Annotated in this window: 53 protein-coding genes and 1 tRNA gene (1 of these 54 only partly in view); 33 read left to right on the plus strand and 21 right to left on the minus strand. The window is 72.7% G+C overall.

What is annotated here, in order from left to right:
- From ACZ6EG_RS10560 to ACZ6EG_RS10595, 8 genes are all read left to right on the plus strand, one after another.
- On the plus strand, positions 1-388 hold the 3' portion of the coding sequence (locus ACZ6EG_RS10560; protein WP_391970712.1) for a nucleoside/nucleotide kinase family protein. The gene continues 224 nt to the left of window position 1, outside the view; only the last 388 of its 612 coding nucleotides appear in the window; its start codon lies off the left edge, out of view; it ends in the stop codon at positions 386-388.
- A gap of 49 nt (positions 389-437) precedes the next feature.
- Positions 438-1,955, plus strand: coding sequence for a DUF7059 domain-containing protein (locus tag ACZ6EG_RS10565; RefSeq protein ID WP_469603383.1), 1,518 nt, complete (start codon positions 438-440; stop codon positions 1,953-1,955).
- A 344-nt stretch (positions 1,956-2,299) separates the two neighbouring features.
- The gene (locus ACZ6EG_RS10570) at positions 2,300-2,497 is read left to right on the plus strand and encodes a hypothetical protein (protein WP_391970710.1); all 198 of its coding nucleotides are present in this window, start codon (positions 2,300-2,302) and stop codon (positions 2,495-2,497) included.
- Between the two features lie 270 nt (positions 2,498-2,767).
- The gene (topA, locus tag ACZ6EG_RS10575; protein ID WP_469603386.1) at positions 2,768-5,617 is read left to right on the plus strand and encodes a type I DNA topoisomerase; all 2,850 of its coding nucleotides are present in this window, start codon (positions 2,768-2,770) and stop codon (positions 5,615-5,617) included.
- A 112-nt stretch (positions 5,618-5,729) separates the two neighbouring features.
- On the plus strand, positions 5,730-8,999 hold the full coding sequence (gene tmk, locus ACZ6EG_RS10580; protein WP_469603389.1) for a dTMP kinase: 3,270 nt from the start codon (positions 5,730-5,732) through the stop codon (positions 8,997-8,999).
- A 158-nt stretch (positions 9,000-9,157) separates the two neighbouring features.
- Complete coding sequence (locus ACZ6EG_RS10585) at positions 9,158-10,363, plus strand: DNA polymerase III subunit delta' (protein WP_469603392.1); 1,206 nt, start codon at positions 9,158-9,160, stop codon at positions 10,361-10,363.
- 106 nt (positions 10,364-10,469) lie between these two features.
- Complete coding sequence (locus tag ACZ6EG_RS10590) at positions 10,470-12,089, plus strand: alpha/beta hydrolase (protein ID WP_391972689.1); 1,620 nt, start codon at positions 10,470-10,472, stop codon at positions 12,087-12,089.
- A 105-nt stretch (positions 12,090-12,194) separates the two neighbouring features.
- Positions 12,195-12,268 (plus strand) — tRNA-Thr (locus ACZ6EG_RS10595).
- A 16-nt stretch (positions 12,269-12,284) separates the two neighbouring features.
- On the opposite strand, the gene ACZ6EG_RS10600 is transcribed toward ACZ6EG_RS10595, so the two are convergent.
- A complete protein-coding gene (locus ACZ6EG_RS10600) occupies positions 12,285-12,866 on the minus strand; it encodes a hypothetical protein (RefSeq protein WP_469603395.1) in 582 nt (193 codons plus the stop codon).
- A gap of 252 nt (positions 12,867-13,118) precedes the next feature.
- On the opposite strand from ACZ6EG_RS10600, the gene ACZ6EG_RS10605 reads away from it, so the two are divergent.
- Positions 13,119-14,024 (plus strand): glycosyltransferase family 2 protein, encoded by a 906-nt coding sequence (locus ACZ6EG_RS10605; protein WP_391972691.1) that lies wholly within the window; start codon positions 13,119-13,121, stop codon positions 14,022-14,024.
- A gap of 57 nt (positions 14,025-14,081) precedes the next feature.
- On the opposite strand, the gene ACZ6EG_RS10610 is transcribed toward ACZ6EG_RS10605, so the two are convergent.
- Both ACZ6EG_RS10610 and ACZ6EG_RS10615 read right to left on the minus strand, forming a co-directional pair.
- Positions 14,082-15,773: a bifunctional 3'-5' exonuclease/DNA polymerase gene (locus ACZ6EG_RS10610; RefSeq protein WP_469603399.1), complete on the minus strand. Its 1,692-nt coding sequence runs from the start codon at positions 15,771-15,773 to the stop codon at positions 14,082-14,084.
- A gap of 168 nt (positions 15,774-15,941) precedes the next feature.
- On the minus strand, positions 15,942-16,694 hold the full coding sequence (locus tag ACZ6EG_RS10615; RefSeq protein WP_366766442.1) for a Clp protease N-terminal domain-containing protein: 753 nt from the start codon (positions 16,692-16,694) through the stop codon (positions 15,942-15,944).
- 96 nt (positions 16,695-16,790) lie between these two features.
- On the opposite strand from ACZ6EG_RS10615, the gene ACZ6EG_RS10620 reads away from it, so the two are divergent.
- Positions 16,791-17,930, plus strand: coding sequence for a DUF2786 domain-containing protein (locus tag ACZ6EG_RS10620; RefSeq protein WP_469603403.1), 1,140 nt, complete (start codon positions 16,791-16,793; stop codon positions 17,928-17,930).
- A 67-nt stretch (positions 17,931-17,997) separates the two neighbouring features.
- Here the strand turns inward: ACZ6EG_RS10620 and ACZ6EG_RS10625 are convergent, their stop codons facing one another.
- The 4 genes from ACZ6EG_RS10625 to rpmB form a co-directional block, all read right to left on the minus strand.
- A complete protein-coding gene (locus ACZ6EG_RS10625; RefSeq protein ID WP_391972695.1) occupies positions 17,998-18,582 on the minus strand; it encodes a DUF4232 domain-containing protein in 585 nt (194 codons plus the stop codon).
- Positions 18,583-18,613: 31 nt separating this feature from the next.
- Positions 18,614-19,126 carry a hypothetical protein gene (locus ACZ6EG_RS10630; protein ID WP_391972756.1) on the minus strand — a complete coding sequence of 171 codons (513 nt, stop codon included), beginning with the start codon at positions 19,124-19,126 and terminating at the stop codon, positions 18,614-18,616.
- A 206-nt stretch (positions 19,127-19,332) separates the two neighbouring features.
- A complete protein-coding gene (gene rpsN, locus ACZ6EG_RS10635) occupies positions 19,333-19,638 on the minus strand; it encodes a 30S ribosomal protein S14 (protein WP_391972696.1) in 306 nt (101 codons plus the stop codon).
- Positions 19,638-19,874 (minus strand): 50S ribosomal protein L28, encoded by a 237-nt coding sequence (rpmB, locus tag ACZ6EG_RS10640; protein WP_391972697.1) that lies wholly within the window; start codon positions 19,872-19,874, stop codon positions 19,638-19,640. The genes rpsN and rpmB overlap by 1 nt, the downstream gene beginning before the upstream one ends.
- Before the next feature lie 72 nt (positions 19,875-19,946).
- Between rpmB and rpmG the strand changes: the two genes are divergently transcribed.
- The 5 genes from rpmG (at position 19,947) to ACZ6EG_RS10665 (ending at position 22,386) form a co-directional block, all read left to right on the plus strand.
- The gene (gene rpmG / locus ACZ6EG_RS10645; RefSeq protein ID WP_044382365.1) at positions 19,947-20,111 is read left to right on the plus strand and encodes a 50S ribosomal protein L33; all 165 of its coding nucleotides are present in this window, start codon (positions 19,947-19,949) and stop codon (positions 20,109-20,111) included.
- Between the two features lie 6 nt (positions 20,112-20,117).
- Positions 20,118-20,372, plus strand: coding sequence for a type B 50S ribosomal protein L31 (locus ACZ6EG_RS10650; RefSeq protein ID WP_356602157.1), 255 nt, complete (start codon positions 20,118-20,120; stop codon positions 20,370-20,372).
- Entirely contained in the window at positions 20,369-21,574 is a 1,206-nt protein-coding gene (locus tag ACZ6EG_RS10655; protein WP_469603410.1) for a CobW family GTP-binding protein, read from the plus strand. The genes ACZ6EG_RS10650 and ACZ6EG_RS10655 overlap by 4 nt, the downstream gene beginning before the upstream one ends.
- A 4-nt stretch (positions 21,575-21,578) precedes the next feature.
- Positions 21,579-21,812, plus strand: coding sequence for a 30S ribosomal protein S18 (rpsR, locus tag ACZ6EG_RS10660; protein WP_391972699.1), 234 nt, complete (start codon positions 21,579-21,581; stop codon positions 21,810-21,812).
- 304 nt (positions 21,813-22,116) lie between these two features.
- Entirely contained in the window at positions 22,117-22,386 is a 270-nt protein-coding gene (locus ACZ6EG_RS10665; protein WP_356602151.1) for a DUF397 domain-containing protein, read from the plus strand.
- A gap of 116 nt (positions 22,387-22,502) precedes the next feature.
- On the opposite strand, the gene ACZ6EG_RS10670 is transcribed toward ACZ6EG_RS10665, so the two are convergent.
- Positions 22,503-23,024: an ATP-binding protein gene (locus ACZ6EG_RS10670; RefSeq protein ID WP_391972700.1), complete on the minus strand. Its 522-nt coding sequence runs from the start codon at positions 23,022-23,024 to the stop codon at positions 22,503-22,505.
- Between the two features lie 356 nt (positions 23,025-23,380).
- Here ACZ6EG_RS10670 and ACZ6EG_RS10675 point away from each other — a divergent pair, with 356 nt between their 5' ends.
- The 6 genes from ACZ6EG_RS10675 to ACZ6EG_RS10700 all read left to right on the plus strand — a co-directional run bounded on the left by ACZ6EG_RS10675 (position 23,381) and on the right by ACZ6EG_RS10700 (position 28,887).
- Positions 23,381-24,205, plus strand: a complete 825-nt coding sequence (locus tag ACZ6EG_RS10675; protein WP_391972757.1) for a helix-turn-helix domain-containing protein — start codon at positions 23,381-23,383, stop codon at positions 24,203-24,205.
- 106 nt (positions 24,206-24,311) lie between these two features.
- The gene (locus ACZ6EG_RS10680) at positions 24,312-25,772 is read left to right on the plus strand and encodes an aldehyde dehydrogenase family protein (RefSeq protein ID WP_469603415.1); all 1,461 of its coding nucleotides are present in this window, start codon (positions 24,312-24,314) and stop codon (positions 25,770-25,772) included.
- Between the two features lie 105 nt (positions 25,773-25,877).
- Entirely contained in the window at positions 25,878-26,423 is a 546-nt protein-coding gene (locus ACZ6EG_RS10685; RefSeq protein ID WP_391972702.1) for a DinB family protein, read from the plus strand.
- A gap of 10 nt (positions 26,424-26,433) precedes the next feature.
- Complete coding sequence (locus ACZ6EG_RS10690) at positions 26,434-27,075, plus strand: PadR family transcriptional regulator (RefSeq protein ID WP_469603419.1); 642 nt, start codon at positions 26,434-26,436, stop codon at positions 27,073-27,075.
- 76 nt (positions 27,076-27,151) lie between these two features.
- Positions 27,152-28,093, plus strand: coding sequence for an ATP-binding cassette domain-containing protein (locus ACZ6EG_RS10695; RefSeq protein WP_391972704.1), 942 nt, complete (start codon positions 27,152-27,154; stop codon positions 28,091-28,093).
- A gap of 65 nt (positions 28,094-28,158) precedes the next feature.
- A complete protein-coding gene (locus tag ACZ6EG_RS10700; RefSeq protein ID WP_391972758.1) occupies positions 28,159-28,887 on the plus strand; it encodes an ABC transporter permease in 729 nt (242 codons plus the stop codon).
- 7 nt (positions 28,888-28,894) lie between these two features.
- Here ACZ6EG_RS10700 and ACZ6EG_RS10705 read toward each other — a convergent pair whose 3' ends face one another.
- Positions 28,895-30,322 (minus strand): glutamate decarboxylase, encoded by a 1,428-nt coding sequence (locus ACZ6EG_RS10705; RefSeq protein ID WP_469603423.1) that lies wholly within the window; start codon positions 30,320-30,322, stop codon positions 28,895-28,897.
- Between the two features lie 99 nt (positions 30,323-30,421).
- Between ACZ6EG_RS10705 and ACZ6EG_RS10710 the strand changes: the two genes are divergently transcribed.
- Positions 30,422-31,183 carry a MerR family transcriptional regulator gene (locus tag ACZ6EG_RS10710; protein ID WP_391972706.1) on the plus strand — a complete coding sequence of 254 codons (762 nt, stop codon included), beginning with the start codon at positions 30,422-30,424 and terminating at the stop codon, positions 31,181-31,183.
- A 21-nt stretch (positions 31,184-31,204) separates the two neighbouring features.
- Here the strand turns inward: ACZ6EG_RS10710 and ACZ6EG_RS10715 are convergent, their stop codons facing one another.
- Positions 31,205-31,570, minus strand: coding sequence for a YbjQ family protein (locus ACZ6EG_RS10715; protein ID WP_356602137.1), 366 nt, complete (start codon positions 31,568-31,570; stop codon positions 31,205-31,207).
- 136 nt (positions 31,571-31,706) lie between these two features.
- Here ACZ6EG_RS10715 and ACZ6EG_RS10720 point away from each other — a divergent pair, with 136 nt between their 5' ends.
- Entirely contained in the window at positions 31,707-32,618 is a 912-nt protein-coding gene (locus ACZ6EG_RS10720; RefSeq protein ID WP_391972707.1) for a DedA family protein, read from the plus strand.
- A gap of 25 nt (positions 32,619-32,643) precedes the next feature.
- On the opposite strand, the gene ACZ6EG_RS10725 is transcribed toward ACZ6EG_RS10720, so the two are convergent.
- Both ACZ6EG_RS10725 and ACZ6EG_RS10730 read right to left on the minus strand, forming a co-directional pair.
- Positions 32,644-34,356: a threonine/serine exporter family protein gene (locus tag ACZ6EG_RS10725; protein ID WP_391972708.1), complete on the minus strand. Its 1,713-nt coding sequence runs from the start codon at positions 34,354-34,356 to the stop codon at positions 32,644-32,646.
- A 114-nt stretch (positions 34,357-34,470) separates the two neighbouring features.
- Positions 34,471-34,962, minus strand: coding sequence for an inorganic diphosphatase (locus ACZ6EG_RS10730; RefSeq protein WP_007452023.1), 492 nt, complete (start codon positions 34,960-34,962; stop codon positions 34,471-34,473).
- 79 nt (positions 34,963-35,041) lie between these two features.
- On the opposite strand from ACZ6EG_RS10730, the gene dacB reads away from it, so the two are divergent.
- The 6 genes from dacB to folE all read left to right on the plus strand — a co-directional run bounded on the left by dacB (position 35,042) and on the right by folE (position 42,704).
- Positions 35,042-36,649, plus strand: coding sequence for a D-alanyl-D-alanine carboxypeptidase/D-alanyl-D-alanine endopeptidase (gene dacB, locus ACZ6EG_RS10735; RefSeq protein WP_391972709.1), 1,608 nt, complete (start codon positions 35,042-35,044; stop codon positions 36,647-36,649).
- A gap of 90 nt (positions 36,650-36,739) precedes the next feature.
- Positions 36,740-37,867, plus strand: a complete 1,128-nt coding sequence (locus tag ACZ6EG_RS10740) for a zinc-dependent metalloprotease (protein ID WP_356602129.1) — start codon at positions 36,740-36,742, stop codon at positions 37,865-37,867.
- Between the two features lie 191 nt (positions 37,868-38,058).
- A complete protein-coding gene (tilS, locus tag ACZ6EG_RS10745; RefSeq protein ID WP_391972711.1) occupies positions 38,059-39,105 on the plus strand; it encodes a tRNA lysidine(34) synthetase TilS in 1,047 nt (348 codons plus the stop codon).
- Positions 39,106-39,179: 74 nt separating this feature from the next.
- Positions 39,180-39,740 carry a hypoxanthine phosphoribosyltransferase gene (hpt, locus tag ACZ6EG_RS10750; RefSeq protein ID WP_019329873.1) on the plus strand — a complete coding sequence of 187 codons (561 nt, stop codon included), beginning with the start codon at positions 39,180-39,182 and terminating at the stop codon, positions 39,738-39,740.
- 195 nt (positions 39,741-39,935) lie between these two features.
- Entirely contained in the window at positions 39,936-41,975 is a 2,040-nt protein-coding gene (gene ftsH / locus ACZ6EG_RS10755; protein WP_356602973.1) for an ATP-dependent zinc metalloprotease FtsH, read from the plus strand.
- 123 nt (positions 41,976-42,098) lie between these two features.
- On the plus strand, positions 42,099-42,704 hold the full coding sequence (gene folE, locus ACZ6EG_RS10760) for a GTP cyclohydrolase I FolE (protein WP_356602125.1): 606 nt from the start codon (positions 42,099-42,101) through the stop codon (positions 42,702-42,704).
- A 15-nt stretch (positions 42,705-42,719) separates the two neighbouring features.
- Here folE and ACZ6EG_RS10765 read toward each other — a convergent pair whose 3' ends face one another.
- The 6 genes from ACZ6EG_RS10765 to ACZ6EG_RS10790 form a co-directional block, all read right to left on the minus strand.
- Complete coding sequence (locus tag ACZ6EG_RS10765) at positions 42,720-43,208, minus strand: DUF3180 domain-containing protein (RefSeq protein WP_391972712.1); 489 nt, start codon at positions 43,206-43,208, stop codon at positions 42,720-42,722.
- An 86-nt stretch (positions 43,209-43,294) separates the two neighbouring features.
- On the minus strand, positions 43,295-43,906 hold the full coding sequence (folK, locus tag ACZ6EG_RS10770) for a 2-amino-4-hydroxy-6-hydroxymethyldihydropteridine diphosphokinase (RefSeq protein ID WP_391972713.1): 612 nt from the start codon (positions 43,904-43,906) through the stop codon (positions 43,295-43,297).
- The gene (gene folB / locus ACZ6EG_RS10775) at positions 43,903-44,262 is read right to left on the minus strand and encodes a dihydroneopterin aldolase (protein WP_011028954.1); all 360 of its coding nucleotides are present in this window, start codon (positions 44,260-44,262) and stop codon (positions 43,903-43,905) included. The genes folK and folB overlap by 4 nt, the downstream gene beginning before the upstream one ends.
- Before the next feature lie 237 nt (positions 44,263-44,499).
- On the minus strand, positions 44,500-45,003 hold the full coding sequence (locus ACZ6EG_RS10780; protein WP_391972714.1) for a nuclear transport factor 2 family protein: 504 nt from the start codon (positions 45,001-45,003) through the stop codon (positions 44,500-44,502).
- Positions 45,000-45,893: a dihydropteroate synthase gene (gene folP / locus ACZ6EG_RS10785; protein WP_469603435.1), complete on the minus strand. Its 894-nt coding sequence runs from the start codon at positions 45,891-45,893 to the stop codon at positions 45,000-45,002. Before folP ends, ACZ6EG_RS10780 begins: the two co-directional genes overlap by 4 nt.
- Before the next feature lie 90 nt (positions 45,894-45,983).
- Positions 45,984-47,804 carry a phosphatidylglycerol lysyltransferase domain-containing protein gene (locus ACZ6EG_RS10790; RefSeq protein WP_391972716.1) on the minus strand — a complete coding sequence of 607 codons (1,821 nt, stop codon included), beginning with the start codon at positions 47,802-47,804 and terminating at the stop codon, positions 45,984-45,986.
- Positions 47,805-48,021: 217 nt separating this feature from the next.
- On the opposite strand from ACZ6EG_RS10790, the gene ACZ6EG_RS10795 reads away from it, so the two are divergent.
- Both ACZ6EG_RS10795 and ACZ6EG_RS10800 read left to right on the plus strand, forming a co-directional pair.
- Positions 48,022-49,185, plus strand: coding sequence for an alpha/beta hydrolase (locus tag ACZ6EG_RS10795; RefSeq protein WP_391972717.1), 1,164 nt, complete (start codon positions 48,022-48,024; stop codon positions 49,183-49,185).
- A gap of 153 nt (positions 49,186-49,338) precedes the next feature.
- The gene (locus ACZ6EG_RS10800) at positions 49,339-50,760 is read left to right on the plus strand and encodes a hypothetical protein (RefSeq protein WP_469603439.1); all 1,422 of its coding nucleotides are present in this window, start codon (positions 49,339-49,341) and stop codon (positions 50,758-50,760) included.
- A 48-nt stretch (positions 50,761-50,808) separates the two neighbouring features.
- Here ACZ6EG_RS10800 and ACZ6EG_RS10805 read toward each other — a convergent pair whose 3' ends face one another.
- Positions 50,809-52,221 (minus strand): PH domain-containing protein, encoded by a 1,413-nt coding sequence (locus tag ACZ6EG_RS10805; RefSeq protein ID WP_391972719.1) that lies wholly within the window; start codon positions 52,219-52,221, stop codon positions 50,809-50,811.
- Positions 52,218-52,739: a PH domain-containing protein gene (locus ACZ6EG_RS10810; RefSeq protein WP_391972720.1), complete on the minus strand. Its 522-nt coding sequence runs from the start codon at positions 52,737-52,739 to the stop codon at positions 52,218-52,220. The genes ACZ6EG_RS10805 and ACZ6EG_RS10810 overlap by 4 nt, the downstream gene beginning before the upstream one ends.
- 31 nt (positions 52,740-52,770) lie before the next feature.
- On the opposite strand from ACZ6EG_RS10810, the gene ACZ6EG_RS10815 reads away from it, so the two are divergent.
- The gene (locus ACZ6EG_RS10815) at positions 52,771-53,922 is read left to right on the plus strand and encodes an NADH-quinone oxidoreductase subunit D (RefSeq protein ID WP_391972721.1); all 1,152 of its coding nucleotides are present in this window, start codon (positions 52,771-52,773) and stop codon (positions 53,920-53,922) included.
- Here ACZ6EG_RS10815 and ACZ6EG_RS10820 read toward each other — a convergent pair.
- Positions 53,887-55,062 carry an SAM-dependent methyltransferase gene (locus ACZ6EG_RS10820; protein ID WP_469603444.1) on the minus strand — a complete coding sequence of 392 codons (1,176 nt, stop codon included), beginning with the start codon at positions 55,060-55,062 and terminating at the stop codon, positions 53,887-53,889. The two genes, ACZ6EG_RS10815 and ACZ6EG_RS10820, sit on opposite strands and share 36 nt — an antisense overlap.
- A 118-nt stretch (positions 55,063-55,180) precedes the next feature.
- Between ACZ6EG_RS10820 and ACZ6EG_RS10825 the strand changes: the two genes are divergently transcribed.
- Complete coding sequence (locus tag ACZ6EG_RS10825; RefSeq protein WP_391972723.1) at positions 55,181-56,383, plus strand: sensor histidine kinase; 1,203 nt, start codon at positions 55,181-55,183, stop codon at positions 56,381-56,383.
- The last annotated feature ends 101 nt before the right edge of the window (positions 56,384-56,484 follow it).

Here is a 56,484-nt window from a genome sequence, read left to right on the forward strand (position 1 = left end):
CAACAGCACGCCGGCGGAGGTCCAGAAGACCGACGCCAAGGCGTTCCAGGACATGTCCGACGCCTACAAGGCGATGGGCGGCGCCGTCCAGAAGGCCGGGGCGCCCGACGTCGAGGACGGCGAGAAGAAGCAGAAGGACGCCGTCACCGAGCTGAACGGCCTCTCCTCCTCGTACGCCTCCCTGCGCAAGCAGGTGGAGCAACTCGACACCAAGGACCAGGCGAACTTCGCCGACGGCCTCAAGGACATCGCCACCGAGCTGAACAAGCTCAGCAAGAGCGGCAGCAACGCGCTCAAGACCCTGGAGGAGGGTGAGGTCGGCCAGGCCATGGCCAAGCAGGAGAGCTGCAAGTCGGCCTCGGTGACGCCGTCGGCCGCCGCCGGCTGACCTCCGCCGCACGGGCGCGGGGCGGGGGTCGCAGGGCCACAATGGGGGTGTGAGTAACGCCAGCCTGTCCCCCCTGCCCTCCGCCGACCGCCCCGACGTCACCGCCCGGCTGCGGGACGCCCTGCTCGGCGCCTCCTTCACCGCCGACGGACTGCTGGAGCTGCTCGGTGCCCCGGCCTACGCGGCGCTGTCGCGCAGCGAGACCGTGCCCGCGCTCCGGGCCACCCGCGGCGACACGCCGTTGGAACGCCTCGTACGGCTGTTCCTGCTCCAGCAACCCGTGCCCTACGCGCGCGTGGCGGACGTGCTGCCCGTGGGCGACTGCCTGGAGAGCGGGTGGCTCGTCCGCGCGGGCGACGACGAGGTGGCGGCCACCGTGGACGTACGCCCGTACGGAGGGCCCGGCGGCGAGGACTGGTTCATCGTCTCCGACCTCGGCTGCGCGGTCGGCGGTGCCGGCGGCATCGGCAACCGCGCGGAGGGCGTCGTCCTCGGCGTCGGCGGCGCGTCGATGACGCTGGCCGGCCTGACCGTCCGCACGCCCGTCTCCGCCGCCCTGGACCTCGGTACCGGCTCCGGCATCCAGGCGCTGCACGCCTCCCGGCACGCCACGCGCGTGACGGCGACCGACGTCAACCCGCGTGCCCTGCACATCACCGCGCTCACGCTCGCCCTGTCCGGTGCCCCGGCCGCCGACCTGCGGGAGGGCTCGCTCTACGAGCCGGTCGACGACGGCGACACGTACGACCTGATCGTCTCCAACCCGCCCTTCGTGATCTCACCGGGCGCCCGGCTCACCTACCGCGACGGCGGGATGGGCGGGGACGATCTGTGCCGGTCGCTCGTTCAGCAGACGGGGGAGCGTCTGAACGAGGGCGGGTTCGCGCACTTCCTCGCCAACTGGCAGCACGAGGAGGGGGAGGACTGGACGGACCGGCTGCGCTCCTGGGTGCCGCGCGGCTGCGACGCGTGGATCGTGCAGCGCGAGGTGCAGGACGTCACGCAGTACGCCGAACTGTGGCTCAGGGACGCGGGGGACCACCGCGCCGACGTGGCCGAGTACCAGGCGCGCTACGACGCGTGGCTGGACGAGTTCGAGGCGCGCAAGGTCAAGGCGGTCGGCTTCGGGTGGATCTCGCTGCGCCGGTCAGGATCCGCGGAGCCCTCGATCACCGTCGAGGAATGGCCGCACCCGATCGAGCAGCCGCTCGGCGAGACGGTGCGCGCGCACTTCGACCGCGTCGACTACCTGCGCGCCCACGACGACGCCGCCCTGCTGGAGGCGCACTTCACGCTGGCCGGCGAGGTGGTGCAGGAGCAGGTCGGGCTGCCCGGCGCCGAGGACCCGGAGCACGTCGTGCTGCGCCAGAACCGCGGCATGCGCCGCGCCACCCGCGTCGACACCGTCGGCGCCGGTTTCGCGGGCGTCTGCGACGGCTCCATGAGCGCCGGCCGCATCCTGGACGCCATCGCCCAGCTGGTCGGCGAGGACCCGGTGGCGCTGCGCGACCGCACGCCCGCCCAGATCCGCCTGCTGGTGGAGCAGGGCTTCCTCGAGCCGGCGTAGGCGGGACGGGCGCCCGGCGCGCCTCGTCGACGGCGGGCGGTGGGCGGCGGCGGTCGCCGCAACCGGCGTCCAGTGGGCCTCTCGGCCGCCGGAACCCAGGTCCTGTGGGCCTCCTTAGCCGCCGGAACCGCGTCGAGCGGGCTCCGCGTCCAGCGGAACCGGTCCGGGCGGCGGCGGTGGGCGCCGGCCGTCTTCGGCGTCGTAGGGGAGAAACGAGCCACGGGCGGTCGCACCGCCGATCCGTCGGCTCCTCGTTCACCTCGGGTTCGCCTCTGCGCCGCCCGCGCGTGACAGCCTCCACGAGGCTGGACACGCGCGGGCTGGAGAAAAGAGGCACGGGGACCATGGAGAGCGGGCCGGCGATCTTCGCGGGAATGGTGTTCGCCCTGTTCGGAGCAGGTCTGCTGACGTGGACGGCGACCCGGGTACGGCACGGTCAGCCCGTCGCGCACGGTGTGAGCCCCGTCGCATCGGCGGCCCTCGCGAGCGTCGCCGGAGTCATCGCGCTGGCCCTCGGGGCATGGTGCCTGACACGCGCCTGAGAGGCCGGTTCCGGACCCCGGCCGCACCCCCGCCCAGGTAATCGGCGGGTCGCGCTCCGGATACCCGCGCCGGGGCCGGTACTCACTCCGGGCGGCAGGAACAGGGTTCGTCGGGTTACCGTTCGAGTGGCCGTTGCGGGCTTTTCCCGTTTGACACGGGGGCGGGAGGTACCGTCACACTCCGCAGCGTCACGACCGAAACGCAGCACGACCCGACCCCGGGAGCACTGCCTGGGGAGGCCCCAGCGTCGACCGGAGAGAAGAGCGAAGTTGTCCCCGACCAGCGAGACCGCGAACGGCGGCCGCCGACTCGTCATCGTCGAGTCGCCTGCCAAGGCGAAGACGATCAAGGGCTATCTCGGCCCTGGTTACGTCGTCGAGGCGAGCGTCGGGCACATCCGCGACCTTCCCAGCGGCGCCGCGGAGGTGCCGGAGAAGTACACCGGCGAGGTCCGCCGCCTCGGTGTGGACGTGGAACACGACTTCCAGCCCGTCTATGTGGTCAACGCCGATAAGAAGGCGCAGGTCAAGAAGCTCAAGGACCTGCTGAAGGACTCCGACGAACTCTTCCTCGCCACCGATGAGGACCGCGAGGGCGAGGCCATCGCGTGGCACCTCCAGGAAGTCCTCAAGCCGAAGATCCCGGTCAAGCGCATGGTGTTCCACGAGATCACCAAGGACGCGATCCGGGCGGCCGTCGCCAACCCGCGCGAGCTCAACCAGAAGCTCGTCGACGCCCAGGAGACCCGCCGCATCCTCGACCGCCTCTACGGCTACGAGGTCTCGCCGGTCCTGTGGAAGAAGGTCATGCCGAAGCTGTCGGCGGGCCGCGTCCAGTCCGTCGCCACGCGGCTGGTCGTCGAGCGGGAGCGCGAGCGCATCGCCTTCCGCTCCGCCGAGTACTGGGACCTCACCGGCACCTTCGCCACCGGCCGCGCGGGAGACGCCTCCGACCCGTCGTCGCTGGTCGCCCGCCTCCAGACGGTCGACGGCAGGCGGGTCGCCCAGGGCCGCGACTTCGACTCCCTGGGGCAGATCAAGAGCGCGAACACCCTCCACCTCGACGAGGCGAACGCCCGCGCGCTCGCCGCCGCCCTGGAGAACACGCGCTTCGCCGTCCGCTCGGTCGAGTCCAAGCCGTACCGCCGCTCGCCGTACGCCCCGTTCCGTACGACGACGCTCCAGCAGGAGGCGAGCCGCAAGCTCGGCTTCGGCGCCAAGCCGACGATGCAGATCGCCCAGAAGCTGTACGAGAACGGCTACATCACCTACATGCGTACGGACTCGACGACCCTGAGCGACACGGCGGTCAAGGCCGCCCGCGCCCAGGTCACGCAGCTGTACGGCGCCGACTACCTGCCCGCGCAGCCGCGGACGTACGCCGGCAAGGTGAAGAACGCGCAGGAGGCGCACGAGGCGATCCGCCCCTCGGGCGACCGTTTCCGCACGCCCGCCGAGACCGGTCTCACCGGCGACCAGTTCAAGCTCTACGAGCTGATCTGGAAGCGGACCGTCGCCTCCCAGATGAAGGACGCGACCGGCAACAGCGTCACCGTGAAGATCGGTGGCGCCGCCTCCGACGGCCGGGACGTCGAGTTCAGCGCGTCCGGGAAGACGATCACCTTCCACGGCTTCCTCAAGGCCTACGTCGAGGGCGCCGACGACCCGAACGCCGAGCTGGACGACCGCGAGCGCCGGCTGCCGCAGGTCTCCCAGGGCGACGCGCTGACGGCCGAGGAGATCACGGTCGACGGCCACGCCACCAAGCCCCCGGCCCGCTACACCGAGGCGTCGCTGGTCAAGGAGCTGGAGGAGCGCGAGATCGGCCGCCCGTCGACCTACGCGTCGATCATCGGCACCATCCTGGACCGCGGCTACGTCTTCAAGAAGGGCACGGCCCTCGTCCCGTCCTTCCTCTCCTTCGCCGTGGTCAACCTCCTGGAGAAGCACTTCGGGCGGCTCGTCGACTACGACTTCACCGCCAAGATGGAGGACGACCTCGACGCCATCGCGCGCGGCGAGGCCCAGGCGGTGCCGTGGCTGCGCCGCTTCTACTTCGGCGAGGGCGCGGGCGGCGGCGCCGCCGACGCCGGCAACGGCGACGGGGACCACCTCGGCGGCCTCAAGGAACTCGTCACCGACCTCGGCGCGATCGACGCGCGCGAGGTGTCCTCCTTCCCCGTCGGCAACGACATCGTGCTGCGCGTCGGGCGCTACGGCCCGTACATCGAGCGCGGCGAGAAGGACTCCGAGAACCACCAGCGCGCCGACGTCCCCGAGGACCTCGCGCCGGACGAGCTCTCCGTCGAGCTGGCGGAGGAGCTGCTCGCCAAGCCGAGCGGCGACTTCGAACTGGGCACCGACCCGGCCACCGGCCACACCATCGTTGCCAAGGACGGCCGCTACGGCCCCTACGTCACCGAGGTGCTCCCCGAGGGCACCCCGAAGACCGGCAAGAACGCCGTGAAGCCGCGCACGGCCTCGCTGTTCAAGACGATGGCGCTGGACACGGTCACCCTGGACGACGCCCTCAAGCTCATGTCGCTGCCGCGCGTCGTCGGCACCGACGCCGAGGGCGTCGAGATCACCGCGCAGAACGGCCGCTACGGCCCGTACCTGAAGAAGGGCACGGACTCGCGGTCCCTGACGTCCGAGGACCAGCTCTTCACCATCACGCTGGACGAGGCGCTCGCGATCTACGCTCAGCCGAAGCAGCGCGGCCGGGCCGCGGCCAAGCCGCCGCTGAAGGAGCTGGGCACCGACCCGGTCAGCGAGAAGCCGGTCGTGGTCAAGGACGGCCGCTTCGGCCCGTACGTCACCGACGGCGAGACCAACGCGACCCTGCGCTCCGGCGACAGCGTCGAGGAGATCACGCCGGAGCGCGGCTACGAGCTGCTCGCCGAGAAGCGTGCCAAGGGGCCCGCCAAGAAGACGGCGAAGAAGGCCACCAAGAAGGCGCCCGCCAAGAAGGCCCCGGCCAAGAAGGCGGCGGCCACCAAGAAGACGGCGGCGGCCAAGACGACGGCCGCGAAGAAGACCACGGCCAAGACCGCGGCGAAGACAACGGCGAAGAAGACGGCCACCAAGACGGCCACCGCCTCCACTTCGACCGAGGACTGAGCCTCCCCGCGCCCTGCGCGGATCGCACGCCCCGGCATCATTTCGGTGTCGGGGCGTGCGTACGTTCGGCCGGGTACGCCGGAGTGTCGGCGGCGACCGATAGGCTGAACGCATGACGCGAGCCGAGCAGCCAACGGCCCCTCACCCCGCCCCGGACGACGCCCTGGTCGCGGACTCCCGCGAGCGCGCCGTCCGCGCCCTGCTGCGGCGACCGCAGCTGAGGCGGTTGTGGAGCGCACAGCTCGTGGGGGGTGTCGGCGATCTCCTCGCCCTGCTGGTGCTGGTCCTCCTCGCCGTCCAGGCCGCGATCGGCGCGGGCTCCTTCGGCGGGGGCTACCGGGGCGTGGCGTTCGCAGTGGCGACCGTCTTCGGCGTACGCATCCTGGCGACGCTGCTCTTCGGCGCGGTCCTGCTCGGCCCGCTCACCTCGCTCACCTCACCGGACGGTCCGCTGGACCGGCGCTGGACCATGGTCGGCGCGGACGGGCTGCGGGCCGCCCTGCTGATCGTCGCGCCGCTGTGGATCGACTGGACGCCGGACGACGCGCTGGCCGTCCTCCTGGTGACCGTCTTCGTCACCGGCGTCGCCGAGCGCTTCTGGACGGTCTGCCGGGAGAGCGCGGCCCCCGCGCTGCTGCCCGCGCCGCCCCCGGAGGGCGCGACGGTACGGCCGCTGCCCGACCACATGGACGCGCTGCGCCGCCTCTCGCTGCGCACGGGCTTCGTGGCGATCCCGCTGGCCGCTGCCGCGCTCGTCGTCGCGGGGCTGCTGAACAACCTGTTGGGCGCCGGCATCGACTGGTTCGCCGAGCACCAGGCGGCGCTCGGTTCCTACGTCGCGGCGGGGCTGTTCGCCGCGTCCCTGTCCGTGGTGACCTTCCTGGAGCTGCCCGGAGCGCGCACCCCGCGCGCGCGGTCGCCGCTGGAGGGCCTGCGCCGCCCCAAGAGCGGCACCGGCGTCGACAAGGGCCGCACCGGGGTCCTTCCCCTGCTGGTGTTCGCCTGCGCGGCGGTCGCCGCCGTGGTGGCCGCGACCGTCGCCGTCGCGGTGCTGCACGCCAAGGACCTCGGCGGCGGGCCCGTGCTGTACGGGCTCACGGTGGGCGCGCTGACCGGCGGCGTCGTCGTCGGCATCCGTACGGCGCCCGCCCTGCTCCCCTCACTGTCGCGCCGACGCCTGCTGGCCCTGGCGATCGCCTTCGTCGGCGTCGCCCTGCTGGCCGCGGGACTCGTCCCGGACGCCACCACCGTGCTCCTGCTCCTCGCCCTGGCCGGCATCGGCGCGGGCGTGGCCGCCAACACCGGGCACGCGCTGCTCGACCAGGAGACCGAGGACCACCGCCGGGCGCGCACGACCGAGCACCTGCACGCGGTCGTCCGGGTCTACGTGGCGCTCGGCGCGGTCGTCGCGCCCGTGGTGGCCGCGGCGATCGGACCGCACCGCCTGGAGAACGGCAAGTTCGTCTTCGCGCACGGCGGCGCCGCGTTCACGCTGATGCTGGCCGGCGCGCTGCTGCTGCCGGTGGCCGCGCTGGTGCTGGCCAAGGTCGACGACCGCTCCGGGGTGCCGCTGCGGCAGGACCTGCGGGACGCACTGCTCGGCGGCGACGACCCGGTGCCCACGCCCGCGACGGGCGGCTTCTTCATCGCCCTGGAGGGCGGCGACGGCGCCGGGAAGTCCACCCAGGCCGAGGCGCTCGCCGAGTGGATCAGGAACAAGGGACACGAGGTCGTGCTGACGCGCGAGCCGGGGGCGACCCCGGTGGGCAAGCGCCTGCGGTCCATCCTGCTCGACGTGTCGAGCGCCGGCCTGTCGCACCGCGCGGAGGCGCTGCTGTACGCCGCCGACCGCGCGGAGCACGTGGACACCGTGGTGCGGCCCGCCCTGGAGCGGGGCGCCGTGGTCATCTCCGACCGGTACATCGACTCCTCGGTGGCCTATCAGGGCGCCGGCCGCGACCTGTCGCCGACCGAGATCGCCCGCATCAACCGCTGGGCGACCAACGGGCTCGTACCGCACCTGACCGTCCTGCTGGACGTCTCGCCGGAGGCCGCGCGCGAGCGGTTCACCGAGGCGCCGGACCGGCTGGAGTCGGAGCCCGCCGAGTTCCACGCGCGCGTACGCTCCGGCTTCCTGGCCCTGGCCGCGGCCGACCCCGGCCGCTACCTCGTCGTCGACGCCGCCCAGGAGCCCGAGGCCGTCACCACCGTCGTACGCCACCGGCTCGACCAGGTGCTGCCGCTGTCCGAGGCCGAGATCCAGGCCCGGGAGGAGGCTCGTCGCAAGGCCGAGGAGGAAGCGCGCCGCAAGGCCGAGGAGGAGGCCGCGCGCAAGGCCGAGGAGGAGCGCCTGGAGCGCGAACGCCTCGAGCAGCTGGAGCGGCTGCGCGCCGAGGAGGAGGAGCGCAAGCGGCGCGAGCTGGAGGAGGCGCAGCGCCGCGAGGCCGAGCGGCAGGCGGAGGAGGCCAGGCAGCGTGCCGAGGAGGCGCGTCGCAAGGCCGAGGAGGAGCGGGCACGACTCCTCGCCGAGGAGAAGGCACGGGCCGAGGAGGAGGCGCGCCGCCGGGCCGAGGAGGAGCGGCGGCGCAAGCAGGCCGAGGAGGAGGAGCGGCTGCGGGCCGAGGCCGAGGCCCGGCGCCTGGAGAAGCAGCGCAAGGCCGAGGAGGCCCTGATGCGGGCCGAGGAGGCACGCAGGGCGGCGGAGCGGGCGGCGGCCGCGGCCGCGGCGGGCCCGAAGCCGACGGCGCCTCCCGCGGCGGACGAGCCCCGTCGGGCGCCGGCCGGTCCGGCTGCCCCGGACGCGGCGACCGTGGCGACGCCGGTCGTCACCCCGACGAACGCCTCCGGCGGGCCGGTGGAGGACACGGCGGTGCTGCGGCCGGTGCGGGACCCGCGGGACGACGCCCGCGGGGACGGCGAGGGGGACGCCGAGGCGTCCGCTGTCTCGGAGTCCGAGGTGACGACCGAGCTGCCCATGCCGCCGGTACCGCCCGTGACGCCGGGTGCGGCGGACGAGACGGCGGTGCTGCCGCCCGTGACGCCGGGTGCGGCCGACGAGACGGCGGTGCTGCCACCGGTGGGCGGGGAGGACCCGGCCGACCGCTTTCCGCGGGGCTACTTCCGGGAGGAGGACCCGGCCGCCCGTGCCGACCGGCCCGAGGAGGCGCCGGACCGCACCCGCGAGCTGCCCCGGATCGACCCCGACCAGGCGCCGCCCCGCAGGCGACGCTCCGACTGGGCGGAGGAGACCCCGCTGGACGACCTGCCGACCCTGGCGGACGAGCTGCTCGGACCGCACGACGGCGACCGCGACGGAGACGGCCGCGCCGACGGCCGTGACGGCGACGAGGGCAGCCGGGGCAAGGGGCGGGGCCGGCGCTGACCCCGCCGGGGACGACGACGTCCGTGACGGGTGGGGGTACGCCCCGGCGCCGGGCGTCTCGCCGCGTTGTCAGTGCCGCCCCGCACAATGGGAGGCGCGACGCGGGGTGCGGAGCGCGTCGCGGTGCGGCGGAGTGTGACGGAAGGACGGCGTGACCCATGACCGTGTGGGACGACCTCGTCGGGCAGGAGAAGGTGAGCGAGCAGCTCGCCGCGGCTGCCCGGGACGCCGACGCCTTCGTCACCGCCGCCGCGGTCGACGGCCCCCTCCCCGAGGCGTCGAGCATGACGCACGCTTGGCTGTTCACCGGCCCGCCCGGCGCGGGAGTGACGCAGACGGCGCGGGCCTTCGCCGCCGCCCTGCAGTGCGTGAGCCCGGACCGGGCCCTGGGCGGCATCCCCGGGTGCGGGTTCTGTGACGGATGCCACACGGCGCTCATCGGCACCCACGCGGACGTCAGCACGGTGACCGCCGTCGGCGCGGAGATCCGTGTCGGCGACATGCGGGACACGGTCCGCAAGTCCTTCACCTCGCCGGCCAACGGCCGCTGGCAGATCATCCTCGTCGAGGACGCCGAGCGGTTGAACGAGAAGTCCGCCAACGCCGTCCTCAAGGCGGTCGAGGAGCCCGCTCCCCGGACGGTCTGGATGCTGTGCGCCCCGTCCGTCGAGGACGTCCTGCCCACCATCCGCTCCCGCTGCCGCCACCTGAACCTGCGCACGCCCTCGGTGGAGGCGGTCGCCGACATGCTCGTGCGCCGCGAGGGCGTCGAACCGGCCGTCGCGGCCGCGGCGGCCCGCGCCACGCAGGGCCACGTCGACCGGGCCCGTCGCCTGGCCACCGAGCCGGCGGCTCGCGAGCGCCGCGCCGCCGTACTGAAGCTGCCGCTGCGGATCGGGGACGTCGGCGGCGCGCTCAGGGCGGCCCAGGAGCTGGTCGACGCGGCGGCGGCGGACGCCAAGCAGCTCGCCGAGGAGACGGACGCCAAGGAGACCGAGGAACTGAAGACGGCCCTGGGCGCGGCCCAGGGCGGCCGGATGCCGCGCGGCACGGCCGGCGTGATGAAGGACCTGGAGGACAACCAGAAGCGCCGCCGCACCCGCACCCAGCGCAACACCCTCGACCTCGCCCTGTCCGACCTCACCGCCTTCTACCGCGATGTGCTCGCCCTCCAGCTGGGCTCCCGTGTGGCGATCGCCTGCACCGACGCCGAGGACGCCCTGGAGCGCGTCGCCGGCGACAGCTCCCCCGAGTCCACGCTCCGCCGGATCGAGGCGATCGCCGCCTGCGGTGACGCCCTGGACCGCAATGTGCCGCCGCTGCTCGCGGTGGAGGCGATGACGATGGCGCTGAGAGCGGGCTGACCCACCGGCAGGCCGACCGCCGCGCCGACGGTTGACGGGGTAACTCGTACGAGGCATGCCGGGCACGCGCAGCATCGCGGTCGTCGCGGAGAGTTACGCTCGCTGAATGCACACAAGGCGCACTCACCGCAGGACCCGCAACGGCAGGACCCGCACCGGAGCCACGTTCCTGGCCGCGGCGCTGCTCGCCACCGCCTGCTCGGCCGGGGGCGCGTCGACCTCCGCCGGCTCGTCGGCGGCGGAGGCCGCCGGGTCGACGGAGGCGGCGAAGGCGGTGCTGGCCGCACTGCCCCGGGCCACGCCCTCCGCGCTGGCGCCGTACTACGAGCAGAAGCTGAGCTGGCGCGACTGCGGTGTCCCGGGTTTCCAGTGCACCACCATGAAGGCCCCGCTCGACTACGCGAAACCGTCCCAGGGGGACATCCGGCTCGCGGTGTCCCGCAAGAAGGCCACCGGTCCGGGCGGACGCCTCGGTTCCCTGCTGGTGAACCCGGGCGGGCCGGGCGGTTCGGCGATCGGCTACCTCCAGCAGTACGCGGGCATCGGCTACCCGGCCGAGGTCCGCGCCCGGTACGACATGGTGGCGGTGGACCCGAGGGGCGTGGCCCGCAGTGAGCCCGTCGAGTGCCTCGACGGCCGCGAGATGGACGCGTACACGCAGACGGACGTCACGCCCGACGACCAGGCGGAGACGGACGGGCTGGTCGACGCCTACAAGAAGTTCGCCGAGGGCTGCGGAGCGGACGCGCCGAAGCTGCTGCGCCACGTCTCGACGGTCGAGGCGGCCCGGGACATGGACGTGCTGCGGGCGGTGCTGGGCGACGAGAAGCTGACCTACGTCGGCGCCTCGTACGGCACGTTCCTCGGGGCGACCTACGCCGGCCTGTTCCCCGACCGGGCGGGCCGCCTCGTCCTGGACGGCGCGATGGACCCGTCGCTGCCCGCGCGCCGCCTGAACCTGGAGCAGACCGCGGGCTTCGAGACGGCCTTCCAGTCCTTCGCGAAGGACTGTGTGACGCAGCCGGACTGCCCTCTGGGCGGCAAGGGGACCCCTCCCGCCCGGGTCGGCAAGAACCTCAAGGCCTTCTTCGACGACCTGGACGCCGAGCCGGTCCCCGCAGGTGACGCCGACGGCCGCAAGCTCACCGAATCCCTGGCCACCACCGGTGTGATCGCGGCGATGTACGACGAGGGCGCCTGGCAGCAGCTGCGCGAGTCGCTGACCTCGGCGATGAAGGAGAAGGACGGCGCCGGCCTGCTGGTCCTCGCCGACAGCTACTACGAACGCGAGGCCGACGGCAGCTACAGCAATCTGATGTTCGCCAACGCCAGCGTGAACTGCCTGGACCTCCCCGCGGCCTTCTCCTCCCCGGACGAGGTGCGCGCGGCGCTGCCCGACTTCGAGAAGGCGTCCCCGGTCTTCGGCGAGGGCCTCGCCTGGGCCTCCCTGAACTGCGCGTACTGGCCGGTGCAGCCCACCGGCGAACCGCACCGCATCGAGGCCGCCGGCGCCACCCCGATCGTCGTGGTCGGCACCACCCGCGACCCGGCCACCCCCTACCGCTGGGCCGAGGCACTGGCCGACCAGCTCTCCTCGGGCCGCCTCCTCACCTACGAGGGCGACGGCCACACCGCCTATGGCCGAGGCAGCACCTGCATCGACTCCGCGATCAACACCTACCTCCTGCGCGGCACCCCGCCCAAGGACGGCCAACGCTGCTCCTGACCCCACCCGCCCCGGATCCCCGGCGCCTCCGGGGCGGGTACGAAGCACCCCGGGAAACTGTGTAGACTTACCGACGTTGCTGATCGCACCATGGGTGCCCAGCGCGCCGCCTTAGCTCAGATGGCCAGAGCAACGCACTCGTAATGCGTAGGTCTCGGGTTCGAATCCCGAAGGCGGCTCTTCTTGGACCCCGGGTCAGTTCTTCGCTGACTCGGGGTTTTCTGACGTTCGAGGGCTCCGGAGCTTCGGTCGGTGTGTCGGTGCGTCCGGGGTGAGGCCGAGTGACCGTTCCGCGGCGTCGAGTCGGCGCTCCTGCCTGCGGAGCATGAGCGGGCCCAGGAGGACGAGCAGGAGCCAGAGCAGCGTCACGGCTCCGGAGCCGTACGAGCCGGACGTGAGCTGGACGACGGCCAGCAGCGAGAACACGACGAGCAGGCATCCCCGCAAGCGGCGGTAGCCCTTCCGTCGCTGGAAGGTCAGGGCCCGGCGCTGCCGTCCGAGGATCTCCAGGACCGCCGGCCGTACGGCGGGGTCGGTGGGGGGTGTCCCACGTCGTACCTGTCGGGCGAGGTGGAGGAGCTGACCGGCGCTCAGGCCGAAGCGGCGAGTCCGGTTGCTCTCACCTCGCCACATCACGGCGATCGCGACCGCCACGACGACGGATGCGATCGCGGCGACGGCGGTCCCGGTCCACCACCGGCGCTCACCGCCGACGGTGAGGACGCCGATGGCGAAGCCCACGCCCGCCGTCAGGAGGAGCAGTCCGGACGTGCGCATGATCATCCCGTGCCCGTGACTGCCGTGAGGTCCGTGCTCTGGCGCTTTTGCCACCCGAACTACCCCCTGTGGTCCGCCTCTTGGGCTACTTCTTCTACCCCTGGGCCCGGCCGGCATCCAGGGCGGCCACCGCGTCGTCGGACACGGCCAGTGCGGCGAAACCGCCGGAGCGCCGACGGTCGTACGCCGTGGATCGGCGTGGTGTGCGGCTAGCATCACGGACACGTTTGCCGGCCGGGACGAGGTGAGGGCATGGGCGAGGACGCGGGAGCACCGAGGGTCGCCGTTGCCGTGGTGACCATGGGGAATCGGCCCGCCGAGGTCGACGCGCTGTTGGAGTCCGTCGCCAAGCAGGACGCCCCGCCCGCGCGGATCGTGATCGTCGGCAACGGCTGCCCCCTGCCCGAGTTCGCCGCGCGGCTGTCGCTGCCCGGTGAGGTCACGTCGATCGAGGTGGACGAGAACCTCGGCTGTCCCGGCGGGCGGAACGTGGCGCTGGCACGGCTGCGGGAGTTCGGTGACATCGACGTGGTCGTGGAGCTGGACGACGACGGTCTGCTCGTCGACGCCGATGTGCTGCGCCGGGTGGGGGAGTTGTTCGCCGCCGACGGCCGGCTCGGCATCGTCGGCTTCCGGATCGCCGACGAGAACGGGGAGACCCAGCAGCGGCACGTCCCCCGGGTCGGCGCCGCCGACCCGATGCGGGGCGGGTACGTCACCGGTTTCCTCGGCGGCGGGCACGCGCTGCGGACGTCGATGCTCGACGAGGTCGGGGACTGGCCCGCCGAGTTCTTCTTCGCACACGAGGAGACCGACCTGGCCTGGCGGGCTGCCGACGCCGGCTGGCGGATCCTGTACGCCCCCGAACTGCTGCTCCAGCACCCGAAGACCTCGCCCGCGCGGCACGCCATCTACTTCCGGGTCAACGCCCGCAACCGGGTGTGGCTGGCCCGACGTCGGCTGCCACTGCCGCTCATCCCGGTCCATCTCGGCGTGTGGATGCTGCTGACGTTGGCGCGGAACCGGTCGCTCGGCGGGCTGCGGGCCTGGTTCGGCGGGTTCGTGGAGGGGCTGCGCAGACCGGCGGGGGAGCGGCGGCCGATGAGCTGGCGCACCGTGGTGCGGCTCACCCGGCTGGGGCGGCCGCCGGTCCTCTGAGCGGCTCGGAAGGACGCGCGCCGGTGGTCCTGCTCACCCCTTCTGCGGCGGCCCCGCTCACTTCGCGTCCGCGTAGCACTCCACCACCGCCGTGGTGAACGGAAACCGTACCGGCGTCGGACCGAACGTCAGGCGGCCCGCCAGCTCCGCCGCGTCCCGGATCGCCGCGACGATGTCGTCGGCCTCCTCCCGCGGACAGTGCACGATCACCTCGTCGTGCTGGAAGAAGACCAGCTCCGCCGCTTTGTCGGCACAGGCCTGCCGCAGCGCGGCGAGCAGGAGGAGGGCCCAGTCGGCGGCACTGCCCTGGACGACGAAGTTGCGGGCGAAGCGGCCCCGCGCGCGGGCGTCCGTCGAGGCGTAGCCGGGCGCCCACTCCCGCGCGGGGACCGGGGTGCCGGAGGGGTCGTCCTGCGGCATGCCCCCCTCCTCGGTGCCGTCGGCCGCTCCGGCGGCCGGCGGGCAGGTGCGGCCCAGCCAGGTCCGTACGAGGCGCCCCTCCTCGCCCGCGCGGGCCGCGTCGTCGACGTACGCCACGGCTCGGGGGAAGCGGCGTCTGAGCGCGGCGAGGTTCTTCAGGCCGTCGCCGGAGGTCTGGCCGTAGACCGCGCCGAGTACGGCGAGTTTGGCCTGGGCGCGGTCGCCGGAGAAGGCGCGGTCGGACACCGACTGGTAGAGGTCGGTCTCGCGGCCGGCCACCTCCATCAGGCCGGGGTCCCGGGAGATCGCCGCCAGTACGCGCGGTTCCATCTGGTCGGCGTCGGCGACGACCAGCCGCCAGCCCGGGTCGGCGACGACGGCCCGCCGGATGACCTTGGGGATCTGCAGACCGCCGCCGCCGTTGGTCACCCAGCGTCCGGTGACGGTGCCGCCGGCCAGGAACTCGGGGCGGAACCGTCCGTCGCGCACCCAGTCCTGCAGCCAGGACCAGCCGTGGGCGACCCAGACGCGGTACAGCTTCTTGTACTCGACCAGTGGCTTCACGGCCGGATGGTCGACCGACTCGATCTCCCACCGGCGGGTGGAACCGACCTTGATCCCGGCCTGCGCGAAGGCCTTGACGACGTCCGCGGGCAGGTCCGGCCGAACCCGGCGGCCGAACGCCGCGGACACCTCGTCGGCCAGCTCGGCCAGGCGGCGCGGCTCGCCCCCGCCCGCGTACCGCTCGCCGAGGAGGTCGTGCAGGACCTCGCGGTGCACGTCGGTCCGCCAGGGCAGCCCCGCGCGGTTCATCTCGGCGGCCACCAGCATTCCCGCGGACTCGGCCGCGGTCAGCAGCCGGAGGCGGTCGGGGTGGGCGGACCGGTCGTGGCGGTGCTGCTGCTCGGCGTAGACCGTCAGCAGGTCGTCGAGGGGGAGGTGGGTGCCCTGCGGTTCGAAGAGCGGGGACTGGGCGCCCGGCTCGGCGGACCGCTGCGGCGGATCGGGCGGTACCGGGCCGCCGCGCAACCGGGCCAGGGCCGCCGCGGCCGAACGCGGCTCCCCGTACCGCCCCTCGTGGCCGAGGAGGAGGTTCTCGGTGGCTTCCACGTCGTAGCACCGCTCGGCCCGCACTCCCGCGGCGAGCAGGTGCGGGTAGACCTCGGCGGTGGCACGCCACACCCAGCGAGTGACGTCCGGCCGGGCTCGGACGGCCTGCGCCGGGCCGGGCTCGCGCCGCACCGGTCCGGCGGGCAGCCCGTCGGGGCCGAGGGGGGCGACGTCCACGCCACCGTCCTCGGCCACGGCGAGTGCCCACCGGTCGGCCATGTCGCGAGTGTCGCAGCAGGGACTGACATCGGCCCCGGGTGCGGCGGCCGGCGCGGTCGTCCCGTCTTGGGTGCCGGTGCCGGTGCCGGTGCCCGTGCCGGTGTCGTGGCCTGCGTGAGGGAACCGGCACGGGTGCCAGGGTCGCGGTGGGTCGGGCCCCGAGGTGGGTCAGGCCCGGTCCCCGTCGGGCTCCTGCTCCTCGTTCGCGGCCAGGAACTGCGCCAGCACCTCGGTGATGTACCGCTCCGCGGCCTCCTTGTCGAGGCCGAGCCCGCTGAGCACCCCCTCGCCGTGCTCGTGCTCCAGCAGGGCCAGCAGGATGTGCTCGGTGCCGACGTAGTTGTGGCCGAGGCGCAGGGCCTCGCGGAAGGTGAGTTCGAGGACCTTCTTCGCCGCGGGGCCGTAGGGCACCAGCTCCGGGACCTCGGCAGAGGCGGGCGGGAGCGCCGCGGACGCCGCCTCGCGGACCGCGTCGAGGGTCACGCCCTGCGCAGCGATCGCCTTGGCGGAGAGGCTCTCCCGCTCGGTGATCAGGCCGAGGACGAGGTGCTCGGGCAGGCCCTCGGTGGCGCCGGCCGCCTTGGCCGCGGTGTGGGCGGCCATGACCGCGTTGCGGGCGCGGGGGGTGTAGCGCTCGAAGCCCTGGCTCGGGTCCAGGTCGGCCGACTCCTTCGGCACGAAGCGCTTCTGCGCCGCCTGCCGGGTCACGCCCATGCTCTTGCCGATCTCCGTCCAGGACGCGCCCGAACGCCGGGCCTGGTCCACGAAGTGGCCGATGAGGTGATCGGCCACCTCGCCGAGGTGGTCTCCGGCGATGACGGCGTCCTGGAGCTGTTCCAAGGGCTCCGCGTGCGCCTTCTTGATCGCGGTGATGAGTTCGTCGAGACGTACGGATGACGTGATGCTCGGGTTCGTCGCCATGTGTCAACCGTAGGTTGCGCACCTAGGGGTGTCAACCGGCGGTTGACAGTGCTCGGGGGTGTCCTCCCGGGTGTCCTCCCGTGGCACCATCGCCGGGTGAGTACGCCCAGCACCGTCGACCGTGCCTTCGAGACCGCCCTGTACGACGACGCCGCCGACACCCTCGACGCCGCCGCCTCGCTGCTCGCGGCCGACCCGGGAGCCGACGCGGAACTGGGTCGGCGCGGCGCGGAGTTCGTGGCCACGGCCTGGCGGCGCGGCTGGCAGCCCGCCGACCTCGTACGCATCGTGCGGCGCGAACGGGAGGACGTCCACGTACGCCTGGTCGCCGCCTTGATCCGCGCCCAGGCGCCGCACGACCGCGCACGCGGCCCCCGCTGGGCGGCGCAGCTCGCCGCCCTGCCTGAGCAGGTGCCTGCCCGCACCGACCGCTTCGCGCACGCCACCGCCGTACTGGAGCTGTACCGCCTGCTGCTGCGCCTGCCCGCGCTGGAGCCGCTGGAGGCCGGGCTGCCGGGGGAGGCGCCCCATCGGGAGCACCGGCCGGAGTCCCGTGCCCTCGCCCGCATCCGGGCACTGCTCGCCAAGGCGGAGGCGACCGGGTACCCGGAGGAGGCGGAGGCGCTCAGTGCCAAGGCGCAGGAGCTGATGGCCCGGCACAGCGTCGACGAGGCCCTGCTGGCGGCCCACGCGCCGGCACCCGACGCGCCGGGCGCCTGCCGGATCGGGGTGGAGCCTCCGTACGAGCAGGCCAAGGCGGTGCTGCTGGACGCGGTGGCCGACGCCAACCACTGCCGGGCGGTGTGGAACGAACCCCTCGGCTTCTCCACCGTCGTCGGCTTCGAGGCCGACCTGGAGGTGGTCGAACTCCTCTACACCTCGCTGCTCGTGCAGGCCGAGGGCGCGATGGCGAAGGCGGAGGCCGCCCAGCGTGCGGGCGGGCGCAAGCGGACCAAGACCTTCCGGCAGTCGTTCCTCGCCGCCTACGCCCACCGCGCGGGCACCCGGCTGCGGGCCGCGGCGGAGGCGGCCACCGCAGGGGCCGGTACGGCGAGGGACGTGGACCTCCTGCCGGTCCTCGCCTCCCGCGAGGTCGCGGTCACCGACCGTCTGGAGCGCATGTTCCCGGAGACGACCACCACCCGTCTGCGCGGCGCCGCCGACGCGGCGGGCTGGACGGAGGGCACCCGCGCGGCCGACCACGCCCGGGTCGACCGCCGACGTCCGCTGTCCTAGGCGTCGCCGGGCCCGGGCGGGTTCGGGCCGTGGTGCCGACGCCGGGCGGGTGGGGGCGCGGCCCTGTTCAGTCGCCGGCGCGCTGGAACGCCCCCACCGTGGCGTCCGGCTGACCCTCGCCCCTCGTCGCGACGGTGCCGTACGACCAGGGGAAGCGGTGGGTGGAGGCGTCGTCCGGCAGGGCGAACTCCGCCGCGCGCACGGTGAGGCCCTCGGTGCCGTCGGTCCCTCCCCGTACGTAGGAGACCGTGAAGGACGCCGTGCCCTGCTCGTCGAGGGTCAGCCGCTGGGGGGTGGCCGCCTCGTCCCGCGGGACCGGCACCGGGGTCTCGCCCGCGTCCAGGCGCACGGTGGGGAAGCCGTGCAGGACGCAGGCCGGGCCGCGGTTGGTGAGGGTCACCGCGACGGTGCCCGTGTCCCCCGCGGCCGGCGCGGGGCTTGGTTCGATCCCCACACCCACCTCGGCGATGCGGCAGGCGGTGCCGGCGCGGTCGTCGGTACCGCTGCCGCTGCCGCCGGCGTCACCACCGCTCCCACCGTCGTCGCAGGCGGTCAGGAGGAGCGCCGCGGCGAGGACGGCGACGGCGGCAGTGGTGGTGGGCCTGGTGGGCTCGGCGGGGCCGGTGGACTCGACGGGCTGGGTGGTGCGCACGGGTGACGTTCCTTCGCTGGGGGGGGGCGGTTCAGGAGCCGAGACCGGCCGTCGGCAGGCCCGGAGGCAGTGTTCCGCCCTCGGATCTGGTGTACGTCTCCGCGCCGACCCCGCCCTGCCAGACCACCTTGAGCGAGGTCCTGTCGACCGACTCGACCGTGCCGGTCGCCCGGTCGTCGCCGCCGGAGGTGCATTTGAGGCGGATCGTCCGGGTCCCGGTGTCCTCACCGGTGGTGCCACTGCACACGGTCCCGCCGGTGGCGAAGAGGGCGGCCCGGTCACCGGTGACCATCAGCGCGACCGCCCGACCGTCGGTGGTGGCGAGCCAGCTGCCCTCCAGTGCACCGGCGGCGGACGGCGACCCGCCGCCGGCGCCGCCGCCCGGGTCCGCGCCCACGGAACCGCTGGGCGCGGAAGAGGACTTGTCGCCGGCCCCTGAGCCGCCGGTGGCCGAGCCGCCGCCGTCGCCGTCCTCGCCACCGCCGGTGCATGCCGTCAGCGCCAGCGTGCCCACCAGACCGAGGACCACGACCGCGGCCCGCACGGGCCCCCGGCGCCGCGCCCGCGGCCCCCACCCGTGCCCCTCCGATGGACTCACGGCTCGACTCACGGCTGGACTCACGGCCGCGCCGGCCGTGTTCGCCGTGCTCGCCGCGTCCCTCACGTTCGCCGTGCTCTCCGCAGTAGCCAGTGTCACCGGAAGCTCCAAGCTGTAGCCGGAGGGCCGGTTCGGCCCAAGACAGCCGCAAGCTACCAGGACGACTTGCGCACTCCCGGGAGATGTCCGGCGTGTGCCTGCTCGCGCAGGTTCACCCGGGACAGCCCGAAGACGCGGAAGTACCCGCGCGGGCGCCCGTCGACCTGGTCGCGGTTGCGCACGCGCGTGCGGCTGGCGTCGCGGGGCTGGCCGCGCAGTTCCCGCTGGGCGGCCAGCCGTTCGGCCTCCGTGGTGGACGGCCGGCGGACGATCTCCTTCAGCTCGGCCCGGCGCGCGGCGTACCGCTCGACGGTCTCCTGCCGCTGCCGGTTCTTCGCGATCTTGCTCTTCTTCGCCATCAGACCCTGACCCCCCGCGCGCGGATGCGCGCCACGGCCGCCTCGACGCCGATCGCGTCGACGGTCCTGATCGCCTTCGTGCTCAGCCGCAGCCGCACGTGCCGGCTCTCGCTCTCCAGCCAGTAGCGCTTGGTCTGGATGTTGGGGTCGAAACGGCGGGAGGTCCGCCGGTGGGAGTGGGAGATGCGGTTGCCGAAACCCGGCCGGGCGCCGGTCAGCATGCAGTGGGCGGACACGGTGACGTACCTCTCCTTCGGACCGGGACGGTCCTAGATGCTAATGGAAGTCATTTTCAGTAAGGTACCAGCATGGCACGCAACGAACTCCGCCCGGTCATCAAACTCCGGTCCACCGCCGGGACCGGTTTCACCTACGTCACCCGCAAGAACCGCCGCAACGACCCGGACCGGCTGACCCTGCGCAAGTACGACCCGGTCGCCGGTCGCCACGTCGACTTCCGAGAGGAGCGCTGATCCGCCGTGCGCAAGGGAATCCACCCCGAGTACCGCCCGGTCGTCTTCCGCGACCGCGCCGCCGGCCACGCCTTCCTCACCCGGTCCACCATGACCAGTGAGCGCACCGTCGAGTGGGAGGACGGCCACACCTACCCCGTGGTCGACGTCGAGATCTCCGACGTCAGCCACCCCTTCTACACCGGCACCGCACGCGTCCTGGACACCGCCGGCCGCGTGGAGCGCTTCGAGCGGCGGTACGGGAAGCGGGGCGGGGCATGAGCCCGTCGGTGCGGCTGCCGGTGGTCGTCGTCGGCGGCCTGCACGCCGACGCCCGGAGGGCGGCCGTGGCGCGGCTGCTGGCCGACGTGCCCGGCAGCGTCGCCCTCCACCACGACCTGGCGACGGCCACCGAGGGAACGGTCGTACGGACCGTGCGGGACGCCACCGGCGTCCTCTCCGCCGGTGAGGCGCCCCTCGTCAACGACTGCGCCTGCTGCGCCCTGCGCGAGGACCTCGTCCCCGAGCTGGAGCGACTCGCGGACGCCGGAGGTACCCCGCTGGCGGTCGTCGAGCTGTGGGACTCCGTCGAGCCCAAGGCGATGGCGGAGGTGGTGACGGCCGGCGGCTTCACCGTCACCGGCGTGATCACCGCTGTCGACCCGGCCCTGGTGCTGCCGTACCTGGGCAACGGCGACGACCTGGCCGAGGGCGGCCTCGCCGCCGCGGCCACCGACCGGCGCACCGTCGCGGACACCTTCGCGCGGCAGCTGGAGTACGCGCCCGTCCTGGCCCTCGCCGACTCCCCGGAGGCCGACGACGAGGACCGTGAGCTGCTGGCCCAGCTGCACCCGACGGCCCACCGCGTGCCCATCGGCCCCGGCGACCAAGCGCGTACACCCCCTGCCTCCCCGGCGCGGTCCCCGCACCCGGTGCCCCCCGCCTCCTCCGCGCTGGCCCGCGCGGCGCTCGCCGGCTTCGACGTGGAGGCCGCGGCGGCCGCCCAGCACCCGGCCTGTGCCCTGCTGCCCGCCGAGGCCGACGCGCACGGCGTCACCACCCTCGTATGGCACCGGCGCCGTCCCTTCCACCCGGAACGGCTGTACGCGGCGCTGGAGGACCTGACCTGCGCCGCCGCCCGCAGCCGGGGCCGGTTCTGGCTCGCCGACAAGGCGGACACGCTGCTGCACTGGGACGCCGCCGGCGGTGCCCTGTGCGTGGAGGGCGCGGGACCCTGGCTCGCGTCGCTCCCGGACGCCGCCTGGGACCTGGTCCCGCCCGTGCGTCGCGCGGCCGCCGCGATCGACTGGCACCCCGAGCACGGGGACCGCTGCCAGCACCTCGTCTTCACGTCCCCCGGCCTCGACCGCGACGGCCTGGAACGGCTTCTGGAGAGCTGTCTGCTGACCGACGCCGAGTACGCGGCCGGCCAGGCCGCCTGGCGGCGCCTGCCGTCCGCCTTCGACACCCTCCTGGAGGTCTGACCCCGTGCCCCGCAAGAGCGACCGGAAGCCCGCCGCGCAGCGGCCCAACCCGCTGGACCAGGCAGGAGTGACGTACATCGACTACAAGGACACCGACCTGCTGCGGAAGTTCGTCTCCGACCGCGGCAAGATCCGCGGCCGGCGCGTCACCCGCGTGACGGCCCAGCAGCAGCGGCAGCTGGCCAGGGCGATCAAGAACGCGCGCGAGATGGCCCTGCTGCCGTACGCCGCGCGCTGACCGTTCCGCACGTCGTTCACCCACCTCTTACCGGGGGGCCGCTCCGCTGAGCGGCCCCCCGGTGTTGTTGCATGTAGTTGCATTTTCTTCGAATCCGTGGGCATACGCGGGAACGTCTCTGCCGGGGCAGGCGTCCAAGAGGGCAAGGGCTTTCGGTAACGCACCCGTCAAAGCTGTAACCGCAGGAACACCGCGCGTGCACGTGCATTTGCTCATGCATCTGCACGTGAACGGGGTTATGATCCGGATCAGTTACCACTGCATCTATGGCCACATCAGCCAGTGCACCACCGGGGAGCGACCTGTGGACCACGACGTGTACGACGTTGACGACGCGTCCGGCGTGTACAACGGCATGGCCGCCACGCAGCTGCACGACGTGGCCTGGCAGAAGAGTCGCCACAGCAACTCGCAGGGCTCCTGCGTGGAGTTCGCGCGGCTGCCCGACGGCGGCGTGGCCATGCGCAACAGCCGCTTCCCCGACGGGCCCGCGCTGGTCTACACGCGCGCCGAGATCGAGGCCATGCTGCTGGGCGTCAAGGACGGCGAGTTCGACCACCTCGTCGTGAGCTGACCCGCGCGGTACCGGCGGACACGCGACCACGGGGTGTGCCCCCGACGCGCGCGGCACCCGCCCCGGCGCCACCAACGCGCGTAGACCCGCGGCACATCAAGGCCCTGCGGCACGCGTCACCCGTAGCACCGGTCCGCTTGGTCGCCCGGGCTCTGGAGCCGGAACAGGGCCCACACCACCTTGCCGTTGAGCGTCCCCGCGAGCGGGTGCCAGCCCCAGCTGTCGCTGAAGGAGTCGACGAGGAACAGGCCGCGGCCCGACTCCGCCGAGAAGTCGTCCGTCGCACGGGCCACCGGGCTGTCGTGACTGGGGTCGCGCACCGCGCACACGAGCCGGTCGGACCAGCGCATCAGGTGCAGCCGGACGGGTCCGCTCTGCTCCCCGTGCCGCGGGGTGTCGGCCGGCAGCGCATGCCGCAGGGCGTTGGTGACGAGTTCGGAGACCACCAGGCAGACGTCGTCGAAGCGGTCGCCGGTGTCCCAGCCGTCGAGCGTCCTGCGGGTGAATCCCCGTGCCTCGCGCACCGCGTCGTAGCGGGGCGGCAGGGAACAGGAGGCGGCGTTGGAGACGGCTGCGGGGTCGAGTGGCGGAAGGCCCTGCCGTAACGGCTCGAGCATGGTCGATCCATTCGTCCCCATGCGAGGCACTCCCGGGAGTTCGCGGTCATAGCGATGCGGCGCGGTGGTGCGGGACCATGGTTTCGGATGCGTACCTCAGATGCAAGGGCAGATGCACGTGCACGTGACCGAAATGGACCTGCCCGTACCGCTTGTTGGGCAAATTTTCCGTCGTCTTCGCCTCCCCTTCACCGCGTTCAGTGGCTGGTTTCGGACCGCTCCCTGCATGATCCTGATCTTTTCCTTCGGCTCGATTCCGTTTCCGTAACCGGACGAGTACTGCTCGAAGTGTTTTAGTGGCAGACTTCGGCCCCTGAAGACGGTTGGGGAGGCTGGCGAACGTGAGCGCGGGAGAGCCCGGATCGGTGGTGCGGCGCATGCTGCTCGGATCACAACTCAGGCGACTGCGTGAGACGCGGGGGATCACGCGAGAGGCGGCGGGCTACTCGATCCGCGCCTCGGAGTCGAAGATCAGCCGGATGGAGTTGGGCCGGGTGAGCTTCAAGACGAGGGACGTCGAGGACCTGCTGACGCTGTACGGCATCACGGACGAGCACGAGCGCGCCTCCCTGCTCTCCCTGGCCAAGGAGGCCAACGTCGCGGGCTGGTGGCACAGTTACTCCGACGTGCTGCCCAGCTGGTTCCCCACCTATGTCGGCCTGGAGGGCGCCGCCTCGCTGATCCGGGTCTACGAGGTGCAGTTCGTGCACGGTCTGCTGCAGACCGAGGAGTACGCCCGCGCGGTCGTCCGGCGCGGGATGAAGGGCGCGAGCGAGGCGGACGTCGAGCGACGCGTCGCGCTGCGCCTGGAGCGGCAGAAGCACCTCGTCGCCGAGAGCGCGCCCGAGTTCCACATCGTCCTCGACGAGGCCGCGCTGCGCCGTCCGTACGGGGACCGCCGGGTGATGCGCGGGCAGCTCCAGCACCTGATCGAGATGTCCGAACGCCCGAATGTGCGGTTGCAGGTCATGCCGTTCGGCTTCGGCGGCCACTCCGGTGAAAGTGGCGCGTTCACGATCCTCAGCTTCCCCGAGTCCGACCTCTCGGACGTCGTCTACCTGGAGCAGCTCACCAGCGCGCTGTACCTCGACAAGCGCGAGGACGTCACCCAGTACGAGACGGCGCTGAAGGAGCTCCAGCAGGACAGTCCGGGGCCCGACGAGAGCCGGGACCTCCTCCGGGGACTGCTTCAGCTCATCTGAACAACTCCCCTGAAACACAAGTACGATGACGCCTCATCAGAGGCGGCCGGCCCGCGGTGGTCGCGAGGCCGCGGAGGCTGCGGCAGCTAGGGGATTGAGGGAACACATGTCGTCGTACTTCACCGACCTCGCCCAGCAGTACATCGACGGCGAGTGGCGCCCGGGCACCGGCTCCTGGGACATCATCGACTTCAACCCGTACGACAACGAGAAGCTGGCCTCGATCACGATAGCCACGGTCGACGAGGTCGACACGGCGTACCGGGCGGCCGAGCGGGCGCAGCAGCAGTGGGCCGCGACGAACCCGTACGCGCGCCGCGCGGTGTTCGAGAAGGCGCTGCGGCTCGTCGAGGACCACGAGGCGCGGATCAGCGAGGCGATCATCGCCGAGCTGGGCGGCACGCGCCTGAAGGCCGCCTTCGAGCTGCACCTCGCCAAGGAGTTCCTGCGCGAGGCGGTCCACCTGGCGCTGCGCCCCGAGGGCCGGATCATCCCCTCGCCGGTCGACGGCAAGGAGAACCGCGTCTACCGGGTGCCGGTCGGCGTCGTGGGCGTCATCAGCCCCTTCAACTTCCCCTTCCTCCTCTCCCTGAAGTCGGTCGCCCCGGCCCTCGCCCTCGGCAACGGCGTCGTCCTCAAGCCGCACCAGAACACGCCGATCGTCGGCGGCACGCTGGTCGCGAAGCTCTTCGAGGAGGCCGGCCTGCCGGGCGGGCTGCTCAACGTCGTGGTCACCGACATCGCGGAGATCGGCGACGCCTTCCTGGAGCACCCGGTCCCGAAGGTGATCTCCTTCACCGGCTCGGACAAGGTCGGCCGCCACGTCGCGACCGTCTGCGCCGCGCACTTCAAGCGCTCCATCCTGGAACTCGGCGGCAACAGCGCCCTCGTCGTCCTCGACGACGCCGACCTCGACTACGCCGTCGACGCCGCCGTCTTCAGCCGCTACGTGCACCAGGGCCAGGTCTGCATGGCCGCGAACCGCGTCCTGGTCGACCGGTCGGTGGCCGAGGAGTTCACCGAGAAGTTCGTCGCCAAGGTCAGGACCCTCAAGGCCGGTGACCCGCGCGACCCGTCGACCGTCATCGGTCCCGTGATCAACTCCTCGCAGGCGGACGCCCTGTCGGGCATCGTCGAGCAGGCCCTCGCCGAGGGCGCCACCGCCCTGGTGCGCGGCACCACCACCGACAACCTCGTCACCCCGTCGGTCCTCACCGACCTGCCCGCCGACTCGGCGCTCCTGCGGCAGGAGGTCTTCGGTCCGGTCGCCTTCCTCGTCCCGTTCGACGGTGAGGAGGAGGCCGTCCGCCTCGTCAACGACACGCCGTACGGGCTGAGCGGCGCCGTGCACACCGGTGACATCGAGCGCGGCGTCGCCTTCGCCAAGCGGATCGACGCCGGCATGTTCCACGTGAACGACGGGACCGTGCACGACGAGCCGATCGTGCCCTTCGGCGGGGAGAAGCACTCCGGCCTCGGCCGTCTGAACGGCGACACCATGCTGGACGCCTTCACCACCCAGAAGTGGATCTCGGTGCAGCACGGGCGGAGCGGCTTCCCGTTCTAGTTCCCGCTCCCGTGTCGGGGCCTTGCGGACAGAGGTTGACCGCAAGGGCCCGTAGCTTTCTCGGTGTCGGGGGGAAGTCCCCCGTCCGACGAAAGGCGGCCGGTCATGGTCACTCACGTGCGACCCGAAGCGCAGGGCGACGAGCGCGGAGCACTGCTCTCCTTCCTGGCGGAGCAGCGCGGCGGCATCCGCCGGTCGGTGCTGGGGCTGACCGACGAGCAGGCGTCGTCCCGGCCGAGCGCCAGTGAACTGTCCCTGGCCGGGCTGATCAAGCACGTCGCCGAGGTCGAGCAGGGGTGGGTCGCCCGCGCCCGGCAGGTGCCGCCGGCCGTCGAGCGGGACGAGTCGAACTGGCACGAGTGCTTCGTCCTGGTGGGGGACGAGACGGTGGCCTCGCAGCTGGCGTACTGGGAGAGGGTCGCCGCCGAGACGGAGGCCTTCATCCGGGAGGTGCCCAGCCTCGACGACACCTTCCCGCTGCCCGAGGCACCCTGGTTCCCGCCGGACGAGCGCGTTTCCATGCGGTGGCTGTGCCTGACGCTGATCCGCGAGACGGCCCGGCACGCAGGCCACGCCGACATCGTCCGCGAGTCGCTGGACGGCGCCTCGGCCTGGGACCTGGTGGCGAGGGAGCAGGAGGCGCCCGCCTAACCTGGACCGTATGTCAGTGATCCGTCTCCTGGTGCTGGGCGCGGTCCGCCAGCACGGGCGGGCCCACGGCTACCAGGTCCGCAACGACCTGGAGTTCTGGGGCGCGCACGAGTGGTCCAACGCCAAGCCCGGCTCGATCTACCACGCGCTCAAGCAAATGGCCAAGCAGGGTCTGCTGCACGCGCACGAGATCGCCCCGTCGACCGCCGGCGGGCCGCCCCGCACGGAGTACGAGATCACGGAGAAGGGCACCGAGGAGTTCTTCGGCCTGCTGCGCGCGTCCCTCACCGCCTACGACCAGAAGCCGGACGTGCTCGCCGCCGGACTCGGCCTGATGGTGGACCTGGAGCGCGACGAGGTGCTGACGCTGCTGGAGGAACGGGTCCAGGCCATCCAGACGTGGCGCAGGGCCGTCACCGAGTACTACACCCCCGAGGACGGCCCCGGGCAGCTCGGCCACATCGGCGAGATCATGAACCTGTGGGTGCACTCCGCCGACACCGGCGCCGAGTGGACCCGCGCGCTCATCGAGCGCATCCGAGGCGGTGCGTACACGTTCGCCGGTGAGGGCGAGCCGTTCGTCGGCGTCCTCGGAGAGGGCGAGGAGAACCCGTTCGCGACGCCGGAACCGCATCCGGGAGACCGCGACTAATCAAGTTTGACTAAGTCGGGAGACGGGCATACGCTCCGCGGGTCAGTAGTCAAGTTTGACTAAATGAGGAGTGTCAGTGGCCGACGCGGCGATCACCGTCGAAGGGGCACGCAAGAAGTATGGCGGCAAGAAAGCGTTGGACGGGATCGACCTGACGGTCGCCCGCGGCACGGTGCACGGGGTGCTGGGGCCCAACGGCGCGGGCAAGACGACGCTGGTCCGGATCCTCTCCACCCTGCTGCGCCCCGACGCCGGCCGGGTCGAGGTGGCCGGACACGACGTGGTCACCGACGCGTACGCCGTACGGCTGCGCATCGGCCTGCTCGGGCAGCACGCGGCGCTGGACGAGGAGCTGGGCGGCATGCAGAACCTGGAGATGTTCGGCCGCCTCCACCATCTGGGCGCCCGGCGGGCACGCGCGCGTGCCGACGAACTGCTCGCCCGTTTCGACCTCACCGACACCGGACGCAAACCGGTCAGCGCCTACAGCGGCGGCATGCGGCGCCGCCTGGACCTCGCCGCGTCCCTCATCACCGAACCGGAGGTCCTCTTCCTGGACGAACCCACCACGGGCCTCGACCCGCGGGGCCGCGCCGAGGTGTGGGCCTCCGTCCGCTCCTTGGTCGGGGGCGGTACGACGGTCCTGCTCACCACCCAGTACCTGGAGGAGGCCGACCAGCTCGCCGACCGCATCTCGGTCGTCGACGCCGGCCGGGTCGTCGCCGACGGCACGGCGGACGAACTGAAGGCGGCCACCGGCGGCGACCGCGTCGACGTGGTCCTGCGCGACGCCGGACACCTGGGCGCGGCCGTCGCCCTGCTGCCGCTCACCGGCGTCCGCGTCGACACCGACCGCCGGCTGGTCAGCGCCCCGGTCACCGACCGCATGGCGGCTCTCTCCGGCGTCGTACGGGCGCTGGAGGAGGCCGGCATCGAGGCGGAGGACATCGCCCTGCGCCGCCCGACCCTGGACGAGGTGTTCCTGCACCTCACCGACCGCACGAAGGAGACAGCGTGAGCACGGGCACCGTCACGACCACCGGCGCCGGCCCCCTGGCGTACGCCCTCACCGACTCGTGGACCATGACCCGGCGCGAGCTGGCCCGCTGGGGACGGCAGCCGGTCACCGTCGTCGTCAACCTGGTCTTCCCGGTCATGCTGCTGCTGATGTTCGGCTACCTCGTCGGCGGCGGCCGCGGGGTGAGCGGCGACTACGTCGACTACCTGGTCCCCGGGATGCTGGCGCTCACCATGGCCTTCGGCCTGGAGGGCACGATGATCGCCGTCACCCAGGACCTCAACAAGGGGGTCGTCGACCGCTTCCGCTCCCTCCCCATGACCAACGGCGCGGTTCTGGTGGGCCGGTCGGCCGCCGACATGCTCCAGTCGACGCTCGGGCTCACGGTGCTCGTCGGGGTCGGCTACGCGCTCGGCTGGCGGGCCCACGGCGGCCCCGGCGCCTTCCTGGGCGCCGTCGGCCTGCTGCTCCTCTTCCGGTTCGCGATGCTGTGGATCGGCATCTTCCTGGCCCTGGTGGCCGGGAAGCCGGAACTGGTGACGGCGGTGCAGATCCTGGTCTGGCCGGTCGGCTTCCTCTCCAACGCCTTCGCCACCCCTGAGTCCATGCCGGGCTGGCTGGGGACGGTCGTCCAGTGGAACCCGATGTCCCAGACCGCCACCGCCGTACGCGACCTGTTCGGCGGCCCCGGCGGGGAGCCCGGCCACGTGTGGGCGGCCCTCGCCTGGCCGCTGGCCCTGCTCGCGCTCTTCTTCCCCCTGGCGGTACGGAGGTTCGCGCGACTCAGCCGCTAGGCAGGGCTCAGTGGTGGAACCCGGTCGCCGCCCCCTTGTCCCGGGTCCGTGGGTGCGGCTGCCGCCGCAGTTCCGGCAGCAGCCGCTCCAGCTCCTCCACCAGCAGGTCGGCCATGTCGGCCGAGAAGCCGTTGCGGCACACCACGCGCAGCACCGACAGGTCCTCGCGGTGCGGCGGGAAGGTGTACGCCGGCACCAGCCAGCCGCCCTCCCGCAGCCGCCGCGAGACGTCGAACACGTCGTACGCCGTCACGTCGTCGGCCGTCGTGAAGGCGAACACCGGCAACTCGTCGCCGCGCGTCAGCAGCCGGAAGTCGCCGAGCGCCTCCACGCGCTCGGCGATCCCGCGCGCGATGTCCCGCGAGGCCTGCTGCACCGCCCGGTAGCCCTCCCGGCCCAGCCGCAGGAACGTGTAGTACTGCGCGACCACCTGCGCGCCGGGCCGGGAGAAGTTCAGCGCGAAGGTCGGCATGTCGCCGCCCAGGTAGTTGACCCGGAAGACCAGCTCCTCGGGCAGTGCGTCCGCGTCCCGCCACAGCGCCCAGCCGACACCGGGGTAGACGAGGCCGTACTTGTGCCCCGAGGTGTTGATCGAGGCGACCCGCGGCAGCCGGAAGTCCCACACCAGGTCCTCGTCCAGGAAGGGCGCGACCATGGCCCCGGACGCGCCGTCGACGTGCACCGGGATGTCGAGCCCGGTGCACTCCTGGAGGGCGTCCAGGGCCGCGCAGAGGTCGGCGACCGGCTCGTAGGAGCCGTCGAAGGTGGAGCCGAGGATGCCAACGACCCCGATGGTGTTCTCGTCGCAGAGTTCGGCGGCGGCCCGGGGGTCCAGGTGGAAGCGGTCGCCCTCCATGGGGACCTGCCGGGCCTCCACCTCCCAGAAGGTGCAGAACTTCTCCCAGCAGACCTGGACGTTCACGCCCATGACCAGGTTGGGCCGCACGTCCCTCGCCGGGTACCGGTCGGCGTTGCGCAGCGCCCACCGCCGCTTCAGCGCCATGCCGGCCAGCATGCACGCCTCGCTCGACCCGGTCGTGGAGCAGCCCACCACCGCCGCGGGGTCGGGCGCGTGCCACAGGTCGGCGAGCATCGCCACGCAGCGCCGCTCCAGCTCGGCGGTGCGCGGGTACTCGTCCTTGTCGATCATGTTCTTGTCCCGGCACTCGCCCATCAGCACCCCGGCCTGCGGCTCCATCCAGGTGGTGACGAAGGTGGCCAGGTTGAGGCGTGCGTTGCCGTCCAGCATCAGCTCGTCGTGGACGAGCCGGTACGCCGTCTCCGGGGGCAGCGGGGAGTCGGGCAGCCGGTGGGCCGGCGGGGCCTCGGTCATGCCGCCGAGCGGGTTCGTCGCCCCGTGGAACGGGTTGACGGCGAGCCGGCGCCGGTCACGGTCGCCGTCGTGGGGCGCGGGGGGCACCTGGTGCAATGGCATGCAGTCGACGGTAGGTCCGGGGCCGGGCCCCCGCATGCGGGCTTGCACCTCACGTCACGTGAGGAGGCAGCGTGGAGGGCGTCAGAGAAGGGAGCGGAAGTGAGCTACTCCGTGGGACAGGTCGCCGGCTTCGCCGGAGTGACGGTGCGCACCCTGCACCACTACGACGACATCGGCCTGCTCGTACCCAGCGAGCGCAGCCACGCGGGCCACCGGCGCTACGGCGACGGCGACCTCGACCGGCTGCAGCAGATCCTGTTCTACCGGGAGCTGGGCTTCCCGCTCGACGAGGTCGCCGCCCTGCTGGACGACCCGGCCGCGGACCCGCGCGCACACCTGCGCCGCCAGCACGAGCTGCTGTCCGCCCGGATCGAGAAGCTGCAGAAGATGGCGGCGGCCGTGGAGCACGCCTTGGAGGCACGCAGCATGGGCATCAACCTCACGCCCGAGGAGAAGTTCGAGGTCTTCGGCGACTTCGACCCCGACGAGCACCAGGAGGAGGTGCGCGAGCGCTGGGGCGACACCGACGCCTACCGCCAGTCGCAGCAGAAGACCGCCACGTACACCAAGGAGGACTGGCAGCGCATCCAGGACGAGGCCGACGAACTCACCCGGCGCTTCGTCGCCCTGATGGACGCCGGTGAGCCCGCCGACTCCGAGGGGGCGATGGACGCCGCCGAGGACCACCGGCTGGGCATCATCCGCAACCACTACGACTGCGGGTACGAGATGCACACCTGCCTGGGCGACATGTACGTCTCGGACGAACGTTTCACGCGAAACATCGACGCCGCCAAGCAGGGCCTCGCCGCCTACATGCGCGACGCGATCCTGGCCAACGCCGTCCGGCACACCTCCTGAGCGGTGGTCGTGGCCCGGGTCTCACTCCCGGGCCACGACCACCGCCGTCCCGTACGCGCACACCTCGGTGCCCACGTCCGCGGCCGCCGTCACGTCGAAGCGGAACGCCAGGACCGCGTTGGCCCCTCGCGCGCGTGCCTGCTCGACGAGTCGCTCCATCGCCTCGTTGCGGGTCTCGACCAGCGTCTTGGTGAGGCCGCGCAGCTCGCCGCCGACCATCGACTTCAGCCCGGCGCCGATCTGGCTCCCCAGGTGCCGGGAGCGCACGGTCAGTCCGAAGACCTCCCCGAGCACCTCCTGCACGCGGTGGCCCGGCAGATCGTTCGTGGTCACGACGAGCACCTCGGGCCGAGGGCCCTGTCCGCCGCCGTATTCTTCGATGCTCATGGTTCTCAGGCTTCCCCGGGTCCGGCCACAGTGCACACCGGGATGCCCGGTGGAACCTGGAACCCGACGGCTGCGTTGATACGTTTGGGCAGCCAGTCCCAGCCCGCCTCCCCCCAGCAGCAGGAGCCACAATCCCGTGACCACCCTTGCGCTCGGCCCCGAGTGGCTCAGCCCGGACTACCTGATCGAGACCTTCGCTCTGCCGGGCATCCTGCTCATCGTCTTCGCCGAGTCCGGACTCTTCGCGTTCCTGCCCGGCGACTCGCTGCTGTTCACCGCGGGCCTCTTCGTCGCCCAGGGCGAGTACATCAGCCAGCCGCTGTGGCTGGTGTGCACGCTGATCGTGCTGGCCGCCGTCATCGGCGACCAAGTGGGATACATGATCGGCAAGTTCCTCGGTCCTAAGCTCTTCAGCCGGCCGAACTCCAAGCTCTTCAAGAAGGAGAACCTGGACAAGGCGCACGAGTTCATGGAGAAGTACGGCCCCAAGGCGATCGTCCTGGCCCGCTTCGTCCCGATCGTGCGCACCTTCGCCCCCATCGTGGCGGGCGCCGGCCGCATGAAGTACCGCACCTTCCTCACGTACAACGTGATCGGCGGCGTGGCCTGGGGCTCGGGCGTCACCCTCGCGGGCTACTGGCTGGGCCAGATCGAGTTCATCCGCACCAACGTCGAGCCCATCCTCGTCCTGATCGTCGTCGTCTCGGTCGTCCCGATCGCCATCGAGTACCTGCGCGAGCGCGGCAAGAAGAAGCGCGCCGCCGCGACCGCGCCCCCCGCGGCCCAGCAGCAGCCGCAGCCCTCGTACCCGGTCATGGACGACGCCACGACCCAGCTCCGCAGGGTCGACCAGTACGAGCAGCCGCAGCAGCAGTACCAGCAGCCGCAGCCCCCGCAGTACCAGCAGCCGCAGCAGTACCAGCCGCGGCCTCCGCAGTACCAGCAGCCCCCGCAGCAGCCGTACCCCCAGCAGTACCCGCAGAACTACGGGCAGCAGCCCTACGGCGACCAGCAGAGCGGTCAGTACCCCTACAACCAGGGTCGCTGAACCCGCCCGAGGGCGCGGGGGCGGCCTAGAACCCCCGCGTCCGCTTCGCCGCCCGGCGGCCGGCGGCGCTCGCGGCGCCCGGCACCCTCAGGAACAGCCGCGAGATCTCCCCACCGAGGTTCACCCCGATGGCGATGGCCATCGCGAGCGCCACCGCCTTGGACAGCGACAGCAGCCCCGAGTCCACCTCGCTCTGCGCGATCGCCAGCAGTCCGAAGTACGTCGCCGAACCGGGCAGCAGCGGCCCGATCGCCGCGGTCGTGTACGGCAGCGCCGACGCGAACCGGTACCGGGACATCAGCTGCCCGAACAGACCCACCAGCCCCGCCGCGGCCGCCGTGGAGGCCACCGGCGAGATGTCGCCCGCGTAGTGCATGGCGCCGTACACGCACCAGGCGACGCCACCGTTCAGGGTCACCGCCAGCACAGTGGATCGTTCCTGCTGGAGCAGGACCGCGAAGGCCAGCGACAGCAGCATCGACGCGACGATCTGCACGATCGGATCGTCCCCCGTGCCCAGCTGCGCGTCCGGATTGAGCTTGGCGCCCAGCTGGACACCGAAGTACAGCACCACCAGCACCCCGGCGACGATGCTGACGAAGAAGTACATGACCTCCAGCAGCCGCGCGGCGGCGGTGATGTAGAAGCCGGTCAGGCCGTCCTGCACCCCCGCCACCAGCGCCCGCCCCGGCAGCAGCGCGAACAGCCCACCGGTGATCACCGCGGACGCCTTCACGTCGACGTGCGTCAGCGTCAGCGCGATGCCGATCGCCGCCGGCGGCATCGCGGCCACCGCGAACTGGTAGAACTCCGGCAGCCCGCGGCCGGCGCACAGCCACGCCAGCCGGTCGCCGAGCATCGCGCCGAACAGTGCCGCGAAGAACACGATCACGTCACCGCCGACCAGCAGTGAGGCCGCGCCCGCGAGCAGACCGCTCGCCGTGGTCAGCACCCAGGTGGGGTACGGGTGCCGGTTGCGGCGGATCTCCGCGAGGCGCCGGTAGGCCTCCTCCAGGGAGATCTGCGTCTCCGGGTCGCTGAGGTCGTCCACCAGCTGGAAGACGGCCGCGAGCCGGGTGTAGTCGGTGCCGCGGCGGCGCACCGTGCGCGACGCCGTCACCGGGTCCTCGACCAGCGACGGCTGGTGGGAGATGGACAGCAGGGTGAAGGTGACGTTCGGCTCGCAGCGGTCCAGCCCGTAGGAGCGGCAGACGGCGAACATCGCCGCCTCCACGTCCTCGGCGCCCTCACCCCCGGCGAGCAGCAGCTCCCCGATACGCAGCGTCAGGTCGAGCACGCGGGGCACGGCCGGACCGGTCTCGTCGTCGTGCCGCTGGGGGGACTCGGGCGCGGGCCGCTCGGCCACCGGCATGCGCAGCATCGCGCGCATCCGGTCCTGCCAGGGCACGTCCGTCAGACTGACCGCCGGGAAGCCGCTCGCGGGCGTGAACGCGTTCGGCGCCGACCACGCGCTGTACGTGCTCGGGGTGGTGAACGCCGAGCCCTCGGTCTCCTCCGCGGGCACGGCCGGCGGCGCGTCCACCCCGTCCGGCAGCGCGAACTCCGACGTGGTCTCGGACTCCGAGCCGACGTGCCGCGCGACGGCCAGCCCCTCGGGGATCTCGAACTCGGACGTCGTCGACGACTCGCCGTCGATCGACGCCACCACCCCGCCCGGCGGCCGGAAGGCACTGTGGGCCTCGTCCGACTGCGGCTTGCGGTCCTCCGCCTCCGTCACGTGCGCAACGCTCCCTGGTACGAACACTCCCTCTCGTAACCCTCAGTATGCGCAGCCAAACGTGAACGGGCCGCACGCCTCACGCGTGCGGCCCGTTACGGGAGGGGCTGCTGCTCAGTGGCCGCCCTGGTCCTTGAAACGCTTGTACGAACGCTCGATCTCGGCCTCGGCGTCGGTGCGGCCGACCCAGTCGGCGCCCTCGACGGACTTGCCGGGCTCCAGGTCCTTGTAGACCTCGAAGAAGTGCTGGATCTCCAGGCGGTCGAACTCCGACACGTGGTGGATGTCACGCAGGTGCTCCACACGCGGGTCGGTCGACGGCACGCACAGCAGCTTGTCGTCCCCGCCGGCCTCGTCCGTCATCCGGAACATGCCGATCGCGCGGCAGCGGATCAGGCAGCCGGGGAAGGTCGGCTCGTCCAGGATGACCAGGGCGTCCAGCGGGTCGCCGTCCTCGCCGAGGGTGTTCTCGACGAAGCCGTAGTCGGTCGGGTAGGCGGTCGAGGTGAACAGGCGGCGGTCCAGGCGGATACGACCGGTCTCGTGGTCCACCTCGTACTTGTTCCGCGAACCCTTCGGGATCTCGATCGTGACGTCGAACTCCACCGGACGCTCCTCCATGATCAGCACATAGTTCTGGTGGTTAAGTGTCCCTCACGCAGGTGCGTGATCGCGAAAGGGGCTGGTGGTAGTGCCGGAGCTGAGGCCTTGGCGGGCCGCGAGGCCGCACGTGGCGCGGGCCGCGGGCGCCGTCCGACCGCGTCTCGCACGCGCCGCACGGTCCGCCGGACCGCGGGTCGCGCGGCTCGCACGGGCCACGGCACCGCAGCTCACCCGGATCACCAGGCCGAAGACCTGGCAGTACACCGCCGGCGCCGCCACCGCCGGGCTGGCACTGGCCGCCGGTGTGGTGACCGCCGCCGGCCCCTGGGACTCCACGGGTCAGCGTACGGCCGAGCAGGACCGGGCCGTCGCCCTGGAGCACACGGGTGGCGCAGATCACGGTCGCGGATCACGGGGCGCCGGCACGGCGGCCGGCCCGCCCCGCCCCGCGCCCAGCGCCGGCTCCGTCCTGGCCTCCCTGGGCGGCGGCGAGGGCTCGCGGCCGGACGGGGCCAAGGCGGCGCCGGGCGGGACCGCCCTCGCCGACGCCCTCGACCCCCTGCTGGCGGACCCGGCGCTCGGCACCCGCCCCGGCGCGACCGTCGTCGACCTCACCACCGGCAAGCGCCTCTACGGCACCGGCGCCGGCACGCCCCTCACCCCCGCCTCCACCACCAAGATCGCCACCGGCGTCGCCGCCCTCACCGCCCTCGGCCCCGACCACCGGCTCACCACCCGCACCGCCCTGGAGCCCGACACCGGCGAACTCGTCCTGGTCGGCGGCGGCGACCCGACCCTCACCGCGCGCGCGGACGCCCGGGGCCTCGCGAGCCTGCGCACCCTCGCCGGGCAGACGGCGGCGGCACTGAAGAAGCGGGACGTGCGCAAGGTGACGCTGTCGTACGACACGACGCTCTACGCGGGAGCGGAAATGCACCCGATCGGGGTCAACGAGAACCTCGCCCGCGTCACCGCGCTGATGGCCGACGAGGCCCGCACCGACGACTCCACCAGCGGCCCCGCCCCCCGCGTGCCCGACCCGGCCGCCGACGCCGCGCGCACCTTCGCCGGTCTGCTGGAGAAGCACGGCGTCACCGCGTCGGCCCCCGGTCCCTCCAAGGCCACCAACCGCGCCGACACCCTCGCCACCGTCTCCTCGCCCCCGCTGTCGGCCCTGGTCGAGCGGATGCTGACCGACAGCGACAACGACCTCGCCGAGGCCCTGGCCCGGCACACCGCCGTGGCGACCGGTAAGCGCGCCGACTTCAAGGGCGTCTCCGCGGCCGTCACCGCCCGCCTGAAGCAGCTGGGGCTGCCCGTGCGCGGCGCCGAGTTCCACGACGGCAGCGGCCTGGACCGCGCCGACCGGATCACTGCCGAGCTGCTCGCCGCCCTGTTGGCCGAAGCCGCCGACCCGGACCGCCCCGAGCTGCGCCCGGTCCTCACCGGCCTGCCCGTCGCCGGCTTCACCGGCACGCTGACCAGCCGCTACACGGACGGCGCGGCCGGCCTCGTCCGTGCGAAGACCGGCACCCTGACGGGGGTCAACACCCTCGCGGGCACCGTGGTCACCGACCAGGGGCGCGTGCTGGCCTTCGCCTTCCTCGGCTCCGGCACGACGGACGCCTGGGCGGCCCAGGCGGCTCTGGACAGGGCGGCGACGACCCTGGCCTCCTGCGGCTGCGCCTGACCCCCCGACGCCCCCGCGCCCCGCGGGTGCCCCCACCCCACCGCTCGCCACGGCCTGCCCCTGGCGGCGGTGCTCACGTACGGTTGACGCATGACGAGCTTCGGCGCATCTTCCGGCATGGTCGACTGGAATCTCGCGGTGGCGACCGCGACCCGGCTCGTACGACCGGGCCCCGAGGTGAGCCGCGACGAGGCCCGGGCCGTCGTCGCGGAACTCCGCCGCCATGCCAAGGTCTCGGAGGAGCACGTCCGGGGCTTCACCCGGATGGCCACCGAGGAGATCCACGACACCCCCGTCCTCGTCGTCGACCGGCCCGGCTGGGTCCGGGCCAACGTCGCCGGGTTCCGGGAGATCCTCAAGCCCCTGCTGGAGAAGATGCAGGAGCGGCGCGGCGACGGCGCCGGCAACGCGGTTCTCGGCGCCGTCGGCGGCAAGGTCACCGGCGTGGAGCTGGGCATGCTGCTGTCCTTCCTGTCCTCCCGCGTCCTCGGCCAGTACGAGACCTTCGCCCCGGCCACCCGCGAGCTGCCCGCCGGTGCGAACGGCGGCGGCCGGTTGCTGCTGGTCGCGCCGAACATCGTGCACGTGGAGCGCGAACTCGACGTGGACCCGCACGACTTCCGCCTGTGGGTGTGCCTGCACGAGGAGACGCACCGCACCCAGTTCACCGCGGTGCCCTGGCTGCGCGACCACCTGGAGGGCGAGATCCAGTCGTTCCTCGCGGAGACCGACGTCGACCCCATGACGGTGCTGGAGCGGGTCCGCGAGGCCGCCCAGACGCTCGCGGGGGGCCGCCCGGAGGGCGAGGAGGACGACGGCGGCCGCTCCCTGGTCGAGCTGGTGCAGACCCCCGCCCAGCGCGAGGTGCTCGGCCGGCTCACCGCCGTGATGTCCCTCCTGGAGGGGCATGCCGACTTCGTGATGGACGGGGTCGGCCCGTCGGTCGTGCCGAGCGTCGGCGAGATCCGCGAGAAGTTCCAGCAGCGGCGCGCCAAGGGCGCCTCCCGCCTCGACCTGGCCCTGCGCAAGCTGCTCGGCCTGGACGCCAAGCTCCGCCAGTACCGGGACGGCGAGCGCTTCGTCCGGGCCGTCGTCGACGAGTGCGGCATGGACGGGTTCAACCGCGTCTGGACCTCGCCCAACACCCTCCCCACCAAGTCGGAGATCGCCAAACCGGCGGATTGGATCGCGCGGGTGCACCGCTCGTCGGAGTCGTGAGCCCCGCGGGCGGGCGCGGAACGAAACCGGCCGACGGCAGGTAAACGCCCCTCCAATCACCCGTCCGAGGGACCGTGGGCCCTCGGCAGGCGTGCGATGCTCAGGGAACGGCCCGTTTCTGTCACCATCTACACACTCTGCGTGACCGAACCTCGGGCTCACCCCCGACAACTTCATGAAGGGCACCGGACATGGGTCCCCATCCTGCGGTCGCGGCGATACGCCTGGCGGTCCGCCGCGTCCTCCACGACATCCTCACCGAACTGAACACCACGGCCGGCGTACCCGCCGCGACGGCCGCCGACCGCGTGCCGGAGCGCCCGCCCGCGCCGCTCGTGCTCGTGGCGTGCTCCGGCGGCGCCGACTCCATGGCACTCGCCTCCGCCCTCGCCTTCGAGGCCCCCCGGCTCGGGGTCCGCGCCGGCGGCATCACCGTCGACCACGGCCTGCAGAACGGCTCCGACCTGCGCGCCGAAGAGGTCGTCCTGCGCCTGCGCGAGCTGGGCCTGGACCCGGTCGAGGCCGCCAGCGTGACCGTGGGCCGTGCCGGAGGCCCCGAGGCCGCCGCCCGCGACGCACGCTACGCCGCCCTGGACGACGCCGCCGCCCGGCACGGCGCCGCCGCCGTCCTGCTCGGCCACACCCGCGACGACCAGGCCGAGACCGTGCTGCTGGGCCTCGCCCGCGGCTCCGGCATCCGCTCCCTGTCGGGCATGGCCGCGGTCTCGGGGGCCGGCGGCCGTTACCGCCGCCCCTTCCTCCAGGTCGACCGGCAGACCGCCCGCAAGGCGTGCATGGTCCAGTCCCTGCCCGTCTGGGACGACCCGCACAACGCCGACCCGGCCTACACCCGCTCCCGGCTGCGCCACGAGGGCCTGCCCGCCCTGGAGAAGGCCCTCGGCAAGGGCGTCGTGGAGGCCCTCGCCCGTACGGCCCAACTCTCCCGGGACGACGCCGACGCCCTCGACACCTGGGCCCGCCAGGCCGAGGCCGGCGTCCGCGACGCCACCGGCGTGCTGGAGTGCGCCAAGCTCTACGCCCTCCCGCCCGCCGTACGCCGCCGCATCCTGCGCCGCGCCGCCATCGAGGCCGGTGCCCCGGCCGGTGCGCTGTTCGCCCGGCACGTCGAGGAGGTGGACCGGCTGATCACCGGCTGGCGCGGTCAGGGGGCCATCAACCTCCCCGGCAAAGTCGTCGCCCGGCGGCAGGGTGGCAGACTGGTGATTCGGCAAGGCTGAATCCGGGCCCTCCCACCGATCCGCGCACGGATCGCCGGGGCGCTCCGGAGTGGCCGGTGGGACGACCGAAAGTGATGCGGGTGGACGCGAACGACATGGGTGCCGACCTCGAGAAGGTACTCATCACCAAGGAAGAGATCGACGCGAAGCTGGCCGAGCTGGCCGCGAAGATCGACGCGGAGTACGCGGGCAAGGACCTGCTCATCGTCGGTGTCCTCAAGGGCGCCGTGATGGTCATGGCCGACCTGGCGCGCACGCTGTCCACCCCCGTCACCATGGACTGGATGGCGGTGTCCTCGTACGGCGCGGGCACCCAGTCCTCCGGCGTGGTGCGGATCCTCAAGGACCTCGACACCGACATCAAGGGCAAGCACGTCCTGATCGTCGAGGACATCATCGACTCCGGCCTGACCCTGTCCTGGCTGATCTCCAACCTCGGCTCGCGCGAGCCCGCCTCCCTCAAGGTGTGCACACTGCTGCGCAAGCCCGACGCCGCGAAGGTCGCCATCGACGTGGAGTGGGTCGGTTTCGACATTCCCAACGAGTTCGTCGTCGGCTACGGCCTGGACTACGCCGAGAAGTACCGCAACCTCCCGTTCGTCGGTACGCTCGCGCCCCACGTCTACGGCGGCTGACACGGCCCCGTAGCGGGCTCCACGGCGTTCCGGGGGGCCGACCGGGAACCCCGGAGGCCTCCGCGCCGTTGGAGCATGCAGACGGGGCGTCGGCCGTCCGTGCGGCTGAGGGCCGCCAGGCTGGGGTACCGTCAGAAGAACTGTCTTATCAAACTCACTATGGCAGGAGGGACGGGGCGGCACCGCTCCGTGTGGATGGACGTGAAGCGATACTTCCGTGGGCCGGTCATGTGGATCGTGCTGGCCGTCCTTGCCGTGGTCGTGTTGATGCAGGTCGTCGGCTCGTCCGGCGGCTACAAGACGGTGGACACTGGCCAGGTCGTCCAGGCGATCAACGACAACAGGGTCGAGTCGGCCAAGCTCACCACCGGTGACGAGCAGACCATCGAGGTCCACCTCAAGGACGGCGAGAAGGTCGAGGGCAGCTCGAAGATCAAGGCGAGCTACATCGGCGACCAGGGCGTGACCCTCGCCAGCACGCTGCAGAACAAGTACCAGGACAAGCAGATCCCCGACGGCTACACCGTGTCGCCGTCGAAGCAGAACCCGTTCGTCGGGCTCCTGATCACTCTGCTTCCCTTCGTCCTCATCGTGGTCATCTTCCTGTTCCTGATGAACCAGATGCAGGGCGGCGGCAGCCGTGTCATGAACTTCGGCAAGTCCAAGGCGAAGCTCATCACCAAGGACACCCCCAAGACGACGTTCTCCGACGTCGCCGGTTCGGACGAGGCCGTCGAGGAACTCCACGAGATCAAGGAGTTCCTGCAGGAGCCGGCCAAGTTCCAGGCCGTCGGCGCCAAGATTCCCAAGGGCGTGCTGCTGTACGGCCCGCCCGGCACCGGCAAGACGCTGCTCGCGCGCGCCGTCGCCGGCGAGGCGGGCGTGCCGTTCTACTCGATCTCCGGTTCCGACTTCGTCGAGATGTTCGTCGGTGTCGGTGCCTCCCGAGTGCGCGACCTGTTCGAGCAGGCCAAGGCGAACGCCCCGGCGATCGTCTTCGTCGACGAGATCGACGCGGTCGGCCGCCATCGCGGCGCCGGCCTCGGCGGCGGTCACGACGAGCGCGAGCAGACCCTGAACCAGCTGCTCGTCGAGATGGACGGCTTCGACGTCAAGGGCGGCGTGATCCTCATCGCCGCGACGAACCGGCCGGACATCCTCGACCCGGCGCTGCTGCGCCCGGGCCGCTTCGACCGGCAGATCGCGGTCGACCGCCCCGACATGCAGGGCCGTCTGGAGATCCTCAAGGTCCACCAGAAGGGCAAGCCGGTCGCGCAGGACGTCGACCTGTCGGCCGTCGCCCGCCGTACGCCCGGCATGACCGGTGCCGATCTGGCCAACGTGCTGAACGAGGCCGCCCTGCTGACGGCCCGCAGCGACCAGAAGCTGATCGACAACCACATGCTGGACGAGGCGATCGACCGTGTGGTCGCGGGCCCGCAGAAGCGGACCCGGATCATGTCGGACAAGGAGAAGAAGATCACCGCGTACCACGAGGGCGGTCACGCCCTGGTCGCGGCGGCCTCACCCAACTCCGACCCGGTCCACAAGATCACGATCCTGTCGAGAGGCCGGGCCCTCGGTTACACGATGGTGCTCCCGGACGAGGACAAGTACTCGACCACGCGCAACGAGATGCTCGACCAGCTCGCCTACATGCTGGGTGGCCGCGCGGCCGAGGAACTGGTCTTCCACGACCCGACGACGGGTGCCGCCAACGACATCGAGAAGGCCACCGGCCTGGCTCGGGCGATGGTGACGCAGTACGGCATGACCGAGCGCCTCGGTGCGATCAAGTTCGGTGGCGACAACACCGAGCCGTTCCTCGGACGCGAGATGGCTCACCAGCGCGACTACTCGGAAGAGGTCGCCGCGCTGGTGGACGAAGAGGTCAAGAAGCTGATCGAGACGGCGCACAACGAGGCCTGGGAGATCCTGGTCGAGAACCGCGACGTCCTCGACAACCTCGTCCTCGCCCTGCTGGAGAAGGAGACGCTGGGCAAGGAGGAGATCGCCGAGGTCTTCGCCCAGATCGTCAAGCGCCCGGCCCGGCCCGCCTGGACCGGATCGTCCCGCCGTACGCCCTCGACCCGTCCGCCGGTGCTCTCCCCCAAGGAGCTCGCCCTGACGAACGGAGCGAACGGCGCCACGCCGGCCATCACCACCGCCAAGAGCACCACGGCGGAGCCGGCCCCGGCACCGGAGCGAGCCCCGGAGGACCGCCCGGAGAGCTGATCCAGCCACTCCCGGTGGCCCCACCAGGCCCGGAATGTATGCCGCGCCCCCCAGGTTCTAGCCTTGGGGGGCGCGGCGTTTCCGTATGCCGACAGCAGTATCAGGACAGGAACGAGGCACCAGATGACCGACCCCGTGACGCTGGACGGCGAGGGCCAGATCGGCGAGTTCGACGAGAAGCGGGCCGAGAACGCCGTACGCGAACTGCTCATCGCGGTCGGCGAGGACCCGGACCGCGAGGGCCTGCGGGAGACGCCCGCGCGCGTGGCCCGGGCCTACAGGGAGATATTCGCCGGGCTGTGGCAGGAGCCCGAGGACGTGCTGACGACGACGTTCGACCTCGGGCACGACGAGATGGTGCTGGTGAAGGACATCGAGGTGTTCAGCACGTGCGAACACCACCTCGTCCCGTTCCGCGGGGTGGCGCACGTCGGCTACATCCCGTCCCCCAGCGGCAAGATCACGGGCCTGTCCAAGCTGGCCCGCCTCGTGGACGTCTACGCGCGCCGCCCGCAGGTGCAGGAGCGTCTGACCACGCAGGTCGCGGACTCCCTCATGGAGATCCTGGAGCCCCGTGGCGTGATCGTCGTCGTGGAGTGCGAGCACATGTGCATGTCCATGCGGGGGATCCGCAAGCCCGGCGCGAAGACCCTCACGTCGGCGGTGCGCGGTCAGCTGCGGGACGTCGCCACCCGCAACGAGGCGATGAGCCTGATCATGGCGCGCTGACGGCGCCCCGGGCGGTCAGGCCGCCGGAGCCGCGCCCGGGTGGTCCTCGTCGTCGTCCTCCGGGAGCTTGCAGACCCGCTCCAGGAAGAGCGCGGCCGCTATCACGGCGATCCCCGCCAGGACCGAGAAGCCGGCGTAGAAGGCCTGGTCGCGGCGGGCCGGGACGTCGAGGTACTCCAGCAGGAAGACGCCCGTGCCGCAGTACATGCCGGAGACGAGGGCGGCCACCAGGGCGCTGGCCTGGCCGAAGACGACCGAGCGCGCCGCCATCATCGGGTCGACGCCCTTGGCGTCCGGGACCCGCTCCCGCTGGGCCTTCAGACGGGCCCGCAGGGAGAGCGCCGTGGCCAGCAGGATCACGGCGATCAGGGCGAGGACGACCGGGGCGGCCAGGGGGACGCTCGGCAGGCTCCCGAAGGAGTCCCACAGGCGGGCGCCCGCCCAGGACAGGACCGCGGCGGCGACGAACACGCCGGCCAGCACCCTGATGCGCAGCTCTTTCACGGTGTCCCGGTGTCCCTTCGGTGCCCTGCGTGCTCGTCCTCGCCGTGCCGGCCTCGCGGCCGTGCCGACCCCGTCGACCTTAACGACTACTCGGGCAGCCGGAGTTCCAGGTCGGCGCGGGGCGCGACGCCCTCCCGGGTGACGGCGTCCAGCAGGTCGGCGACCGGGCCGTGTCCCGGCAGGTCGGCGTGGGGGTCCACGTCGTGCCAAGGGGCGAGGACGAAGGCGCGTTCGTGGGCGCGCGGGTGGGGCAGGGTGAGCTGCGGGTCGTCGGAGACCACGTCGGCGTAGGCAACGATGTCGACGTCGAGGGTGCGCGGGCCCCAGTGCTCGTCGCGGACCCGGTGGAAGGCCTCCTCGACCGCGTGCGCCCGCTCCAGCAGGGAGGACGGGGGCAGGGTGGTCTTCACCACCACGACCGCGTTGAAGTACGCGGGCTGGCTCTCGGGGTCGACGCCCCACGGCTCCGTCTCGTACACCGGCGAGACGCCCTTGACGCGCACACCCGGGGTGTCCTCCAGGGCGTCGATGGCGCCCTGGAGGGTCTCCAGGCGGTTGCCGAGGTTGGCGCCGAGGGCGATCACGGCCCGCTTGGGGTTGGACAGCGTGGTGTCGGCGGCGTCGACCTGTTCGATGACGGAGGAGGGCACCGGCTGTACGGTCGGGTCGCTGGGACCCTTGGTGAACGAGGCGCTCATACACGGCTCCGGATGATGGTGACGGTCACGTCGTCGAAGGGCACGGTGATCGGTGCGTCCGGCTTGTGGACGCAGACCTCGACCTCCTCGACCCCTTCGTGCTTCAGACAGACCTGGGCGATGCGCTCGGCGAGCGTCTCGACGAGGTTGACGGGCTCGCCCTCGACGACGGCCACGACCTCCTCGGCCACGATGCCGTAGTGCACGGTCTTCGCCAGGTCGTCGTCGGCCGCGGCCGGTCGGGTGTCCAGGCCCAGGACGATGTCCACGAGGAAGGTCTGGCCGTCCTCGCGTTCCTTGGGGAACACTCCGTGGTGCCCGCGGGCCTTGAGGCCGCGCAGCGCGACACGATCCACGCGAATCACTCCTGCAGTCGTCGGTCTCGGCCGGTGCGCACCACGTGCGGGCGGTGCGCCGGCCACAGTCGAATCTACCCGCGAGCACCGACAGCGCCGGGCCACGGGGTGTCGGGGGCCGGCCGGGAGCCAGGAGGTTTCACCGTGCGTTTTCCCTGGCGGCCCCGGTGGATCACGGGTTGGTAGCCGCCCATACCCGGCGGTCCGTGATTCCAACCACTTCTTCATCCCCCCGGATCACGGAGGGGTGTCCTCGCCCTCCTCGTCCTCGGTCTCGGCCAGTACGGGGGAGGCGTGGTGGGACCAGAGTTTCCAGCCGGCGGGCGTACGCCGGAACGCGTTGGTGGCGACCACGAGCTGGCCCACGAGCGGCCCGAGCTCGTCGCCGCCGTCGGGGGCGGGCCCACCGCTGAGGATGTTCTCGGTGCAGGTCACCATGGCGGTGTCACCGGTCACGGAGACGTGCACGTCGGTGAGGAAGAACTGGATGTAGTCGGTGTTCGCCATGATCAGCGCGTAGGAGCGCAGCACCTCGCCGCGGCCGGTGAGCACCGGCCAGCCGGGGTGCACGCAGGAGACCACGCCGGCGTCGGCGGGGTCGTGGTACGACTCGTCGATGCCCAGGTCGGACGGGGTGAGCCAGAACCCGGACACCGCCTCGAAATCGCCCTGTTCCAGCGCTTCGTAGAAGGCGGTGTTGGCGGCCTCCACCTGCTCGACGTCGATGTGCGGCGCGTTCACCGGGTTCCTTCCGGGCGCTGGTCCGCTCCGCGCGCCCCTTCGACGGCACGCGCGACGCGTACGGCGTCGGCCGTGGCGCGTACCTCGTGCACCCGTACGGCCCAGGCGCCGGCGTGCGCGGCGAGGGCGGAGACGGCGGCGGTGGCCGCGTCGCGCTCCCGCGCGGGCGGCGGGGCGGCCCCCGGGCCGGCGAGCACCCGGCCGAGGAACCGCTTGCGGGAGGCGGCGACCAGCAGGGGGTGGCCGAGGCCGAGGAGACGGTCGAGGTGGGCGAGGAGCACGAGGTCGTGTTCGGCGTCCTTGGAGAAGCCGAGGCCGGGGTCGACGACCACCCGGTCGGGGGCGACGCCACCGTCCAGAACGGCCTCCACGCGCGCGCGGAGTTCGTCCACGACCTCGGTGACCACGTCGGCATAGGTGCCGCGGACGTTGCCGCCCTCCAGGAGACCGCGCCAGTGCATGACCACGAAAGGGGCGCCCGCGTCGGCGACGACCGGGATCATCCGGGGGTCGGCGAGTCCGCCGCTGACGTCGTTGACGAGGGCGGCGCCGGCCGCGATCGCCCGCTCCGCCACCGAGGCGCGCATGGTGTCGACGGAGACCGTGACGCCCTCGGAGGCCAGGCCGCGCACGACGGGGACGACGCGCCTGAGTTCCTCGTCCTCGTCGACGCGGGTCGCGCCGGGGCGGGTGGACTCGCCGCCCACGTCCACCAGGTCGGCGCCCTCGGAGACGAGGTCGAGGCCGTGCTTGACGGCGGCCGTGGTGTCGAAGAAGCGACCGCCGTCGGAGAACGAGTCGGGCGTCACGTTGACGACCCCCATGACCGCGCAGCGGTCCCATGCGATCAGTCCCGCCAGGTGGTGGCGTCGGCCGGTCTGCTTGCTCATGTGTTCAGCGTAGGCCCAGTGGGTGGAGGGTTCCGGCGGCGGTGGCCGGGTCGGGGCGCCCGCGTGCCCGGGCGCGCGGCGACCTGCCGGTCACGCCGGACGGGCCTCGTGCTCGGGCACCCCGTGGGCGCAGGGGCGGCGGGCGGGCGTGCGGCGGCGCAGGAAGCGGGGGAAGGGCGGGGTGAGGGTGAGGAAGCCCTCGGCCTGCATCGCGGCGAAGCCGATGCGGGGCAGGTCGGCGGAGGCGCGGTAGACGACGAAGCGCGGCTCCCAGCGGGGACGGAACTTCGCGTTGAACCGGTACAGGGATTCGATCTGGAACCAGCGGGAGAGGAACACCAGCACTCCCCGCCAGGCCCGCAGCACCGGCCCCGCGCCGATCTTCTCGCCGCGCGCTAGGGCCGCGCGGAACATCGCGAAGTTCAGCGAGACCCGCGCGACGCCCAGCTTGGGCGCGGCCTGGAGGGCGGCGACGATGAGCAGCTCGTTCATGCCGGGGTCGGCCGAACGGTCGCGCCGCATCAGGTCGAGGGAGACGCCGTCGGCGCCCCACGGCACGAAGTGCAGGATCGCCTTCAGGTCGCCGTACGCGCCGGGCTCGCCGTACTCGGCGTCCTGTTTGTGTGCGGTGGCGATCAGGCAGTCGCCGTCGGTGGGGTCGCCGATGCGGCCCAGGGCCATGGAGAAGCCGCGCTCGGTGTCCGTGCCGCGCCAGTCGTCGGCGGCGCGGCGGACACGGCCCAGTTCCGCCTCGCCGAGGTCAGCCACGCGTCGTACCCGGGTCTCGTAACCGGCGCGCTCGATGCGCTTGACCATCTGGCGCACATTGCGCATCGCGCGGCCGGCGAGGGAGAAATCCGCGACATCCACCACCGCCTCGTCGCCCAGTTCGAGGGCGTCGAGCCCGGTCTCGCGGGTCCACACCTCGCCGCCGGTCTCCGAGCAGCCCATGACGGCGGGCGTCCAGGAGTGGGCTCTGGCCTCGTCCATGAAGCGCTCGATCGCGCCCGGCCAGGCCTCGACGTCACCGATCGGGTCCCCGCTGGCGAGCATCACGCCGGAGACGACGCGGTAGGTGACGGCGGCCTTGCCGCTGGGGGAGAAGACGACGGCCTTGTCGCGGCGCAGCGCGAAGTGGCCGAGGGAGTCCCGGTCGCCGTGCCGGGCGAGCAGGCCGCGCAGGCGGGCCTCGTCGTCCTCGGTGAGGCGCGCGGCGGGGTGTTCGGGGCGGAAGGCCAGGTAGATCGTGGTGAGGGCGGTGAGCAGGCCGAGGGCGCCGAGCGAGAAGGCCACCGTCCAGGAAGTGGTGCCCCGGTAGTCGACCGGGCCCTCGACGCCGAACAGGCCGTAGAGGACGTGGGTGAGGCGGTCGGCCACGCTCGGGTCGCCGACCATGCGGTGCGGGTGGGCGCTCACGACGAGCAGCCCCAGGGCGAGGGAACCGGCGCCCATGAGGACGAAGTTGGCCAGCGCCCGCCAGCGGCTGCGCGGGTCGGGCAGCGCCGCGAACTGGTCCCGGTGGCGCAGCAGCGGGGCGAGCAGGGCCAGCGAGATCAGGGTGCCGAGGAGCGAGTGCCGGTACGTGAACTGCGCGACGGCGCCCAGAGGGAGCAGGGCGACGGCCGCTCGCCAGGCCCGGCGCTTGCGGCGCCTGAGGCCGTGGGCGAGCAGCAGCAACAGGACGCCCGCGCTGAGGGAGAGGGCCGCGGCGAACGGTCCGAACGCGCCGGGCAGCACCTCGGCGAGGGCGTGCACACGGCTGTGCCGGAAGCGCGGGAAGACGCCGGCGGCGATGTCCAGCAGGCCCACGAGGGCGCAGGCGCGGCCGACGAGGAGGGGCACGCTCTCGGGGCGGGGGCCGCGCGGCACCCGGCGCACGCTGCTGGGTTTCGCCGGAACCCGACCCGACATTTCCTCATCTGGCCTGACAGACATCGCACCCGTAGTTCTGCGAGAGACCGTGGATCCGGGCCCGTTTCGGGCATCCGGCGACATTGCGCCCTCTAGGACGGTGTCTCGGGAGAAGAGGTTCACTCCGCATGATCGGAGAGTCCGAACGGCCCGAACAGCGGCACGGGGGGCGGCGGGTTCGGCGGACGCACGGAAAGCGCGGGCAGGTCAGGAACGCATGGGTCTCACAAGCAACACGTTGCTCGCGCTGGCGGCTTCGTCCGGCGCGCTCCTGTTCGGCGGCACGGTGTGGCTGTGGCCGCGGCTGGCCCGGCGGAGCCCGCGGGCGGTCCTCGGGCGGGTGGGCCTGCTGCTCGCCACCCAGGTGGCGGTCTTCGCGGCGGTCGGGCTGGCCGCCAACCAGGCCTTCGGGTTCTACGCCAGTTGGGCGGACCTGTTCGGCCGGGAGGACGGGCAGGGGGTGGTCGTCGACCACTCGGCCGGCGCGTCCGGGGGACCCCTCCGGGTCGTCGGCGACCGGCGGGTGACGGCGGCGGGCGGCGGGCGCCCGGACACCGCCGGGCGCGTCCAGGAGATACGGATCGTCGGCCGCACGACGCGGATCGCGACGCCCGCGTACGTGTATCTGCCGCCGGAGTACTTCCAGGCGCGGCACCGCACCCGTACGTTCCCCGCGGCCGTCGTCCTGACCGGCTACCCGGGGACGGCCGAGGCGCTGGTGGACAAGCTGCACTACCCGCGCACCGCTTCCCAACTCGCCGCGGCCGGCCGGATGGAACCGATGATCCTGGTGATGCTGAGGCCCACCGTGGCCCCGCCGCGCGACACGGAGTGCGTGGACGTGCCGGGCGGCCCGCAGACGGAGTCGTTCTTCGCGAAGGACCTTCCCGAGGCCGTCGGCGCCCACTACCGCGTCGACAAGGGGCCGCGGCGGTGGGGCGTCGTCGGCAACTCGACCGGTGGCTACTGCGCCCTGAAACTCGCCCTGCACCATCCCGACGTGTACGCGGCCGGAGCCGGCCTCTCCGCGTACTACGACGCGCCCAGCGACCCCACGACCGGCGATCTCTTCCAGGGTGACGCGGGCCGGAGGAATCGGGCCGACCTGTGGTGGTGTCTCGACAAGCTTCCCGCGCCCGACACTTCACTGCTCGTCACCAGCAGCAGGTCCGGTGAGCCGAACTACAAGGACACGCTGGAGTTCATCGAGCGCGTGAAGGAGAAGAGTCCCACGCGGATCTCGTCGATCATCCTGGAAAGCGGCGGGCACAACTTCAATACCTGGCGGCGCGAGATTCCGGCGACCTTGCGGTGGCTGGGCGAGCGGCTCGGCGGGCGGTCGGACGGGCAGCCGGATGTGCGGCCCGGCGGGCGGTCGTAGGGGCACTGATGAGGTGCGCAGTAGAAATGATCTTGAGTAATTCGGTTGTCGGCGACCATGTGGATTCCCGATGTCCTGTGAACACGTCGCAGAGCGAAGTGTTTTTACGGGGCGGGGCGCCAAGATTCGCCTACGCGCGGTAAGTTTCTGGCCATGCCACGTGGACGTCACCGCCATTCCCCGCCCCTGCACAGGCTGCTTCCTCCGTCGGCGATCGCAGGCGTCTCCCTCGTCTGCGCCCTCGGCCCCTGGGTGTTCAGTGAAGCGCTGATCCTGCGCTCACTGGCCGCGGCCGCCGCGGTGACCGCCGTCGCCGGCGCGGTCGTCATGCGCCACTGGGACGCGCAGGCGGGCCGGCGCGTCGCCGACCTCACGCGCGCGCGGGCGAGCGACGAGTGGCGGTACGAGGAGCGGGTCGCCGAACTGGAGTCCGACCTGGAGGAGTCGCGCGAGCTGCGCGTGAAGCTGGAGCACCGGCTGCGCGCCAAGCGCACGGAGCTGGCGGGGCTGCGCAACGAACACGCCGCCCTGCTGCGGCGCTACGCCACGGCGGAGACCGAGCGGGCCAGCGCGCTGGAGGGCCGCAGGCTGCTGGAGATAGAGGCGGTGCCCCCGGCGCGCGCCCTGCCGGCGGCACGAACCGCATCGGCGGAGGAGGTCGCGGCCGGTGGGGCGCAGGCTTCGGCCGGTGGGGCACCGGTGGAGCGGGAGGCCCCGGCCGGTGGGACGCCGGCCGGAGAGGGCGAAGAGGCAGCCAAGGAGGCCCCGGCCGTCTTCTCCCCCGAGGGTTCCCGGCTGTTCCTGCGCGCGAACGCCGCCCTGGCCCGGTGGGACGAGGACGGGCCCACCGCACCGGACGCCGCCGACGCCGACGCCGACGGCGACGGCGACTCCGAGGACGGTGGTGGCGACGACGGCGACGGCGGGGGCAACGGCGGCGGCGAGCGCGCGGCGGCGGCCGAGTCCGCTCAGGAGGACGGGGCACAGGGGCAGCCCGTGGCCGGCGGACACGAGCGCACCGCCGCCGCCTCCCCGACGCCCGAGCCCGGCCGGCCGGGGCAGGCGCAGGAGCCCGAGCGGTCCGGGGAGCAGACCGACGAACGGCCCGAGCAGTCCGGTGACCGGGGCGAGCAGTCCGAGCGGCCCGACGAGCAAGAGCAGCGTTCCGAGCAGCCCGGTGAGCGGCCCGACGAGCCGTCCGCGCAGCCCAGGCAGGCCACCCGGCAGGCGACCGGTCACTTCGCGGTGCCGACCGCGGTGGCCGTCGTCCCGACGGCTCCGGTGCGCCGGCCCGTGGTCGAGGGCGGTTTCGACTTCTTCGGCACCAAGGACACCGAGGACGCCGAGGACGCCGAGGACGGGCGGGCCCCGTCCGGCACCCTGGAGGCCGTCCAGAACGAGGACCTCGCCGACGTGGTCGGCCAGGAGGCCCTCGCCCTGCACAAGGCCGAGTCGGAGGCCGCCTTCAAGCCGGCCGGCGAGGAGTCCGGGGGAGTGGGCCAGGTGATCGACCTGACGGCCCACGACGAGACCGAGCAGATCGACGTGCAGGGGCTGCGCAGCGCGGTGTCCTGACGCCGGTCCGCGGGGCGTCGCGGCGGGTGGCCGGGGCGTCCGCCGCTCTCAGGCCATCCACCGGTCCGGCAGCGCGTCCCGCCGCCCGGTCCGGGAGCGTTCCGCCTGCGCGCGCAGCAGCTCCGCCGCCTCGTCCGCGTCCCGCAGCCGCGCGGTCACGGTCTTGTTGGCTCCCGTGTCCACCCGTACGCCGGCCAGCCGCAGCGCCCGCTGCCAGGGTCCCTGGGTGCGGCGCACGCTCTGCACCTTGGCGTGCGGCACCAGTGCCAGGGTGCGGCGCAGCAGCCCGTACCGGGCGGCGAAGACGGCGTCCGTGACGACGAGCCCGTAGCCGCGCCACCACAGTGGCCGGCATCGCCCGGCGCGGCGCGGCGGCCGTGACAGATCCCCGTCCGCCGGCACGGTCACCCCGGGCAGCACCCGTGCGACGACCGACTCCGCGATCTCCCGCGGGGCGACCGGCAGCAGCACCGAGTTCGACGACCCGGCCACGTCCAGTTCCACCCGCACCCACCCCCGGCGCCGCCACAGCAGCGGCTCCACGATCCGTACGGTCTGCACCCGGCCGGGCGGCACGGTCTCGTGCGTGCGGTCCAGCAGGCCGCGGTCGATGCGCAGGCCGTCCGGGGACTCGGCCACCGTCCAGTCGTACTCCCCGACGAACCGGCCCGCGCTGCTCGCGCCCGCGGCGCCCAGCAGGGGCAGGGCGGTCGCCAGCACCGTCCACAGGTTGTGGGTGGCCAGCCACAGCAGCGTCGGTACGAGGACGGCGGCGATCAGCGTGCCCCAGGTCGCGCCGGTCAGCAGCAGCGAGACGGCGAGCACCCGCGGCGGCACCCGCAGCATCTGCCGGGAAGGCGCTTCGCCGACCTCGTGCGCGGTCTCCGGGGCGAGGCCGGCCGCACGGGCGAGCAGCTCGGCCCGCAGCGCGCTCGCCTCGTCGGCGCCCAGGAAGGCCAGCTCGTCCTTCTTGCCGGTGCCTATGACGTCGAGTTTCAGTTTCGCGACCCCGGCGACGCGGGCGAGCAGCGGCTGGGTGACGTCGACGGCCTGGATACGTTCCAGGCGGATGTGGGCGGTGCGCCGGAACAGCAGGCCGGTACGGATGCGCAGGTCGGTGTCGGTCACCGCGAAGTGGGTGAACCACCAGGTCAGGAAGCCGTACAGGGCGGCGGCCGGGATGAGGACGGCGAGGCCGATCAGCAGGTGCGTCGTCGTCAGCCGGGTGAGCTGGCGCTGCGCCTGGTCCGGATCGTGCACGGCCCACCCGACCAGCACGGCCACCGGCGCCCACGCCCGCCGCAACGGCGTGACGGGATGCAACCGCCGCTCGACGACACCGCCCGCGGTGGCGCCGGTCCCCGTCCCGGCTTCGCCATGGGGCGCGCCGGTCCCGGTCCCGGTGTCGGGCGCGAGGTCTTCCGTTCGCGGTCGGCCGTCCTCCGCCCCGTGCGTGGTCACAGCCCCGCCGATCGTGCTTCGCCCAGCTCGGTGAGCCGGTCGCGCAGACGCTCGGCCTCGGCCGGGTCGAGGCCGGGGATGGTCGCGTCGGTCGCGGCGGCAGCGGTGTGCAGCTGCACGCTGGCCAGGCCGAAGTACCGCTCGACCGGCCCGGAGGTGACCTCGACCAGCTGCATCCGCCCGTACGGGACGACGGTCTCCTCGCGCCACAGCACGCCCCGGCTGATCAGCAGGTCGTCCGCTCGCTCGGCGTAGCGCCAGGAAAGCCAGTTGCGCTCCAGCATCACCCAGCCCCAGGCCGCCACGGCCAACGGGAGCGCCGCCGACGTCGCCCAGAAGGGGCCCAGGAACAGCCCGAGCAGGAGGCCCGCGGCGAGCGCGAGCAACCCCAGCCACACCACCAGCAACAGCCGCCGCATGCGCAACAGCCGCGGTGGCAGGCCGGTCCACACCGGCTCGTCCGGCGCCGCCCTTGTCGCTTCCGCCGTGCCCGTGTCGTCAGGGCTCCCCGTCTCCATGGAGCCAGCGTACGTAGGGGAGACTGGGCGCATGACTCCCAAGACGGAGACCATGGTCGGTATCGGCGGCGCCGCGGAGAGCACCGACATGGTGCTCAACATCGGGCCGCAGCACCCGTCCACGCACGGCGTGCTGCGACTCAAGCTGGTGCTGGACGGCGAGCGCATCACGAGTGCCGAGCCCGTGATCGGCTATATGCACCGCGGCGCGGAGAAGCTGTTCGAGGCCCGGGACTACCGTCAGATCATCGTGCTCGCCAACCGCCACGACTGGCTGTCGGCGTTCTCCAACGAGCTGGGCGTGGTCCTCGCCGTGGAGCGGATGCTCGGCATGGAGGTCCCCCCGCGCGCGGTGTGGCTGCGGACGCTGCTCGCGGAACTCAACCGCGTGCTCAACCACCTGATGTTCCTCGGGTCGTACCCGCTGGAACTGGGCGGTATCACTCCGGTCTTCTACGCCTTCCGGGAACGGGAGGTCCTCCAGAACGTGATGGAGGAGGTCTCCGGCGGGCGTATGCACTACATGTTCAACCGCGTCGGTGGCCTCAAGGAGGACCTGCCGGCCGGCTGGACCGGCCGCGCGCGTGGTGCCGTCGCCGCGGTGCGCTCGCGCATGGACGTCTTCGACGACCTGGTGCTGGGCAACGAGATCTTCCGGGGCCGCACCCGAGGGGTCGGCGCCCTCAGCCCCGAGGCCGTGCACGCCTACGGTGTCAGCGGGCCGATCGCGCGCGCCTCGGGCGTCGACTTCGACCTGCGCCGCGACGAGCCGTACCTCGCCTACGGCGAACTCCGGGACACCCTGAAGGTCGTCACCCGGACCGAGGGCGACTGCCTCGCCCGCTTCGAGTGCCTCCTGGAGCAGACGCACAACGCCCTCGACCTCGCCGACGCCTGCCTGGACCGCCTGGCCGAGCTGCCGCCCGGGCCGGTCAACCAACGGCTCCCCAAGGTGCTGAAGGCGCCCGAGGGCCACACGTACGCCTGGACCGAGAACCCGCTCGGCATCAACGGCTACTACCTGGTCAGCAAGGGCGAGAAGACCCCGTACCGGCTGAAGCTGCGCTCGGCCTCGTACAACAACATCCAGGCGCTCGCCGAGCTGCTGCCCGGGACGCTGGTCGCGGACATGGTGGCGATCCTCGGGTCACTCTTCTTCGTGGTCGGCGACATCGACAAGTAGCGCGGACGCGTCGACGGCCCCCACCGGCTGGAGCAGCCACGTGAAGTCGCCCAGCCCGCCCGGCGCGGTCAGCTCGGCGGCCTGCGAGGCGCGCGAGAGGGCGCGTACGTACGCCGCCGGGTCGGTGGAGGCCAGCGCGAGCGGAGGGCGTTCGCCCGCGACGCCGAGGGCGCGCAGGGCCTCGCGCTGCGGGCGCAGGAGCGCACCGGAGGGCGTGCACTCCGGAACACACCTGTCGGCGTGCGGCGCCGCATCGTCATCGGCTCGCCGCGTCCCGCGCCTGTGGGCGGGCCGTGCCCCGCACCCGTCGGCGTGCCGCGCCGGACCGCCTGCCGCCGCGCACGCGTCCAGGGCGACGTGCGCGGTGATGTCGCACGTCCCGTCGGGCACCGGCGCCGTCTCCCGTCCCTCCCGGAAACCGGTGAGCGACCCGAAGGGCGGGCGGGCGGCCGCGGTGTGGGCGTAGTCGGCGGCCACCGCGAGCCCTGCGTCGAGCGCCGCCACCGCGGACGCCCAGGCGGTGTCCCGGGGGAGGCCGATCTCGGCCCGCAGCCCCTGCGTCCCGGACAGCGGCCACCACCGCGCCAGCCACCGTGCCTCCGCCCCGCTCACCGGCTCCCCGAGCCGTTCGGTGCCGTCGTCCCGCACGAGCACCCGCCGCGCCACACCGGCGGAGTCCACCTCGGCCACCTCCACGGGCACGTTGTCCAGCCACTCGTTGGCGAACAGCAGCCCCGTCACCCCGCCCGGCGGCTCGGCGAGCCACTCGATCCGGTGGTCCAGTCCCCGGGGGCGTCCGGCGACTTCGACGGCGTACGCGCGCGTGCGGGCGGCCACGTCGCCGGGCAGCGCGGCCAGCACCCCGGTGACCAGCTCGCCTCGCCCGGCCGCCAGGTCCACGAAGGCCAGCGACGCGGGCCGCCCGAGCGCCTCGTCGACCCGGCACAGCAGCCGCGCCACGGCCCCGGCGAACAGCGGCGACGCGTGCACCGACGTGCGGAAGTGCCCGGCCGGACCCTCGGGCCGGACGCGGTAGAAGCCGGCCGGACCGTAGAGGGCCTCCTGCGTCGCATCCCTCCAGCCCCGCCAGCGCTCCTGCTCCTCTGAGGGCGCTCTGATCCCTGTTGTCCCTCGCGTCACAGGCCCAGGCTAGGCGCACAGGAGAGCGGGGCCTCCACCTTGCGGAGTATGCGCACGGGGCGCGGATCGGCCCTCCGGTTGACCCCTGCACCTATCGCGCTTCCCTACGCTGGTTTACGTGCAGCGCCTCTACGATTTCCTCCGCAGACACCCGACCGGGGTCGACTGTTCCTGGGCTCTGGTCCTGTTCGCGATCTCCGTCGTGTCCGTGGACCCGGTGCGGGAGACCCGGGGGACGGACGCCATGGCGCTGATCATCCCGTGCGTCCTGCTGCTGTGCGTCGTGATCGCGCTGCGCCGGGTCGTGCCGGAGAAGATGCTGCTGCTGGCCGCCGCGGTGGGCCTCGGCCAGGTCGCGCTCGACGTGTCGACGATGGCGGCCGACTTCGCCCTCCTGGTGATCGTCTACACGGTGGCCGTGACCGGCGCCCGCTGGGCCTCCAGGGCCGCTCTGGCCATGGGGTTGTGCGCGGCGCCGGTCGCGCAGCTGCGCTGGCCCATGGAGGGCGTGAGCATAGGCAACAACGTCGCCATAACGGTCTTCCAGACGGTGCCCTTCGCCCTGGCCTGGGTGCTCGGTGACTCCCTCCGCACCCGCCGCGCCTACTTCGCGCAGCTGGAGGAGCGGGCCGCCCGGCTGGAGAAGGAGCGCGAGGCGCAGTCCAAGGTCGCGGTGGCCGCCGAGCGCGCCCGGATCGCGCGCGAGCTGCACGATGTCGTCGCGCACAACGTCTCCGTGATGGTCGTGCAGGCGGACGGCGCGGCCTACGTCCTGGACGCGGCGCCCGACCAGGCGAGGAAGGCCCTGGAGACCATCTCGTCCACCGGTCGCCAGGCCCTCGCGGAGATGCGCCGCCTGCTCGGCGTGCTGCGCACGGGCGAGCACCAGGAGGCCGGCGAGTACGTCCCGCAGCCGGACGTCCAGCAGATCGAGGACCTCGTCGAGCAGTGCCGCAGCTCGGGGCTGCCGGTGGACTTCAAGGTGGAGGGGACCCCGCGCACCCTGCCCAGCGGGGTCGAGCTGACCGCGTACCGCATCGTGCAGGAGGCGCTCACCAACACCCGCAAGCACGGCGGCCCCAACGCGGGCGCGAGCGTGCGGCTGGTCTACTTCGACGACGGTCTCGGGCTGCTCGTCGAGGACGACGGCAAGGGCGCCCCCCACGAGCTGTACGAGGAGGGCGGCTTCGACGGCCAGGGGCACGGCCTGATCGGCATGCGGGAACGTGTCGGCATGGTCGGTGGCACCCTGGACGCGGGCCCGCGGCAGGGCGGAGGATTCCGCATCAGCGCGCTGCTGCCGCTGAAACCCGCACACTGACACCCCTGCCTGTACGCATGTACGGCGTTGACACCTGTCACAACCGGCCGGCGACCCGGCTCAGAGACCGGCGCACCCGGCACAACCGGACGGCCGGAGAA

It is taken from the genome of Streptomyces sp. NPDC041968 (genome assembly GCF_055589025.1).

Coding starts and splice junctions, on each gene's coding strand:
- ACZ6EG_RS10740 (WP_356602129.1), top strand. CDS start 36,740: ATGACGAGCTTCGGCGCATCTTCCGGCATGGTCGACTGGAATCTCGCG.
- ACZ6EG_RS10790 (WP_391972716.1), bottom strand. CDS start 47,804: ATGTCGGGTCGGGTTCCGGCGAAACCCAGCAGCGTGCGCCGGGTGCCG.
- ftsH (WP_356602973.1), top strand. CDS start 39,936: ATGGACGTGAAGCGATACTTCCGTGGGCCGGTCATGTGGATCGTGCTG.
- ACZ6EG_RS10600 (WP_469603395.1), bottom strand. CDS start 12,866: ATGCGCACGTCCGGACTGCTCCTCCTGACGGCGGGCGTGGGCTTCGCC.
- ACZ6EG_RS10690 (WP_469603419.1), top strand. CDS start 26,434: ATGTCAGTGATCCGTCTCCTGGTGCTGGGCGCGGTCCGCCAGCACGGG.
- hpt (WP_019329873.1), top strand. CDS start 39,180: ATGCGGGTGGACGCGAACGACATGGGTGCCGACCTCGAGAAGGTACTC.
- ACZ6EG_RS10700 (WP_391972758.1), top strand. CDS start 28,159: ATGACCCGGCGCGAGCTGGCCCGCTGGGGACGGCAGCCGGTCACCGTC.
- ACZ6EG_RS10680 (WP_469603415.1), top strand. CDS start 24,312: ATGTCGTCGTACTTCACCGACCTCGCCCAGCAGTACATCGACGGCGAG.
- ACZ6EG_RS10685 (WP_391972702.1), top strand. CDS start 25,878: ATGGTCACTCACGTGCGACCCGAAGCGCAGGGCGACGAGCGCGGAGCA.
- tilS (WP_391972711.1), top strand. CDS start 38,059: ATGGGTCCCCATCCTGCGGTCGCGGCGATACGCCTGGCGGTCCGCCGC.
- rpsN (WP_391972696.1), bottom strand. CDS start 19,638: ATGGCGAAGAAGAGCAAGATCGCGAAGAACCGGCAGCGGCAGGAGACC.
- ACZ6EG_RS10610 (WP_469603399.1), bottom strand. CDS start 15,773: ATGGCCGACCGGTGGGCACTCGCCGTGGCCGAGGACGGTGGCGTGGAC.
- folK (WP_391972713.1), bottom strand. CDS start 43,906: ATGAGCGCCTCGTTCACCAAGGGTCCCAGCGACCCGACCGTACAGCCG.
- folE (WP_356602125.1), top strand. CDS start 42,099: ATGACCGACCCCGTGACGCTGGACGGCGAGGGCCAGATCGGCGAGTTC.
- rpmG (WP_044382365.1), top strand. CDS start 19,947: ATGGCACGCAACGAACTCCGCCCGGTCATCAAACTCCGGTCCACCGCC.
- ACZ6EG_RS10590 (WP_391972689.1), top strand. CDS start 10,470: ATGCACACAAGGCGCACTCACCGCAGGACCCGCAACGGCAGGACCCGC.
- ACZ6EG_RS10705 (WP_469603423.1), bottom strand. CDS start 30,322: ATGCCATTGCACCAGGTGCCCCCCGCGCCCCACGACGGCGACCGTGAC.
- ACZ6EG_RS10605 (WP_391972691.1), top strand. CDS start 13,119: ATGGGCGAGGACGCGGGAGCACCGAGGGTCGCCGTTGCCGTGGTGACC.
- tmk (WP_469603389.1), top strand. CDS start 5,730: ATGACGCGAGCCGAGCAGCCAACGGCCCCTCACCCCGCCCCGGACGAC.
- ACZ6EG_RS10795 (WP_391972717.1), top strand. CDS start 48,022: ATGGGTCTCACAAGCAACACGTTGCTCGCGCTGGCGGCTTCGTCCGGC.
- ACZ6EG_RS10570 (WP_391970710.1), top strand. CDS start 2,300: ATGGAGAGCGGGCCGGCGATCTTCGCGGGAATGGTGTTCGCCCTGTTC.
- ACZ6EG_RS10615 (WP_366766442.1), bottom strand. CDS start 16,694: ATGGCGACGAACCCGAGCATCACGTCATCCGTACGTCTCGACGAACTC.
- ACZ6EG_RS10670 (WP_391972700.1), bottom strand. CDS start 23,024: ATGGGGACGAATGGATCGACCATGCTCGAGCCGTTACGGCAGGGCCTT.
- ACZ6EG_RS10715 (WP_356602137.1), bottom strand. CDS start 31,570: ATGAGCATCGAAGAATACGGCGGCGGACAGGGCCCTCGGCCCGAGGTG.
- ACZ6EG_RS10810 (WP_391972720.1), bottom strand. CDS start 52,739: ATGGAGACGGGGAGCCCTGACGACACGGGCACGGCGGAAGCGACAAGG.
- folP (WP_469603435.1), bottom strand. CDS start 45,893: ATGAGCAAGCAGACCGGCCGACGCCACCACCTGGCGGGACTGATCGCA.
- ACZ6EG_RS10815 (WP_391972721.1), top strand. CDS start 52,771: ATGACTCCCAAGACGGAGACCATGGTCGGTATCGGCGGCGCCGCGGAG.
- ACZ6EG_RS10800 (WP_469603439.1), top strand. CDS start 49,339: ATGCCACGTGGACGTCACCGCCATTCCCCGCCCCTGCACAGGCTGCTT.
- ACZ6EG_RS10655 (WP_469603410.1), top strand. CDS start 20,369: ATGAGCCCGTCGGTGCGGCTGCCGGTGGTCGTCGTCGGCGGCCTGCAC.
- ACZ6EG_RS10585 (WP_469603392.1), top strand. CDS start 9,158: ATGACCGTGTGGGACGACCTCGTCGGGCAGGAGAAGGTGAGCGAGCAG.
- ACZ6EG_RS10675 (WP_391972757.1), top strand. CDS start 23,381: ATGCTGCTCGGATCACAACTCAGGCGACTGCGTGAGACGCGGGGGATC.